This window comes from Polaribacter sargassicola, from assembly GCF_021991835.1.
Lineage (GTDB): Bacteria > Bacteroidota > Bacteroidia > Flavobacteriales > Flavobacteriaceae > Polaribacter > Polaribacter sargassicola.
In genome coordinates this window covers 1-57,671 of record NZ_JAHDAU010000012.1, presented here as the reverse complement: position 1 = coordinate 57,671, position 57,671 = coordinate 1, and the positions used below count along the sequence as shown (strand labels likewise).

The 57,671-nt window shown below is 28.8% G+C and carries 62 protein-coding genes and 1 pseudogene (1 of these 63 running past the window's edge); 26 read left to right on the top strand and 37 right to left on the bottom strand.

What is annotated here, in order from left to right; genetic code table 11:
* The 11 genes from KI686_RS15015 to KI686_RS14965 form a co-directional block, all read left to right on the top strand.
* A protein-coding gene (locus KI686_RS15015; RefSeq protein ID WP_237590154.1) for a hypothetical protein crosses the window boundary here: on the top strand, nt 1-558 show its end. It extends 1,656 nt beyond the left edge of the window; 558 of the gene's 2,214 nt are visible here — the last part of the coding sequence; its start codon lies beyond the left edge, outside the window; its stop codon occupies nt 556-558.
* Nucleotides 559-561: 3 nt separating this feature from the next.
* Nucleotides 562-1,413: a hypothetical protein gene (locus KI686_RS15010; protein WP_237590153.1), complete on the top strand. Its 852-nt coding sequence runs from the start codon at nt 562-564 to the stop codon at nt 1,411-1,413.
* A gap of 164 nt (nt 1,414-1,577) precedes the next feature.
* A complete protein-coding gene (locus tag KI686_RS15005) occupies nt 1,578-2,057 on the top strand; it encodes a TspO/MBR family protein (protein ID WP_237590152.1) in 480 nt (159 codons plus the stop codon).
* 11 nt (nt 2,058-2,068) lie between these two features.
* Nucleotides 2,069-2,728 (top strand): TetR family transcriptional regulator C-terminal domain-containing protein, encoded by a 660-nt coding sequence (locus KI686_RS15000; RefSeq protein WP_237590151.1) that lies wholly within the window; start codon nt 2,069-2,071, stop codon nt 2,726-2,728.
* Nucleotides 2,725-4,035: an ABC1 kinase family protein gene (locus KI686_RS14995; protein WP_237590150.1), complete on the top strand. Its 1,311-nt coding sequence runs from the start codon at nt 2,725-2,727 to the stop codon at nt 4,033-4,035. The genes KI686_RS15000 and KI686_RS14995 overlap by 4 nt, the downstream gene beginning before the upstream one ends.
* Nucleotides 4,036-4,656, top strand: coding sequence for a flavin reductase family protein (locus KI686_RS14990; RefSeq protein WP_237590149.1), 621 nt, complete (start codon nt 4,036-4,038; stop codon nt 4,654-4,656).
* Nucleotides 4,657-4,680: 24 nt separating this feature from the next.
* Nucleotides 4,681-6,102 (top strand): SDR family oxidoreductase, encoded by a 1,422-nt coding sequence (locus KI686_RS14985; RefSeq protein WP_237590148.1) that lies wholly within the window; start codon nt 4,681-4,683, stop codon nt 6,100-6,102.
* Between the two features lie 2 nt (nt 6,103-6,104).
* Entirely contained in the window at nt 6,105-6,782 is a 678-nt protein-coding gene (locus KI686_RS14980; RefSeq protein ID WP_237590147.1) for an SDR family NAD(P)-dependent oxidoreductase, read from the top strand.
* Nucleotides 6,783-6,801: 19 nt separating this feature from the next.
* The gene (locus tag KI686_RS14975) at nt 6,802-7,317 is read left to right on the top strand and encodes a glutathione peroxidase (RefSeq protein WP_237590146.1); all 516 of its coding nucleotides are present in this window, start codon (nt 6,802-6,804) and stop codon (nt 7,315-7,317) included.
* A gap of 1 nt (nt 7,318) precedes the next feature.
* Nucleotides 7,319-7,804, top strand: a complete 486-nt coding sequence (locus KI686_RS14970) for an SRPBCC family protein (protein WP_237590145.1) — start codon at nt 7,319-7,321, stop codon at nt 7,802-7,804.
* The gene (locus KI686_RS14965) at nt 7,794-9,089 is read left to right on the top strand and encodes a cryptochrome/photolyase family protein (protein ID WP_237590144.1); all 1,296 of its coding nucleotides are present in this window, start codon (nt 7,794-7,796) and stop codon (nt 9,087-9,089) included. Before KI686_RS14970 ends, KI686_RS14965 begins: the two co-directional genes overlap by 11 nt.
* Before the next feature lie 2 nt (nt 9,090-9,091).
* Here the strand turns inward: KI686_RS14965 and KI686_RS14960 are convergent, their stop codons facing one another.
* From KI686_RS14960 to KI686_RS14925, 8 genes are all read right to left on the bottom strand, one after another.
* Complete coding sequence (locus tag KI686_RS14960; protein ID WP_237590143.1) at nt 9,092-9,613, bottom strand: 5' nucleotidase, NT5C type; 522 nt, start codon at nt 9,611-9,613, stop codon at nt 9,092-9,094.
* A 276-nt stretch (nt 9,614-9,889) separates the two neighbouring features.
* Complete coding sequence (locus tag KI686_RS14955; RefSeq protein ID WP_237590142.1) at nt 9,890-11,050, bottom strand: iron-containing alcohol dehydrogenase; 1,161 nt, start codon at nt 11,048-11,050, stop codon at nt 9,890-9,892.
* 12 nt (nt 11,051-11,062) lie between these two features.
* The gene (locus tag KI686_RS14950) at nt 11,063-12,058 is read right to left on the bottom strand and encodes an NADP-dependent oxidoreductase (RefSeq protein ID WP_237590141.1); all 996 of its coding nucleotides are present in this window, start codon (nt 12,056-12,058) and stop codon (nt 11,063-11,065) included.
* Nucleotides 12,059-12,064: 6 nt separating this feature from the next.
* On the bottom strand, nt 12,065-12,697 hold the full coding sequence (locus tag KI686_RS14945; protein WP_237590140.1) for a nitroreductase family protein: 633 nt from the start codon (nt 12,695-12,697) through the stop codon (nt 12,065-12,067).
* Nucleotides 12,698-12,708: 11 nt separating this feature from the next.
* The gene (locus tag KI686_RS14940) at nt 12,709-13,368 is read right to left on the bottom strand and encodes an NAD(P)H-binding protein (RefSeq protein ID WP_237590139.1); all 660 of its coding nucleotides are present in this window, start codon (nt 13,366-13,368) and stop codon (nt 12,709-12,711) included.
* A gap of 7 nt (nt 13,369-13,375) precedes the next feature.
* On the bottom strand, nt 13,376-13,954 hold the full coding sequence (locus KI686_RS14935) for a TetR/AcrR family transcriptional regulator (protein ID WP_237590138.1): 579 nt from the start codon (nt 13,952-13,954) through the stop codon (nt 13,376-13,378).
* Nucleotides 13,955-14,129: 175 nt separating this feature from the next.
* On the bottom strand, nt 14,130-14,699 hold the full coding sequence (locus KI686_RS14930) for an acetate uptake transporter (RefSeq protein WP_237590137.1): 570 nt from the start codon (nt 14,697-14,699) through the stop codon (nt 14,130-14,132).
* A 244-nt stretch (nt 14,700-14,943) separates the two neighbouring features.
* A complete protein-coding gene (locus KI686_RS14925) occupies nt 14,944-15,837 on the bottom strand; it encodes an AraC family transcriptional regulator (RefSeq protein ID WP_237590136.1) in 894 nt (297 codons plus the stop codon).
* Between the two features lie 166 nt (nt 15,838-16,003).
* On the opposite strand from KI686_RS14925, the gene KI686_RS14920 reads away from it, so the two are divergent.
* From KI686_RS14920 to KI686_RS14870, 11 genes are all read left to right on the top strand, one after another.
* Nucleotides 16,004-16,678 carry an NAD(P)H-dependent oxidoreductase gene (locus tag KI686_RS14920; protein ID WP_237590135.1) on the top strand — a complete coding sequence of 225 codons (675 nt, stop codon included), beginning with the start codon at nt 16,004-16,006 and terminating at the stop codon, nt 16,676-16,678.
* A gap of 168 nt (nt 16,679-16,846) precedes the next feature.
* Nucleotides 16,847-17,812, top strand: coding sequence for a 2OG-Fe(II) oxygenase (locus KI686_RS14915; protein WP_237590134.1), 966 nt, complete (start codon nt 16,847-16,849; stop codon nt 17,810-17,812).
* Between the two features lie 79 nt (nt 17,813-17,891).
* Nucleotides 17,892-18,704: an SDR family NAD(P)-dependent oxidoreductase gene (locus KI686_RS14910; RefSeq protein WP_237590133.1), complete on the top strand. Its 813-nt coding sequence runs from the start codon at nt 17,892-17,894 to the stop codon at nt 18,702-18,704.
* Between the two features lie 28 nt (nt 18,705-18,732).
* Nucleotides 18,733-19,326: a glutathione-regulated potassium-efflux system oxidoreductase KefF gene (kefF, locus tag KI686_RS14905; RefSeq protein ID WP_237590132.1), complete on the top strand. Its 594-nt coding sequence runs from the start codon at nt 18,733-18,735 to the stop codon at nt 19,324-19,326.
* A 6-nt stretch (nt 19,327-19,332) separates the two neighbouring features.
* Nucleotides 19,333-21,225 (top strand): monovalent cation:proton antiporter-2 (CPA2) family protein, encoded by a 1,893-nt coding sequence (locus KI686_RS14900; RefSeq protein ID WP_237590131.1) that lies wholly within the window; start codon nt 19,333-19,335, stop codon nt 21,223-21,225.
* 307 nt (nt 21,226-21,532) lie between these two features.
* A complete protein-coding gene (locus KI686_RS14895) occupies nt 21,533-22,303 on the top strand; it encodes a patatin-like phospholipase family protein (protein ID WP_237590130.1) in 771 nt (256 codons plus the stop codon).
* Nucleotides 22,304-22,450: 147 nt separating this feature from the next.
* A complete protein-coding gene (locus tag KI686_RS14890) occupies nt 22,451-22,651 on the top strand; it encodes a hypothetical protein (protein WP_237590129.1) in 201 nt (66 codons plus the stop codon).
* Nucleotides 22,652-22,971: 320 nt separating this feature from the next.
* Nucleotides 22,972-24,303 (top strand): TolC family protein, encoded by a 1,332-nt coding sequence (locus tag KI686_RS14885; RefSeq protein ID WP_237590128.1) that lies wholly within the window; start codon nt 22,972-22,974, stop codon nt 24,301-24,303.
* A 13-nt stretch (nt 24,304-24,316) separates the two neighbouring features.
* Entirely contained in the window at nt 24,317-25,519 is a 1,203-nt protein-coding gene (locus KI686_RS14880; protein ID WP_237590127.1) for an efflux RND transporter periplasmic adaptor subunit, read from the top strand.
* A 6-nt stretch (nt 25,520-25,525) separates the two neighbouring features.
* Nucleotides 25,526-26,269 carry an ABC transporter ATP-binding protein gene (locus tag KI686_RS14875; RefSeq protein ID WP_237590126.1) on the top strand — a complete coding sequence of 248 codons (744 nt, stop codon included), beginning with the start codon at nt 25,526-25,528 and terminating at the stop codon, nt 26,267-26,269.
* Nucleotides 26,270-26,271: 2 nt separating this feature from the next.
* The gene (locus KI686_RS14870; RefSeq protein ID WP_237590125.1) at nt 26,272-27,492 is read left to right on the top strand and encodes an ABC transporter permease; all 1,221 of its coding nucleotides are present in this window, start codon (nt 26,272-26,274) and stop codon (nt 27,490-27,492) included.
* Between the two features lie 76 nt (nt 27,493-27,568).
* On the opposite strand, the gene KI686_RS14865 is transcribed toward KI686_RS14870, so the two are convergent.
* From KI686_RS14865 to KI686_RS14850, 4 genes are all read right to left on the bottom strand, one after another.
* The gene (locus KI686_RS14865) at nt 27,569-27,961 is read right to left on the bottom strand and encodes a RidA family protein (protein ID WP_237590124.1); all 393 of its coding nucleotides are present in this window, start codon (nt 27,959-27,961) and stop codon (nt 27,569-27,571) included.
* A gap of 77 nt (nt 27,962-28,038) precedes the next feature.
* Nucleotides 28,039-28,728 (bottom strand): helix-turn-helix transcriptional regulator, encoded by a 690-nt coding sequence (locus tag KI686_RS14860; protein WP_237590123.1) that lies wholly within the window; start codon nt 28,726-28,728, stop codon nt 28,039-28,041.
* 87 nt (nt 28,729-28,815) lie between these two features.
* Nucleotides 28,816-29,193: a PH domain-containing protein gene (locus KI686_RS14855; RefSeq protein ID WP_237590122.1), complete on the bottom strand. Its 378-nt coding sequence runs from the start codon at nt 29,191-29,193 to the stop codon at nt 28,816-28,818.
* Nucleotides 29,194-29,577: 384 nt separating this feature from the next.
* Nucleotides 29,578-29,718: a hypothetical protein gene (locus KI686_RS14850; RefSeq protein WP_237590121.1), complete on the bottom strand. Its 141-nt coding sequence runs from the start codon at nt 29,716-29,718 to the stop codon at nt 29,578-29,580.
* Nucleotides 29,719-30,204: 486 nt separating this feature from the next.
* On the opposite strand from KI686_RS14850, the gene KI686_RS14845 reads away from it, so the two are divergent.
* The 3 genes from KI686_RS14845 (at nt 30,205) to KI686_RS14835 (ending at nt 35,741) form a co-directional block, all read left to right on the top strand.
* A complete protein-coding gene (locus KI686_RS14845) occupies nt 30,205-31,380 on the top strand; it encodes a DmpA family aminopeptidase (RefSeq protein ID WP_237590120.1) in 1,176 nt (391 codons plus the stop codon).
* 150 nt (nt 31,381-31,530) lie between these two features.
* A complete protein-coding gene (locus tag KI686_RS14840; RefSeq protein ID WP_237590119.1) occupies nt 31,531-33,183 on the top strand; it encodes a serine hydrolase domain-containing protein in 1,653 nt (550 codons plus the stop codon).
* A 497-nt stretch (nt 33,184-33,680) separates the two neighbouring features.
* On the top strand, nt 33,681-35,741 hold the full coding sequence (locus tag KI686_RS14835; protein WP_237590118.1) for a M3 family metallopeptidase: 2,061 nt from the start codon (nt 33,681-33,683) through the stop codon (nt 35,739-35,741).
* Between the two features lie 135 nt (nt 35,742-35,876).
* Here KI686_RS14835 and KI686_RS14830 read toward each other — a convergent pair whose 3' ends face one another.
* The 22 genes from KI686_RS14830 to KI686_RS14725 all read right to left on the bottom strand — a co-directional run bounded on the left by KI686_RS14830 (nt 35,877) and on the right by KI686_RS14725 (nt 53,024).
* A complete protein-coding gene (locus tag KI686_RS14830) occupies nt 35,877-36,326 on the bottom strand; it encodes a glycosyl-4,4'-diaponeurosporenoate acyltransferase CrtO family protein (protein WP_237590117.1) in 450 nt (149 codons plus the stop codon).
* Between the two features lie 82 nt (nt 36,327-36,408).
* Nucleotides 36,409-36,879 (bottom strand): hypothetical protein, encoded by a 471-nt coding sequence (locus KI686_RS14825; protein WP_237590116.1) that lies wholly within the window; start codon nt 36,877-36,879, stop codon nt 36,409-36,411.
* 290 nt (nt 36,880-37,169) lie between these two features.
* Nucleotides 37,170-37,631, bottom strand: coding sequence for a DoxX family protein (locus KI686_RS14820; protein WP_237590115.1), 462 nt, complete (start codon nt 37,629-37,631; stop codon nt 37,170-37,172).
* Nucleotides 37,632-37,693: 62 nt separating this feature from the next.
* Entirely contained in the window at nt 37,694-38,260 is a 567-nt protein-coding gene (locus tag KI686_RS14815) for a Crp/Fnr family transcriptional regulator (RefSeq protein ID WP_237590114.1), read from the bottom strand.
* 183 nt (nt 38,261-38,443) lie between these two features.
* Nucleotides 38,444-39,778: a hypothetical protein gene (locus KI686_RS14810; RefSeq protein ID WP_237590113.1), complete on the bottom strand. Its 1,335-nt coding sequence runs from the start codon at nt 39,776-39,778 to the stop codon at nt 38,444-38,446.
* A 318-nt stretch (nt 39,779-40,096) separates the two neighbouring features.
* A complete protein-coding gene (locus tag KI686_RS14805; RefSeq protein WP_237590112.1) occupies nt 40,097-40,495 on the bottom strand; it encodes a DoxX family protein in 399 nt (132 codons plus the stop codon).
* Between the two features lie 180 nt (nt 40,496-40,675).
* Complete coding sequence (locus KI686_RS14800) at nt 40,676-41,143, bottom strand: DinB family protein (protein ID WP_237590111.1); 468 nt, start codon at nt 41,141-41,143, stop codon at nt 40,676-40,678.
* On the bottom strand, nt 41,140-41,907 hold the full coding sequence (locus tag KI686_RS14795) for a DoxX family protein (RefSeq protein ID WP_237590110.1): 768 nt from the start codon (nt 41,905-41,907) through the stop codon (nt 41,140-41,142). Before KI686_RS14795 ends, KI686_RS14800 begins: the two co-directional genes overlap by 4 nt.
* A 137-nt stretch (nt 41,908-42,044) precedes the next feature.
* Nucleotides 42,045-42,623 (bottom strand): hypothetical protein, encoded by a 579-nt coding sequence (locus KI686_RS14790; RefSeq protein ID WP_237590109.1) that lies wholly within the window; start codon nt 42,621-42,623, stop codon nt 42,045-42,047.
* Nucleotides 42,624-42,799: 176 nt separating this feature from the next.
* Entirely contained in the window at nt 42,800-43,324 is a 525-nt protein-coding gene (locus KI686_RS14785) for a hypothetical protein (RefSeq protein ID WP_237590108.1), read from the bottom strand.
* A gap of 202 nt (nt 43,325-43,526) precedes the next feature.
* Nucleotides 43,527-44,741, bottom strand: coding sequence for a hypothetical protein (locus tag KI686_RS14780; RefSeq protein ID WP_237590107.1), 1,215 nt, complete (start codon nt 44,739-44,741; stop codon nt 43,527-43,529).
* Nucleotides 44,742-45,048: 307 nt separating this feature from the next.
* On the bottom strand, nt 45,049-46,020 hold the full coding sequence (locus tag KI686_RS14775; RefSeq protein ID WP_237590106.1) for a hypothetical protein: 972 nt from the start codon (nt 46,018-46,020) through the stop codon (nt 45,049-45,051).
* 68 nt (nt 46,021-46,088) lie between these two features.
* Nucleotides 46,089-46,679, bottom strand: coding sequence for a Crp/Fnr family transcriptional regulator (locus KI686_RS14770; RefSeq protein WP_237590105.1), 591 nt, complete (start codon nt 46,677-46,679; stop codon nt 46,089-46,091).
* Nucleotides 46,680-46,819: 140 nt separating this feature from the next.
* Nucleotides 46,820-47,260: an SRPBCC family protein gene (locus KI686_RS14765; protein ID WP_237590104.1), complete on the bottom strand. Its 441-nt coding sequence runs from the start codon at nt 47,258-47,260 to the stop codon at nt 46,820-46,822.
* Between the two features lie 7 nt (nt 47,261-47,267).
* The gene (locus KI686_RS14760; RefSeq protein WP_237590103.1) at nt 47,268-47,783 is read right to left on the bottom strand and encodes an SRPBCC family protein; all 516 of its coding nucleotides are present in this window, start codon (nt 47,781-47,783) and stop codon (nt 47,268-47,270) included.
* A 68-nt stretch (nt 47,784-47,851) separates the two neighbouring features.
* Nucleotides 47,852-48,217, bottom strand: a complete 366-nt coding sequence (locus KI686_RS14755) for a DoxX family protein (protein WP_237590102.1) — start codon at nt 48,215-48,217, stop codon at nt 47,852-47,854.
* A gap of 85 nt (nt 48,218-48,302) precedes the next feature.
* Nucleotides 48,303-48,776 (bottom strand): Crp/Fnr family transcriptional regulator, encoded by a 474-nt coding sequence (locus tag KI686_RS14750; protein WP_237590101.1) that lies wholly within the window; start codon nt 48,774-48,776, stop codon nt 48,303-48,305.
* A 153-nt stretch (nt 48,777-48,929) separates the two neighbouring features.
* A complete protein-coding gene (locus tag KI686_RS14745; RefSeq protein WP_237590100.1) occupies nt 48,930-49,364 on the bottom strand; it encodes a hypothetical protein in 435 nt (144 codons plus the stop codon).
* A 147-nt stretch (nt 49,365-49,511) separates the two neighbouring features.
* Nucleotides 49,512-50,495, bottom strand: coding sequence for a hypothetical protein (locus KI686_RS14740; protein WP_237590099.1), 984 nt, complete (start codon nt 50,493-50,495; stop codon nt 49,512-49,514).
* A 93-nt stretch (nt 50,496-50,588) separates the two neighbouring features.
* Nucleotides 50,589-51,299, bottom strand: a complete 711-nt coding sequence (locus KI686_RS14735) for a DUF4488 domain-containing protein (RefSeq protein ID WP_237590098.1) — start codon at nt 51,297-51,299, stop codon at nt 50,589-50,591.
* A 161-nt stretch (nt 51,300-51,460) separates the two neighbouring features.
* Entirely contained in the window at nt 51,461-51,904 is a 444-nt protein-coding gene (locus KI686_RS14730; RefSeq protein WP_237590097.1) for a GNAT family N-acetyltransferase, read from the bottom strand.
* Between the two features lie 148 nt (nt 51,905-52,052).
* On the bottom strand, nt 52,053-53,024 hold the full coding sequence (locus KI686_RS14725; RefSeq protein ID WP_237590096.1) for an alpha/beta hydrolase family protein: 972 nt from the start codon (nt 53,022-53,024) through the stop codon (nt 52,053-52,055).
* A 362-nt stretch (nt 53,025-53,386) separates the two neighbouring features.
* Between KI686_RS14725 and KI686_RS14720 the strand changes: the two genes are divergently transcribed.
* Nucleotides 53,387-55,705 carry a T9SS type A sorting domain-containing protein gene (locus KI686_RS14720; protein ID WP_237590095.1) on the top strand — a complete coding sequence of 773 codons (2,319 nt, stop codon included), beginning with the start codon at nt 53,387-53,389 and terminating at the stop codon, nt 55,703-55,705.
* 329 nt (nt 55,706-56,034) lie between these two features.
* Here KI686_RS14720 and KI686_RS14715 read toward each other — a convergent pair whose 3' ends face one another.
* The 3 genes and pseudogenes from KI686_RS14715 to KI686_RS17305 form a co-directional block, all read right to left on the bottom strand.
* Nucleotides 56,035-56,340 (bottom strand): hypothetical protein, encoded by a 306-nt coding sequence (locus KI686_RS14715; RefSeq protein ID WP_237590094.1) that lies wholly within the window; start codon nt 56,338-56,340, stop codon nt 56,035-56,037.
* A gap of 155 nt (nt 56,341-56,495) precedes the next feature.
* The gene (locus KI686_RS14710) at nt 56,496-57,437 is read right to left on the bottom strand and encodes a hypothetical protein (protein WP_237590093.1); all 942 of its coding nucleotides are present in this window, start codon (nt 57,435-57,437) and stop codon (nt 56,496-56,498) included.
* A 109-nt stretch (nt 57,438-57,546) separates the two neighbouring features.
* Nucleotides 57,547-57,671: pseudogene (locus KI686_RS17305) on the bottom strand (IS30 family transposase); the annotation flags it as partial.

Here is a 57,671-nt window from a genome sequence, read left to right as displayed (position 1 = left end):
GATGATAATGTAAAATTAAAAGTAGAAAACTCTAAGAAATCATCTAAGTATGCTTTAAACCATAGAGAAATTCAAATATTTAGTAATAAGTTAAGTTTTTTTACAAGGTATATGGTTCAAAGAAATGCTCTTATAAGTGATAATGGCGAATTAAAATCAGATGATTCATTAGAATACAAATCTTATATGAAAATTATAGGAGAATATGTAGCATCACTCATGGGGAATAAAATTATTTATCAAGACAGTAATGTAGATATAGCTTATATAGATTATTCAAGTAAAACACCATATTTTGTAACTCAAAATGATAGAAGAATAGCTTTTTCAGATTTTAGTGGTGGGCAAGGTTCCAGTAATTATTTAAAAGCAAAACTAAATATAAGTGAAGAACGAAAATTCATTGTATTAATTGATGAAATTGCGAATATGGATAATAAATCACTTGAAATGGTAATAGATAGATTAAAAGAGTTAAATAACAATAATAAATTATTACTAGCAATTTTAGTAGAACCAGCAAAAGAATCGAATACATTTAAAATTAGATCATATTAAGTTATGAATAAAGAATTATTAAATTTAAAAAAAATACTAGAATCTAACTTTATAGAAATTGGAGATAAAGATAGTATGAGCACATTAAAGAATAACGATGACTCTCTTTTTTTATCAATTACTGAGTGTGGTTTAAAGTGGCAAAAAAAGAAAATTGAAAGTTTATTTGAATTAAGTTCAAAATATATAGATGATTTTGAAAGTGATGTTTTTAAAAAATGTATCGATTTAGAATTTATTTCAGAATGTCTTAAGCCTTCAAAAAGAAATTTTTATTTTATAAATCTAAATGGTTTGTTTTATTTAGATTCAAAAAAAAATAAAAACCTTAAAAACCTATTAGTTAAAAAGTTACAGGATAGTTTTTATAAGGAAATCAAATGGGTTTTAAAAGATGAAGAAAAATTAATTGTTAGTTTGTTGATAATTTTCAATGCATTTAGTAAAGAAAATTCATTTGAATTTACTAAAAAAAATGAAATCAAAGTATGGGATTTTATGAAAGAAGATTTAAGTAAAGGACTTGTAGAAATTGGAATTTGTCAGTCTTTTCAAGATAAAATTGAAGCAAAAAGTACTAAATATGCTTCTGGTAAAAACTTTTTTGCAGGGCAACCTAGTATCTTATCTAGAACTGGGTTATTCATACCAAATAATGGTAATTATTATTTGGAAATGAAAACTAATGCAGATTATGAATTTTTAGTTTCGTTATTGTTTAATGATAAAGGTTATAGTGAGAAATTAGCCTATGTTGAGTTGATAGAGAGATTAGGGCGTGAACTATTTTTAAATTCTATATTAGTAGATATCTTTGATTTTAATGATAAATTAAGAAATATAATTTTGTATTAATTTTTTTATAATTATTTCTAATTTTTCAAATTTTAGAAAGTTTTTACTTATATTTTCTTACAAAACACACCCACACCAAATACGTGTAGGGTGTTTTTTATGCTTAAAAACCATTTTGTTTAAATATTATATTTAAAAGTTAAACAAAATTCGTAAATTTGCATATGAAATTGAAAGACAACAAAATAATTAAAACTTTAATTTTTCTATTTTTTAACTTTTTGGCCTTAGGGGGCGGAGTTATTTTAATGGAAAACGGACCACAAGAAGATTGGTATATTTCTTTAAACAAAGCACCTTGGACTCCACCAGGTTGGGTGTTTGGTGCGGCTTGGACTAGCATTATGTTATTGTTTTCTTTTTACATGACTAAATTGAGTTTCCAGTTTTACTTTCTAGATAAAAAACTGATTAGTTTGTATGCATTACAATGGCTTTTAAATGTGGGTTGGAACTTAGTTTTCTTTAACTTACATAAAACCAAAATAGGTTTGGTTGTTATTGTATTGTTGTGGTTATTAATAGGTTATTTTACCTGTAAATACATTTATAAAATTAAATGGTTTACCTTGTTAATTCTACCGTACTTAATATGGATGACCATTGCAACAAGCTTAAATGCTTACATTGTTTTAAATAATTAAAAAATAGAATTATGCCTAAAAAAAAGAGTATTTCTGCTGATAAAATTATAGAATTATACATGGATGAGGTTTTAATGGGTGAAACGACCTCTAAAACTGTGTATGCTTTTAGTAAAAAAAATAATTTTGATGAAAGTTTATTTTACCAACATTTTAACGATTTTGAAGCTTTAGAAAAGCACATTTTTGCAGTGTTCTGTACCAAAACCATAGCGCTGTTATTGCAAAATGAAGAGTACAAAACCTATGATGTTAAAAGTAAATTGTTAAGTTTTTATTATACCTTTTTTGAGTTGCTAACGGCCAACAGATCTTATGTACACTTAAAGTTAAAAGAGAACAAAAATAAATTAGAATCTTTAAAATTATTATCAAAATTAAGAACCGTATTTAAAGAGTTCATCAATAAAGAGATAGAAACGGATAGCATCGATTTTAAGAATAAAACCATTAACAAAATTCAAGAAAAGGGAATGCAAGAAGCTGCATGGGGACATTTATTGTTTACCCTACAGTTTTGGTTAGAAGACAGTTCTGATAATTTTGAGAAAACAGATATTTTTATTGAAAAGTCTGTAAAAGCAAGTTTCGATTTAAGAGATATTACACCGGTACAGAGTGTTATTGATTTTGCTAAATTTTTGTGGAAAGAAAAAAAATCAACCTTATGAAAAATATAGATAGTATACCAACTTCTAAAATACAGCGTGCATCTAAATTGGTTTCTACAGGTTTAAAAGTAGGGGTGAATTATGTAAAGTATTACGGAGAAAAAATAGTAAAAACAGAAGAAGAAGCAAAAGAAAATTTAGACGAAGCAAATGCAACAGACATTTACGATGGTTTAAAAACCATGAAAGGTTCTGCTTTAAAAGTAGCACAAATGCTAAGTATGGAAAAAAACATATTGCCAGGAGCATATGTAGAAAAATTTTCTTTATCACAATTTTCTGTACCTCCTTTATCTCCACCTTTGGTGGTAAAAACATTTAAAAAATATTTTAAGCAAAGTCCTACAGAGGTTTTTGATACATTTTCTACTCAATCTATAAATGCCGCCAGTATTGGTCAAGTACACAAAGCGACGAAAGGAGCTAAAAAATTGGCTGTTAAAATTCAATATCCTGGTGTGGCAGAAAGCATTTCTACAGATTTGGCCATGGTAAAACCCATTGCCATGAAAATGTTTAACATTAAAGGAAAAGGATCTGATGAATATTTTAAGGAAGTAGAAAATAAACTTACAGAAGAAACCAACTATATTTTAGAGTTGGCACAAAGTAACGAGGTATCTAGTAAGTGCAGTGTAATACCAAATTTAAAATTCCCGAATTATTATCCAGAATTTTCTACCCAAAGAATTTTAACAATGGATTGGATGGAAGGCATTCATCTATCAGAATATGTAAGTAAAAAGAATTCACCAGAAGATTTAACAAAAATTGGTCAGGCACTTTGGGATTTTTACATGTACCAAATGCATGTTTTAAGAAAAGTACATGCAGACCCGCATCCTGGTAATTTTTTGGTTTCTGATGACCATCAATTAATAGCTATTGATTTTGGTTGTATGAAAGAAGTACCAGATAGTTTTTATGTGCCTTATTTTGAATTGGCTAAGAAAGAAAACATAGAAAATCCTGCTTTTTTTGAAGCTAAATTATATGAGTTAGAAATATTAAGATCAGATGATTCTGAGGAAGAAAAGGCCTTTTTTAAAGCGCTTTTTTATGAAATGTTGGCGCTATTTACACAACCATTTCACAAAGAAATCTTCGATTTTTCTGACGATGTGTTTTTTGGTAAAATTAGTGATTTAGGACAAAAATATGCCAAAAGTACCGAGTTAAAGAAAATGAATGGTAACCGAGGATCTAAACATTTTATATACATAAACAGAACCTTTTTTGGTTTGTATAATTTAATGCACGATTTAAAAGCGACTAATATTAAAATCAACAATTTTAAAAATCTTTAAATGCACTTTACCTTAAAAGACATAAATGCTCTAAATTACTTGTACAAAATTAATTTAATAAATAGTGTATCTGGATTTAAAGCAGCAAACTTAATTGCTACTCAATCTAAAAAAGGCACAACGAATGTAGCCGTTTTTAGCTCGGTAGTGCATTATGGTTCTAATCCGCCAATTTTAGGGTTTGTTTTAAGACCTAATACCGTTGTGCGCAATACTTATGATAATATAAAAGAAACAGGATTTTATACGATTAACCATATTTATAAAGATATTATAGAAGAGGCACACCATACATCAGCAAAATACCCTGCAGAAATATCTGAGTTTTATAAAACAACTTTACAAGAAGAATATTTAAACGATTTTAAAGCTCCTTTTGTAAAAGGTTGTGCCATTAAAATGGGATTAAAGTACTTAGAAGAATATCACATTAAAGCCAACGATACCATTTTAGTGCTGGGGGAAATTGTGGATTTATATATAGCGGATGATTTGGTGTCTAAAGATGGATTTGTAAATCTTGCCAAAGCAAAAACAGCAGTTATCAATGGTTTAGACGGTTATGCTGTACCAGAAGATATAAGCCGAAAAGGATATCAAAGACCCAAAAAAGAAGCATAGAAAAAGTATTTTTTAAAATAAAATATGAAAATATTAATTACAGGTACAACAGGTTATATTGCTAAGAGATTGGTTTTAAATTTACTAGAAAACAATCATCAGTTGGTTTGTTGTGTCCGTGATTTAGATAGAATTCCCGATGAGTTTGAACATCATAAAAATGTAACCTTTTTAAAAGTTGATTTTTTAAACACTGATAAAGTGGTGTTTCCAAAAGATATAGATGCAGCGTATTATTTAATTCACTCTATGTCTACAGATGCTAATAATTTTGAGGATTTAGAAAAGATCTGTGCGGTAAATTTTAAAAAGTTAATAGAACAAACAAAGGCAAAGCAAGTGGTGTATTTAAGTGGAATTGTAAATGACAATTCGCTTTCTAAGCATTTAAAATCTCGTTTTGCAGTAGAAAAAACATTGCGATCTAAACAGTATGGATTAACTACTTTTAGAGCAGGGATTGTAGTGGGTAGTGGTAGTGCTTCTTTTGAGATTGTTAGAGATATTGTAGAAAAACTACCTGTAATGATTACCCCAAGATGGCTAAATACCAAAACACAACCCATTGCTGTTAGAGATGTTTTATCGTATTTAGAAAAAGCATTGGATAAAGAAGAGTTATTCAATCAATCTTTTGATATTGGTGGGCCAGAGGTATTAACATACAAAGAAATGTTATTGCAATTTGCAGAAGTTAGAGGGTTTAAAAGATACATATACACCTTACCAGTATTAAGTCCTAAATTATCTTCTTATTGGTTGTATTTTGTAACCTCTACCTCGTTTAATTTAGCACAAGCTTTGGTAGATAGTATGAAGATTGAAGTTATTGCTAAGCCAAATAATATCAATAAAATTCTAAAAATAAAACCGATTACTTACAAAGAAGCTGTGGCACTTGCTTTTCAAAAAATAGAACAAAACGATGTAGTTTCTAGTTGGAAAGATGCCATGAGTAGCGGTGTTTTTAACGATCAATTAGCAAAGCATATTCAATTGCCAGAGTTTGGTTGTTTTACAGATGTAAGAGTAAAAACTATTAAAAACGAAGAGAAAACATTACACAAAATTTGGTCTATTGGAGGGCAAAATGGTTGGTATAGTTTTAATTGGCTATGGAAAATAAGAGGATATATAGACAAACTTTTTGGTGGAGTTGGGTTGAGAAGAGGAAGAACGCATAAAACCCATTTAGAAGCAGGAGATCCGTTGGATTTTTGGCGGGTTTTATTAGCGGATAAAAAAGAAAAAAGATTGTTATTATTTGCAGAAATGAAATTGCCAGGAGAGGCTTGGTTAGAGTTTAAAATAACCAACGGTAAACTACAGCAAAGAGCCGTTTTTAGACCCAAAGGTGTTATGGGTAGGCTGTATTGGTTTATGGTATTGCCATTTCATGCATTTGTTTTTAAGGGCATGATAAATTCACTAATTAATATAAAATAAGGATGAAAACAATTTTAATAGTTGGCGGTAGTAAAGGAATAGGAAAAGCATTGGTAAATACTTTAAAAGTAGACCACAATGTAATTGTAATGAGTCGTACAGAAATAGCCTCTAAAGCAAATACCAAGCAGTATCTTTTAGATGTTTTAAAAGACGAATTACCAGAAATAGATGTATTAAATGGCTTGGTGTATTGCCCAGGTAGTATCAATTTAAAACCATTTAAAAGGTTAACATCAGAAGATTTTATTGAGGATTTTAACATTAATGTACTAGGTGCAATAAGAGTTTTAAAGAAATACGAAAAGTCTTTAAGTACCCAAAACGGAAGTGTATTATTGTTTAGTACTGTAGCTACCCAAATGGGCATGCCTTTTCATGCCAGTGTTGCGGTAAGTAAGGCTGGTGTAGAAGGCTTGGTAAAATCATTGGCGGCAGAATATGCTACTAAAATCAGGTTTAATGCCATTGCGCCAACAGTAACTAATACCCCTTTAGCGGCTCGTTTATTAAGAAACGAAAAACAGCAAGAAGCCATGAAAGATCGCCATCCTTTAAAACAATATTTAGAACCAACAGAAGTAGCTTCTTTGGCGGCTTATTTATTATCCGACAAGGCAAAATCTATATCAGGGCAAATATTTCCGATAGATGCTGGAATGGTTACCTTAAAAATATAAATGAATCAATTATTTACCTATGAGTTTATTTAACACTAACATAAAAGCAAATACGCTAACGCCTAAAGAGTCCGTTTATAAAATTGCAATAAATGATATTAAAGGAAATTTAATTGATTTAAGTCAATACAAAGGCAAAAAAATATTGTTTGTAAATGTAGCATCAGAATGTGGTTTTACAGGACAATACAAAGGCTTACAAGAATTGTATGACCGTTATCAAGATCAATTGATGATTATTGGTGTGCCATGCAATCAGTTTGGCGGTCAAGAACCTGGGGATTCTTCTGAGATTCATTCTTTTTGTCAGGTTAATTATGGAGTTACTTTTTTAATTACAGAAAAAGTAGCTGTAAAAGGAGAGAATCAACATCCGCTATACAAATGGCTGACGAGAAAAGAGCTGAACGGAAAATCTAATTCTAACGTAAAATGGAATTTTCAAAAATATTTAATTGATGAAAACGGAAAATTGATGGATTATTTTTATTCTTTAACAAAACCAATGAGTACTAAAATAACCAAATTATTGTAATATGATCACATTTAAAAAACATTCGGGTATTTATACCTTAAAAACGTCACAGATTTTAAATATCTCTTTAGAACAAGCTTGGTCTTTTTTTAGTTCTCCCGTAAATTTAGAAAATATTACACCAAAACACATGGGGTTTTCTATTACTTCTGAAGTAGATAGCAAAGCATACGAAGGGCAAATAATAACTTATAAAGTGGGCATTTTACCAGGCATTAAACAAAATTGGGTAACAGAAATTACCAAGGTAAAAGAAAATCACTTTTTTATTGACGAGCAACGTTTTGGTCCTTATAAAATGTGGCATCACGAACATTGGTTTAAAGAAATGCCAGACGGAAAAACTTTAATGGACGATAAAATATCTTATAAATTACCGATGGGATTTTTAGGTGATATTGCCCAAACTTTGTTTATAAAAAAACAATTAAAAGATATTTTTACACATCGTTTTACTACTTTAAATCAATTATTTAATGAAAAATAAGATTGCTGTTTTTTGGTTTCGTAGAGATTTAAGAATCGATGATAATGTCGCTTTTTATAAAGCATTAACATCCGGTTTTTCGGTGCTACCTATTTTTATTTTTGATACAAAAATTATAGATTCTTTACCCAAAGATGATGCTAGAATTACGTTTATTTATCAAACGTTAAAAGACTTAGATTATCAATTTAAAAACAACGATGGTAGTTTGTACATTCAAAAAGGAACTACTTTAGAAGTGTGGAAAAAATTGGTAGACGAATTTGATATAGATACGGTCTTTTTTAATAAAGATTACGAGCCTTATGCAATTAAAAGGGATAAAGAAATTGCGCAATTTTTAGCGACTAAGAACATACAAACAAAGTCTTTTAAAGATCAAGTAATTTTTGAAGAAGAAGAAGTTTTAAAAAATGACCACACACCATATACGGTTTTTACTCCATATAAAAAGAAATGGTTAAAACATTTTGAGAGAGAAATACATACACAAGGTTATAAGAGCGAAGCGCATTTAGGTGCTTTATTAAAACTAAACACAGCTTTTATCAGTTTAGAAGAGATTGGTTTTGTAACTAGTAAAATAAAAGTAAAACCTTATAATTTAGAGTCTTTGTCTAAGTATGATGAAATAAGAAACTTTCCGGCTTTAGATAAAACTTCTAATTTATCGCCTTACTTAAGGTTTGGTTTGGTAAGTGTGCGCAAAATGGTAGTATTAGCATTAGAAACCAATGCTACTTTTTTAAGCGAACTAATTTGGCGTGAGTTTTTTATGCAAATTCTCTTCCATTTCCCAAAAGTGGTAACAGACAATTTTAAGCAAAAATACGATTACATTCCTTGGAGAAACAATAAAGAAGAATTTGCAAAATGGTGTAAAGGAGAAACCGGTTACCCAATTGTAGATGCAGGTATGCGAGAGTTAAATACTACGGGATATATGCACAACAGAGTACGTATGATTGTGGCTAGTTTTTTATGCAAACATTTGTTGATAGATTGGCGCTGGGGAGAAGCTTATTTTGCAGAAAAACTTTTAGATTATGATTTGTCTGCCAATAATGGCAATTGGCAATGGAGTGCCGGTACGGGTAGTGATGCTGCTCCTTATTTTAGAGTTTTTAATCCATCAGAACAAATAAAAAAGTTTGATAAAGATTTAAAATACATTAAAAAATGGGTACAAGATTTTGATGATCTTTCTTACCCACAACCTATGGTAGACCATAAAATGGCTAGAGAAAGAGCGATTAAAACATACAAAGATGCTTTAACAGTCTAATTTTATAACAATTTATTGGCAATTTCTTGCCAGTTAGAAACACGAGTGTATCCGGTTTCATTTACATTGTGTGGCGAGTTGTATAGCAAAGTGTCTCCTTTAAAGTTTTCTAAATTATACACACGATCATCAATTAATAAATCTCCATTTAAAATAAATTTATCTCCACATAAAATTCGATGTTGCCAAGTAATAAAAGGCATGTGCTCGTCTAACCAATCGCATTTTTCTTTTAAAGAAGACGGAAATTGTGTTGCTGCTGTAGCAATATAAACTTGATGCTTTTTATAAAGTGCTTCCATAACTTCTATAGCATCTTTCATTGGTGTTAAGCTTCTAAAAAAACCAGGAATACAAGCGTGTTTTAAAACATCTTCTTTATGGTTTGATGGTACATTATCCCAAATTTCACCAGAGGTAATATCATGCAAAGTCAAGTTTTTATTAAATTCTTTGTTGTATAATTCTATATGTTTACCATAAGTGTCTGCCAACACTTCATCCATGTCTACAAAAATTGTCATAAATAGTTTTTTACGAATTAATTACTTTAATTAATACAAGTCAATAGCAACAAGTACAGTTAATCTTTTTTTAAAGTTATAATAACCTAAATAGATACTTAAGTGAGGTTTATAAAAAATAAAAGAAGGTTTAGATGCTCTTAAATAAGCATAAAATTACATTAAAATTGTTTTAATAGAGATATTTAAAGCACATAATATGTAATTATAAGAGAGAATATTAAAAAAGGATGACTATTTAAAGACATCCTTTTTTAATTTGACAATAAAATATTTTTAATAAGCCATTTTTACAATCTTTTCAACTTTATCTGGTGATAAATCTTTATGTTCTCCTAAAGCTACCCAACCACGATCTGTAAAACGTTTAGCAATTTTTTCTGCAGTACCTTCATAATCATCTGTATAATCAGATAATTTTGTATCGATACCTAATTCTTGGAAGAATTTTTCTGTTTTTTCAATTGCATCAAAAGCTTTATCGTTTTTACTTCCTTTTTTAATTTTCCAAACACGTTCTGCATATTGTGCTAATTTTTGTTTTTTAGCATCAAAATTGTATTTGTAATGACTTGGTGTAATAATAGCCAAAGTACGTGCATGATCAATACCAAATAGAGCTGTTAGTTCGTGCCCCATAGCGTGTATAGCCCAATCTGTAGGCACTCCTTTTTGTATCAATCCGTTTAAAGCCATTGTACAACTCCACATAAAATTAGAAGCAGCTTTGTAGTTTGTAGGATCTTTTAACACTTTTGGAGCTACTTTAATTAAAGTTTGTAAGATGCTTTCTGCAAAACGATCTTGTAACATAGCACCAATAGGATACGTCATATATTGTTCTAAAACATGTGTAAAAGCATCTGCAATACCATTTGCTAATTGACGTTTAGGAATAGAAACAATAACTTGCGGATCTAAGATTGAAAATTGAGGAAATAAACCAGGACCACCCATGGCTAATTTTTCTTTTATTTCATCTCTTGTAATTACAGCACCCGAATTCATTTCAGAACCTGTTGCTGGTAATGTTAACACTGTACCAAAAGGCATTCCGGTTTCTGTTCTAATATTGTTTGCTAAAATATCCCAAGGTGTTTCGCCTTTATAAACAGCTGCTGCAGATAAAAATTTGGTTCCGTCTATTACAGAACCTCCACCTACGGCTAATAAATACGTAATTTCTTCTTGTTTAATTACCTTTAAAGCTTCTAATAATTTAGCGTATTCTGGGTTGGCAGGTATGCCACCAAACTCTACAACATCAACATCACTTAAAGCAGACTTTACCTGCTCGTAGATTCCGTTTTTTTTAATGCTTCCACCACCGTATAATAATAACACTTTTGCATTTGCAGGAATCTCTTCTTTTAATTTTTGTATGGTATCCTTACCAAAAATAATTTTGGTCGGATTTTTAAATTCAAAATTATTCATTGTATAATATTTTTAAATTTTAACAATCATTTTTCCTTTATTTTTCCCTTCAAATAAATCAATAAAGGCATTAGGTATATTATCGAAACCTTCTACAATAGTTTCTGTATACGTTAATTTACCAGCACCTAACCAAGTTGCTAATTGTTGTATTGCTGCTGGAAATTTTGCTGCAAAATCAGATACAATAAACCCTTGCATTAAAGCACTATTTTTAACTAAAGTTGTTTGTACACGTATACCTTTAGAAGCTTCTGTTTCGTTATAGGTAGAAATTGCCCCACAAATAATAATACGTGCAAATCTATTGATGTTGACTAAAACCGAATCAGAAATTGCCCCACCAACATTATCAAAATAAATATCAACTCCGTTAGGTGCTAATTTTTTAATATCGGCATTTATATCTGAACTCGTATTGTAATTAATACCAGCATCAAAACCAAATTTAGATTTCAGTAAATCTATTTTTTCATCTGTACCAGCAATACCAATAACATGTAAACCTAAAATTTTAGCAATTTGCCCAACTACAGAACCAACAGCTCCTGCAGCACCAGATATTACAATAGTTTCTCCTGCTTTGGGTTTTCCTATTTCTTGTAAACCTAAAAAAGCAGTTAAACCAGTCATTCCTAAAATTCCTAAATAAGCACTTAAAGGCGCTTTATTTTCATCAACAATAGTTAAACCTTCTCCTGTAGAAACTTGTTGTGTTTGCCAATTTAATAAACCAGAAACATAGTCTCCTTCTGCAAATTTTTCGTTGTTAGAAACAATTACTTTTGCAACAACACCAGATTGTACAGGTTTATTTAACTCAAAAGGCGGTACATAAGATTTGGCATCACTCATACGACCTCTTAAATATGGATCTACAGAAACATAAGCTGCTTCTAATAAGATTTCTCCTTTATTTATACTTAATATTTTGTCCTCTTTTACAACTTTAAAATTAGAAGTTGTAGGTTTTCCTTGAGGTCTATTATTCAATAATATCGTTTTCATAAATTTTTACTTAATTACAGTTACTAAATCAGTCATAGGTTTTCTAACCTTAACTAAATTTACCAACCAATCTTCATCTTCCTTTCTATAACCTATTGGTAATAAAACGGCACTGCGTAATCCTTTTTCTTTTAAGCCTAAAATTTCATCTACAGCAGCAGGATCAAAACCTTCTAAAGGCGTAGCATCAACACCTTCGTATGCAGCAGCAATAATAGCATGTGCAAAAGCAATGTATGCTTGTTTAGCAGCGTGATTAAAGTTTTCTTCTGCATCTTTCTGTGGGTAAGAACTTAATAACATTTGACGGTAGTTTTCCCATCCTTCGTTTTTAAATCCACGAATTTCATTGGTTAAATCAAACATATAATTAATACGTTCTGGTGTATAAGTATCCCAAGCGGCAAATACCAATAAGTGAGAACAGTCTGTAATTACAGATTGATTCCATGCAACAGGTTTAATTTTTTCTTTGATTTCTTGATTTTGAACAACCAAAATTTCAAAAGGTTGTAAACCACTAGAAGTAGGAGCCAAACGAGCAGCTTCTAAAATACGTTCTATTTTATCTTCTGCAACAACTTCACCATTCATAGCCTTTGCTGCGTATCTCCAATTTAATTTATCTAATAATTCCATATGATTTTTATTTATTTTGAAAGTTTATATATGTGATGAGAAGTAATAATTACTTCTGATTTTTCTATTTTATTTGTTAAGTTAACCATTGCTTGTGCAATGTTTTTGGCATCTATTATTTTATAATCTTTTAATTTACCGATAAACAAGGGCTGAATTAATTTAAAGAAAGCCAAACCTATTTTTTCTAACATTCTTTTTTCTTGACGATTGCCACCAATTAAAGAAGGTCTTAATATAAAAGTGTTTTTAATATTTTGTTGTTTTACAGCCTTTTCCATTTCGCCTTTTGTTTTGTTATAAAAAACATTGCTTTTAGCATTGGCTCCCATGGCAGAAATTACTACAAATGTGTTGATGTTGTTTTCTTTTGATAGTTTTGCAGCAGTAACCGGAATGCCATAGTCTATTTGTTTGTACAAGCTTTTATCTGGTGTTTTTTTGGTTGTAGTACCAATACAACAGTACACCTCATCTGCTATAAAATCATTTTTAAATGTTTCTAATGATAAAAGATCTCCTATAAATTGTGTTACTTTTTTAGGTAAACCTTCTATTTTAGAGCGAGAAAATAATTTGATACTTTTATAACGAGTGTCTTTTATTAATTTTTGAAGTAAAATATTGCCTGTAAGGCCAGTAGCTCCTAAAATAATTGCTGTTTTCTTCATACTATAATTATATTTTAATGCTGTTCCATGCCGCAATATAGGCTTCTTCTATGTGCGTTTCTGTTAATAAAAAATTACCATTTTTTTGCATCATCATTAAATAAGATAAAGGATTGATAGCATAAGCATATAAAATATAATCGGATATTGGTTTTATAATACCTTCATCTTTACCACGTTGCCAAAGATCGAGTAGGGGTTGAAGGTGTTTAATACCTTCTTGTCTACTAGGTTCATCTATCATAGGTGTATTATCGCATTGTGCTAAAAACATGGCATGTTCACATTCTATTAGTTTAAAATGAGCAATACGTTTCCATATAATTTCAAAACCTTCTTTAACAGGCATAGATTCTTTGTACGTATTAAAAGCATATTGGGTAAATTTTGTTTTAACTTCTATATAAGTTTTATTTACCAAGTCTTGCTTGTTTTCGAAATACAAATAAATGGTAGCAGGAGATACATTTGCCATTTTGGCAATTTTACTCATTGGAGTAGCATGAAAACCGTGGTTGTTAACCAGTTCTATAGTTGCTTTTACCAAAGCGTTTTTTTTATCGATACTCTTTTGCAGTTTTGCCATTTTTATTTATTTCTGATGCAAAGATACGATAAAAATGAATGTTCATTCTTTTTTTAATGTAAGTTTAACAATAACCTATGCTAATTTTAACATTACAGGTAAACTATGTTAATTTTATAGTTGACAAATAAAGAAATAAAAAGCTAAATAGCTGTTATAGAGTGGTAAATAGGGGTTAATGACTTTTAATAATAGGTTTACCTACTTTTAAAAGTTCTCTGCCAGCTAAATCATTAATTACAATAGCTGCCATCATATACCAAGCACTAAAAGCACAAAAGATTAAAACAATTGCAGCAATACTGGTTGCTTCTGGAAAACCAAAATGAGCAAAATCTAATAAGATAAAACCAAGTGCTAGAGATGCAAATGTAACAACCATTGCTTTATGAATAAATAAAGAACCAATTAAAAAAATAAGAGTTAATAACGTAAAACCAACTAAATAAAAACCAACATCGGTTGTAGAAGAGGGATATATTTCAAAAAAGTTTAAGAGCCAAATAATACCTAAACCAATCCAAAAAGCACCATAAGTAGAAAATGCTGCAAACCCAAAATTGTTACCTGTTTTTTGTTCCATAAAACCTGCAATTAATTGTGCCAAGCCTCCAAAAATAAAACCCATGGCTACAATAGGACCTAAGCCACACCAACCTAAATTATGAAATTGTAAAAGTAATGTCGTTAATCCGAAACCTGATAAACCTACTACAGCAGGATTTCCTAATTTTGTTGTGCTCATTTTATTATTTTTAAAGAATGTGTAAAGATGTTATATCTAATTAGTTTAGTTTATGATTTTTATCAGTTAAAAAAATCTCTTAAAAATAGTAAATATATCATTATATAGGTAGATTATTTTTTAAATTATTAATTTAATTGTAATAAATTAAAAATTTAATAAAATAAACAGGAAGCTGCTTTTTATGTAATCAACAAAAATATTAAACGAAGATGTTAGTTACCTTACCTAAAATTATAGGTTATTAAGCATTGATGTTGTTTACACAAACATTGCGTTTTAAAAGGATGTAATCTCCATCATTTTTAAAATCTCTTATAGATTTACCAACATACCTTTTAAACGTTTTAGAAAGGTGACTTACATCTGTAAAACCAAGTTCGTCTGCAATTTGGGTTAGTGTAAAATCTGAGTTTAGTAAACGTATTTCTACTAATTTAAGCTTTGCTTTTATAATATATTCGCGCAAAGACATATGTACCTGCTTTTTAAAAAACTCACTAAGATAAGTAGGAGAAATCATAAAAACATCTGCTAAATTCTCAATTTTTAACAATTCAGTTTTATCAATATTCTCATTAATATAGGTTAACATTTTTATGATTCTGTCATCGTTGTTTTTATCACTTTTAAAATAATTACTTTTTTTAATATTGCGTATTAATACTTCTAAAACACTCGTCATTAAACTTGTTATAAGGTTAATAGAAGAATCTCCGTAGTTTCTAGATTCTTGTAAAATAATATCAATTAAACTAAATAAATGATTTCTATCTAGTTCATTTTTAATAATATCTCCTGGCAGCTGGTTGTAGTTAGATAGAATGTAAGAAGCCTCTTTAAACCACTCATTTCTATCAATATTAGCTTTCGTTGCACTTTTAAAAAAAGAGTCAGTAAATTTTAAAAATACAAATTTTGTTGTCTTTTCTATGGTAAAAGAATGGCATTTTAAGGGCGGAAGTAAATAAACGGCTCCTTCTTTATAAACAGATTCGTTATAATTGATACATTGTGTACCTTGACCTTTTTTGATTAAAACTACTTCAAAAAAATTATTTTTAACAGGTCTTTGTTTCCATTCTGTTAATTCTATTTCTTGTATTTCAAAAGGTTTATAAGACTCAATTATGTTCATTTGTATGATATTTAAGACGAAATTAGCTAAAAAAAATTGTTTATTAATGATTGTATGATTAAAAACCTTTTTTTATACAATTATCTCCTTTTTTTATACAACAAAACAGCTATGTACTGTGTATATCTTTGTCTTAAAAATAGAACACAGATATAAAATATATAAAATGAATACACCAAACATTGCAAAAGAAGACATCTTAAATGCTTTTAATTACAGACATGCCACTAAAGAATTTGATGCATCAAAAACATTAACAGATGAGCAAATTAACTTTATACTTAAAACAGCCAACTTATCACCAAGTTCATTTGGTTTTGAACCTTGGCATTTTGTGGTAGTACAAGACAAAGAATTACGAGAGCTTTTAAAACCTGTTGCTTGGGGAGCGCCCTTAAAACTAGATACAGCGAGCCATTTTGTTTTGGGTTTAGCCATGAAAGCACCCATGGTAAAACACGATGCAGCTTACATAACACATATGATGAAAGAGGTAAAACAATTGCCAGCAGACGTAATGGAAATGTATGCTAAATTTTACAGAGAGTTTCAAGAACGAGATTTTAATTTAGATACCGATAAAAAATTGTTCGATTGGGCTTCTAAACAAACATACATTGCTTTGGGTAATATGATGACAGTTGCGGCTTTAACAGGCATAGATTCTTGCCCTATTGAAGGGTTTCATCAAGAAAAAGCAGAGGCTTTATTACAAGAGAAATTTGGAATTGATACCGATAAATACGGATTGGCTTTTATGGCAGCTTTTGGTTACCGAAAAGCAGACCCAGAGTTTCCTAAATCAAGACGTAATTTTGAAGACATTGTAACTTGGAAATAATATAATATTAGCCTAGAAATTAAAAATAAGTTCCAAGAAATAAAGTTTTGGAACTTTTTTTTTACTAAAACCTCCATTTTTACTACCAAAGCACAACAGCCGGTTGTAAGTAATTTTATTATAGATAAAAAATACCATAGCAGTAGCTATTCTTAAAAACATATAACCATGAAAACAATAGAACATGCAAATGCACTTGCAGAAGCTCGTGCTCTAGAAGTACCTTCAAGAGAATTATCCTTAAGACGCGATCCATCGGTTTCTCAATTTTGGAATAAAAACCGTAAATTGTTAGAAGCAGCTTGGGCAGAATGGGAAATAGAAAACAAAGACGATTTATTAGTTCCTAACGAAACTTTATTAGATCCAAAATTACGTAAAGCCATTAAAGACGCTTGGGAAAATCCAGAAAAAGAATCTGCTGTTGCCGATTTATGGGAAGAAATTATACCTGGTGTTTATGTGGCACAGTTTTTTGATGTAGATCGTTTAGCAGATTTTCGTAACTATTTAGAAGCTGTAGCAAATTCTCAAGTACCTAAACGTGCGCCTTATGGTATACAACTAAATCGCTATGGAATGATGTTGGATCCTCGTTCTGAAGGGCATTTGGCAGCACCTAATTTTCAGGCATTTTATAATGATATGATGGACCGTTTTATGCGTCCGATAGCGCGCTTGTTATTAGGGACTTACGGTTATGACAATCAGACTTTTGGATTTTCAATACAATACAATCCAGATAAGGACAAGGATTTACACGCACATACCGATGCTTCTGCTGCTACCTTAAATATCAACATTAATTTACCTGATGAAAAGTTTACAGGATCTGAAGTCGATTTTTATGATAAAGCTTCAGGAAAAACGGTACAAGTAATTTTTGAACCAGGAAAAGCCATCATCCATAGAGGTAATGTGCCACACGCAACACACCCAATTACAAGCGGACAACGTAGTAACTTGGTGGTTTGGTTGTATGGTGACCGTATGCAAATACCACGTGGTAGTACTAGCAGTTACGGAAACGTTGGTAGCAATGGTACAATCAAAGAAATTGCACTAGAAAGCGTAACCGCTCGCCAACGTTGGAGTTTACCCGACGGCCCTAAAGATACCGTTGCACCTTTTTAATACAATAAGCGTAGTTTATTATTTTAAACAAAAAATACAATAGTTGTATTGCTAGTTTTCATCAACATAAAAAAATACAATGAAACATATATTAATAACAGGAAGTACAGACGGTATAGGAAAACTAACCGCTTTAAAATTAGCCCAAGAAGGTAATATAATTTATATACACGGTAGAAGTGAAGCTAAAGTAAACAATACAATTAGCGAAATAAAAGACGCTTCAAAAAATGATAATGTAAAGGGAATTGTTGCTGATTTTTCTGATTTGAAAGCTGTAAAACAAATGGCTGAACAAATTAAAAAAGAAGTCTCTAGTTTAGATATTTTAATCAACAATGCAGGAGTTTTTAAAACTCCATTAACCAAAACAAAAGTGGGTTTAGATATAAGAATGGTAGTTAATTATTTAGCACCTTATCTTTTAACAGAAAACATTATGCCTGTTTTAAAGCAAAGTTCAGAACCAAGAATTGTTAATTTAAGTTCTGCAGCTCAATCTTCAGTTAAAGAAGGTATTTTAACAGGCAATGTTTCTATTGGCGCCAACGAGGTTTATGCACAAAGTAAATTAGCATTAACCATGTGGAGTTTTTACTTTGCAAGGCAACATCCAAATATTACAACTATTGCTGTAAATCCAGGTTCGTTATTAAATACAAAAATGGCCAAAGAAGCTTACGGACAGCATTGGTCTTCTGCAGAAAAAGGAGCAAATATCTTATATGATTTAGCAATTACAGAATCGTATAAGGGTAATTCAGGAGAATATTTTGATAATGATAAAGGAGATGTAAAAGGACGTTTTTCTGTAGCTCATAAAGACGCTTATGACCAAAAGAAAATTAAAGACTTATTAAATATAACCGAAATGGTTTTATCAAAATTATAGTTACAATTTATTTGATTAAATTCGTTTTATGAAAAAAATTCTAATTCTTTTTGCGCACCCTAAACTAGAAAAATCTAGAGCTAATTTGGCTTTAATCAATCATATAAAAGATAAAGAAAATGTGATGATTCATGATTTATATGATGAATATCCTGATTTTCATATTGATGTACCAAGAGAACAAAAATTATTAGAACAACATGATATAATTATTTGGCACCATCCGTTTTATTGGTATAGCTGTCCGCCATTAATGAAACAGTGGATTGATATGGTATTAGAATTCAATTGGGCTTATGGTCCAAAGGGAAAAGCGTTGCACAATAAAACGTGCTTAAATACCATTACAACTGGTGGGTCTAAAGAAGTATATTGTTCTGCAGGATATAATAGTTTTACAGTAGAGCAATTTTTAAGACCTTTTGAACAAACTGCTAATTTATGCGGAATGACCTATTATCCACCATTTGCAGTAATGGGAACACATAATCTATCTGATGAAAAATTGCACGATTATAAAATTAATTATGGAAAATTAATTGATTTATTACAAGATGATTTAGCATTGCACGATTTTGAAAAAAAATCTTTTATTAATGATATTCCACAACTTAAAAACTAGTAGTATATGACTGGAAGTTTGCTTTTTAATGCCATTGTTTTTTTAGCCGGTGCTATTATTTGTGTGTCTATAGCTAAACGATTAGGCTTAAGTTCTGTAATTGGATATTTATTAGCAGGTATATTAATAGGACCCTATGTATTAGGTTTTATTGGGGAAGAAGGAGAAGATATTTTACATTTTGCAGAATTTGGAGTGGTAATGATGTTGTTTCTTATTGGATTAGAAATTGAACCCAAAAACTTCTGGAACATGCGAAAAACCATACTTGGTATGGGAGGAATTCAAGTAGGAGGAACCATCTTATTATCCCATTTATTATTCACCTTTTTAGGATATGAATGGGAAGTAGCATTAGTAATTTCTATGGCGGTAGCATTATCTTCTACAGCAATTGCAATGCAAACGATAAAAGAAAAAGGTTTGATGGAAACTACTTTTGGAACTTCGGCATTTTCTATTTTATTATTTCAAGATATTATTGTGATTTTTATGATTGGTGCAATGCCCTTATTATCTAATTCCAAGGCAGAAACACAAACCGATAATCATAGTGAATCTGTGAGTCTTATAGAAAGTTTACCTCTCGGTTTACAAACTATAGCCATTATTTTATCTGTTGCAGTTATTATTGCATTAGGACGTTATGTTATAGTACCAATGCTTAGAAAAGTAGCTAAAACAGACGTTCGTGAGTTGCTAATTGCAGCAGCATTTTTAATTGTTTTCGGTATTTCATTTATTATGGAATTGGTAGGAATTAGTCCCGCATTAGGTGCTTTTTTAGGTGGTGTAGTATTGTCTAATAGTGAATTTAAACACGAATTAGAAAGTACATTAGAGCCTTTTAAAAACTTGTTATTAGGCTTGTTTTTTATGGCAGTTGGTGCGTCTATTAACTTTATAGTAATCGCTAAAAGTCCGCTTACTATTGGTGGTATTTTAATAGCAATAGTTATATTAAAAGCAATTGTTTTATTTATTACTGGTCGTGTTTTTAAGTTAAAACTAGATCAAAAATTATTATTGACTTTCAGTTTAGCACAAGTAGGAGAATTTGCTTTTGTATTGTTGTCTTTTGCTTTTGGTTTAAATATTTTAGAACAAGAACAAATGGATATACTGTTGGTAATAACAGCATTAAGTATGGCGTTAACACCAATTATAAGTATTGTAAATGAGCGTTTTATTCTGCCTAAAGTAGGAACAAAAGAATCGATACAACGTCCTATGGATCACATTGCTAAATCTCAAAAAATAATTTTGGTTGGTTTTGGTAATTTTGGAAGTACAGTAGGTAGATTTTTAAGATCGCATGGTGTAGAAGCTACTATTTTAGATCAAGACTCAAATCGTGTAGATTTTCTTCGTAAAATGGGATTCGAAGTGTATTATGGTGATGCAACACGCTTAGATTTATTAGAATCTGCGGGTATTGCAGAGGCTAAAATTGTAATTATTGCAACAAATCGGTTAAGTGTAACAAAAGCAATTACTAAAATAGTTAATGATAAGTATCCGCATATAGAACTTATGATTCGTACTAAAAATAGAGAAGATGCTTACGAATTATTAAATCTTGGGCATGAGAATTTTTACAGAGAATCTCTAGACACATCTTTAGCTTTAGCCAGTGATGTTTTACATAAATTAGGATTTAGAAAATATACATTAAAAAGACAGGTTAAAAATTTTATTAAATATGATGAAACAAGTTTAAGACGCTTGGCAAAATCACCAAAATTCGATGAAAACTATATATTTAAAGCTAGAAAAGAACTGAAGGAACAAGAAGAATTATTGAATGCAGATTTTAAACGAGGTATTGTAGATTTTGATAACCATTGGGATAGTGAATATATTAGAAAATCACTTGAGAAGTCTAATACTAAGATGTGATGCAAAACATTAAAAATAGTATTCACCTTTAAAATCAGATAATATTTGTACGGTAATTCTGTTGATAGAAAATCTTGTTAGCAGAAAAGGATAGCTATAAATTATACTTCAGAAAAACTACTTCAAATTTTTTTTTAAAAATCATCATTTACTATTAAAGGTAATATTAGTAACCATTAAAAACAGGAGTGAATATTTTTTAAAATTAAGATAGTTAGAGTTTTAAATATTTCTAATTTATAAAGTATATTTACTAAAAATTTAAGAAAATACATATAGACTTGTAGTTCTACAAATTGTTAAATTAGTGAATAAAAGTATTGATAAACTTCATAAATTAAATAAAAACAAACCTATAAATTTAGTGTTGTCTGGTGGTGGAGTAAAATGTGCAGCACATTTGGCAATACTAGAAAAAATTGAAGAATTAGGGTTGACAATTAATGCAATTTCTGGAAGTAGTGGTGGTGCATTAGTAGCTTCTTTATACGCTTCTGGGCTTTCTACTCAAGAAATTTTATTCATCTTTAAAAATACAAGTCTTTTTAAATTTTCCTTTTTTAGTATTAAAAAAGCAGGTTTGTTTGATACTATTTTATTTAGATCGATTATAGAAGATAAAATAAAACCAAAATTTAGCGACCTTCAGGTTCCTGTGTATATTGCCGCATCTAATATGCAAAATGGTAAACCACGTTATTTTAGCAAAGGGAAATTACTAAAACCAGTGTTAGCATCTTGTGCAATTCCGGGTATTTTTAGTCCTATAAAAATCAATAATATTTTGTATTCAGATGGTGGTATTTTAGATAATTTTCCTGTAAAACCTTTTTTAGAATCTGCGTATCCAATTATAGGAAGTTATGTAAGCGAACCGGCTAAAAAAACTCCTCAAGAATTAAATACTACACTAAAAGTAATAACACATGCATCTTTTTTAAGAGCACATTCAGCAGAAAGTTTTAAATTCGATTTCACAAAAACTACTGTTCGTTTTCCGGTGTCAAACTATTCTGGATTAGACACTAAAGACTCCGAAAAAATATACAACACCGCAAAAGATTATTTAAACTTATAGTTTTCATCAAAAATAAATTTATTGTCAAAATTTATATGAGCTAAGAAGAAATTTATATGAGCTAATGTCTCTTTTTTTAGTGATTTATCTTTGTATTAAAGCAACTTATTGCTTTTAGAATATAAATTAACCTTAAAAAAACGATATATGAATACATTGACAAAAACAATTTTAATTTTAGCAGGATTAGGGTTATTGATTTATGGTGGAATAGAATTAGTATCTCCTGAAGCTTCATTAGATATAGGTATTGCAGAGTTCGAATCTCAAAATAATACAAATGCATACATTAGTATAGGTATTGGTATTGCAGCATTATTAGCAGGTTTTTTTGTTAAAAAAAATTAGCATATACATTAAAATATAAAAATTGAATAGTATTATACTATTTAGGGTTTACTAATACATAAGATATTAAAAAGCCCCCTTTTTTTACCTTCATTATATTTATATAGTGGGGGTTTTTTTTATGCAATTAATTTATATGTTTTAAATGTAACTTTCTAAAAATCAGTTTGTATATAAAACTCTTTAAAATTGATTTTCTTTAAAAAAACTCATCGATAAAAACAGACTTTTTGTATAGGTAATTACATCAAACTTCTATTACTATTTTATAAGAATGCATATGGTTACATCTTTGAAGTGTTAAATAAAAACACTAAAAAATGAAATCATTCCTAATCATTGCAAGTTTGTTTTTAGCGCAATTCAATTTTGCGCAAGAAGCAACCACAAAAACATCTACAAAAGTATGGTCTTTACAAGAATGTATTGCCTATGCTATAGAAAATAATATTTCTATAAAAGATGCCGCTTTAGATAAAAATATGGCAGAGTTAGATTATAGTACTTCTAAATCTTCTAAATTACCAAATCTTTTTGGTAGTGCCTCTCAAAGTTTTTCTAACGGTAATACTATAGACCCTATTACAAGTAGTTATGTTACAGAACAAATACATAGTACAAACGTAGGTCTTAATAGCTCTTTAACGTTGTTTCAGGGTAATCAAATTAACAATCAAATAAAACAAAATAAAATATTATTTGATCAAAGTATTTTTGATGCAGAAGTAGAAAAAAACAATATTGTTTTAAATATTTTAGAAACCTATTTGCAAACACTTTACAGTAAAGAAAGTATTACTGTTGCAGAAAATAACTTAAAAGCTTCTGAAACAGAAGTACAAAGAGCAAAAGCACGTTTAGATGCAGGTACTATTGCTTTAAGCGATTATACAGAAGCCCAAAGCCAAGCAGCAACCAATAAATACAATGTTATAGCAGCTAAAAATGAATATCAACAATACATTATTACTTTAAAGCAATTGTTAGAATTATCGCCAATGGAAGAAATGGAGGTAGAAACATTGGACACCAGTATAAATCTATTAAATATAGAATTAAATAAGGCAGAAATATATGAAAAAGCTTTAGGGTATTTGCCAGAAGTTAAATCGAGTAGTTTAAGTGTAGCCGCTAATAAAAAAGAATTAGACATTGCAAAAGGAGGTTTTTTACCAACCTTGGCTTTATCTGGTAGTTTAGGAACCGGATATACAAGTATTAGTGATAACACTTTTACTGATCAGTTTGATGTAAACTTTAATCAAAAATTAGGCTTGTCTTTAACCATTCCTATTTTTAATAGAAACCAAACTAAAGCAGCAGTTAAATCTGCAAACATAAATATAGAAAAGGCAGAAATACAAAAGCAAACTACAGAAAAAGCAGTGTATAAAAAAATAGAAACGGCTTATCAAAATGCACTTTCTGCACAAGAACAAGTACTTGCTTCTGAAGCTTCTAAAACAGCAGCAGAGCAATCTTACAAATTAGCACAAAAGAAATATGAATTAGGAGATTTAAGCACAACTGATCTTGTAATTAGTCAAAACACATATACAAATGCACAACAAAACTATTTACAAGCTAAGTATTTAAATATTTTATATCATCAATTATTACAATTTTATCAAGGAAACGACATTCAACTTTAATTAAGACCTCACCATGAAAACAAAAAGAAATATTATAATAGGTAGTGTAATTGTAGCAGTTGTTGCTATTGCAGCATTCATTTTTTTAAAAGGAGATGATGCAATCATTATAGAAGCAAAAACAATTACAGCTAAAAAAGCAAACGTAACAACAATGGTTACTGCAACAGGTACTATAGAACCTATAAACCAAGTAGATGTAGGTACACAAGTATCTGGTGTTGTAGAAAAAGTATATGTAGATTACAACTCTATTGTAAAAGAAGGGCAGTTAATTGCAGAGTTAGATAAGACCAATTTAAAAGCTGCTAAAACACAAGCACAGGCGTCTTATGACAATGCAGTTACACAAAGAAACTACATGAAAACGATTTATGAAAGACAAAAATCGTTGTATGAAAACCAAGTAATTAGTAAATCTGATTTTGATGATGCTGTGTTTGATTACGAAACTGCTAAAGGTACCGTTACTCAACGTTTATCAGACTTACAGTCTGCCATTACCAATTTAGGTTATGCAAATATTTATTCGCCAATAGATGGTGTTGTATTGTCTAAAGATATTGAAGAAGGACAAACAGTTGCAGCTAGTTATAGCACACCAACTTTATTTACCATTGCACAAGATTTAAAAGAAATGCAAGTAGAAGCAGATGTAGATGAGGCAGATATAGGACAAGTAAAAGAAGGGCAAAGAGTAGAGTTTACTGTAGATGCTTATTTAGGTGAAACTTTTAACGGTGTTATAACACAGGTTCGTTTAGACCCTACTGTAACTTCTAACGTAGTAACTTATACGGTAGTTATTAAAGCAGATAACGAAGATTTAAAACTTAAACCAGGTTTAACTGCAACCATTTCTGTATTTACTTTAGAGTTAAATAATGTGTTAACAGCAGAAGCAAAGGCTATTAATTTTAAACCAGAAGCAGAAACTTTAGCTACTTACAATATGCATCATAATTTACCTACAACAACTACAACAACTACAAAAGGTAAAACACTTTGGGTATTAGGTAAAGATAAAAGTATTACAGAAAAAGAAGTAACCTTAGGCGCAAGTGATGGGGTAAATGTACAGGTTTTAAGCGGTATAGCACAAGGAGATCAATTGGTATATAGTTTAAAAGGTATTTCTAAATCTGCAGGTATGCCAGCAGGTACTAATGAAAGTCCTTTTATGCCACAAAGACCAGGAGGAAACAAGAAAAAATAAGCAGCTATGAGTAAAGAAATTATTAAAATAGAAAACTTAAAAAGAGAGTTTACCATGGGAACCGAAACGGTTCATGCACTTAAAGGTATTTCTTATAGCATAAAAGAAGGAGAATTTGTTACCATTATGGGATCTAGTGGTTCTGGTAAAAGTACCATGTTAAATATCTTAGGTTGTTTAGATCAGCCAACTTCTGGTAATTATGAAATTGATAGTGTAAAAGTAAAAGATTTAAGTAGAAATGAGTTGGCTACTATTAGAAACGAAAAAATAGGATTCATTTTTCAATCTTATAATCTGTTAGCAAGAACTTCTGCAATAGAAAATGTAGAATTACCATTGCTATACAACAGTAAAGTTTCTACAGAAGAGCGAAGAGAAAGAGCTATAAAAGCATTACAAATGGTGGGATTAGGAGAGCGTTTAGATCATACACCATCGCAACTATCTGGTGGTCAGCAACAGCGTGTGGCTATTGCTAGGTCTTTGGTAAACAACCCAGTAATGATTTTAGCAGATGAGGCTACAGGAAACTTAGATACACGTACTTCTTATGAAATTATGTCTTTGTTTCAAGAGCTAAACAAAAAAGGTATCACCATTACTTTTGTAACGCACGAGCCAGATATTGCTACGTTTAGTAACAGAACTATTGTTTTAAAAGATGGGCATATTATACAAGATTATAAAAACACCAATATTCATTCTGCTGCTGCAGAATTGGCTAAATTACCTAAAGAAGACCATTAATTATGAGACTATTAAATTTATTAAAAATTGCGTTTAAAGCCATAGTTCTTAACAAAACAAGAACATTGCTTACTATGTTGGGTATTATTATTGGGGTAGCTTCTGTAATTGCTATGTTGGCTATTGGAGAAGGCTCTAAAGAAAGTATTAGAACCACCATTTCTAGTATGGGTTCTAACATGATTACTGTAAGACCTGGTGCAGATGATAGAGGACCTGCAAGGGGTAGTGGGGGTAATGTACAAACCTTAACGCTAAAAGATTATCAAAAAATTAAAGAAGAAACTTCTTTGCTAAGTTATATGACACCTGTTGTAAATGGTGGCGGACAAGTTATTAACGGTTCTAACAACTGGCCAAGTACCATTTATGGGGTAAACCCAGAGTATTTAGATATTAAAGTTGTAGGCTTACAAAGTGGAAGTATGTTTACAGATGCAGAAGTAAGTTCTGCTTCTAAAGTGGCTTTAATAGGACAAACTGTGGTAGAGAATGTTTTTCCTGACGGAGAAGATCCGGTGGGTAAAATGATTCGTTTTAACAACATTCCTTTTAAAGTAATTGGGGTATTAGAAGAAAAAGGAGAAAACACGTTTGGTCAAGATCAAGATGATGTTGTAATTGCACCTTATACAACGGTACAAAAGCGAATTTTAGCCATTGATTATTTAAACCAAATTATGGCATCTGCTATTAGTGAAGATGATGCACCAGAAGCGGTAACACAAGTAACCAATATTTTACGTTCTCAGCATCAATTATTAGATAGTGAAGATGATGATTTTACAGTGCGTTCTATGGAGGAGTTAATTTCTACCTTTAGCTCTACCAGTGAAATGTTAACCATTTTATTAGTTGCTGTTGCTGGTATTTCTTTATTAATTGGGGGAATCGGAATTATGAATATCATGTACGTTTCTGTAAAAGAACGTACCAAAGAAATAGGTTTGCGTATGGCTGTTGGGGCTAAAGGAGCAGACATATTAATGCAGTTTTTAATAGAAGCTATTTTAATTAGTATTACGGGTGGTCTTTTGGGTGTTATTCTCGGGCTTTCTGCCACCGTTTTTATAGAAAACTTCTTAAACTGGCCTACAAGTGTTGCTTTGTATTCTATAGTAATTTCTTTTGCCGTGTGTGCAATAACAGGTATTTTCTTCGGATGGTATCCTGCACGTAAAGCATCAGCATTAGATCCTATAACAGCATTGCGTTACGAGTAAAATTAAACCCTAACAATAAAGCAAAACATACTTTATTGTTAGGGTTTTTATTTTATCTAAAAACCTTCATAAAATATTACTTTACAACAGTAGCTTCTAATTCTACGGTTAAAGTTGCAAAAAGTCCTTTTACTTCAAGTAACGTTGTTGCCTGTTCAATAGCATGCTTTTGCAAAAACGGAACGTAAACATCCATACAGGTAGAAAAAAACTCTTGGGTAGATGTTGTATAAATATTAAGTCTAACAATATTTTTACACTCATAGTCAGCTTCTTTTATTAATTGCTCTAAATTAGCAATTGTTTGTATCAGTTGCGATCGCATATCTTCATTACTTGGTATGCCATTAGCATTTAAAGCTACTTGGCCAGAACAATAAAGTGTACCTGTTACTTGTTTTACTTCTACAGCCTGTGCAGAGTTTGTGTTTTTACCCCATTCCCAAGGATTTGTAATTATTTTTTCCATTTTATTATTTGTTTTTTAAATGTGATACAAAAATAGAATGGGGGTGCGACAGCCTTATGGCAAGGGTAAAAAATAAATTAATAATATTTATCGAAGTATTCTTGTAAGGTCATTTTATGAGGTTCAAACTTCTCAGAAAGCAGTGTCATTTTATCAATTCTGTCAAGCCTAAAATATCGAAATTCATTTCTTAATCTACACCAAGCAACCAACAACCAGTTTTCTGTACTTAACAAAGCAAAAGGTTCTATTGTTCTTTTAGATTTAATTTTAGACTCGTTTGTGTATTCTATATTTACAAGAAAATAGTTTGTTAACGCAAATTGCAACTGAGATAAATTGTTACTATTTCTTTCTTTATTTATATTGTTTTTAAAGCGTGTTCTTTCAGAAAGTAAATTGGCTTTTGTTTTATCACTTTCTTTTAATACTGCTTTTATTTTTTCAATAGCTTCTAAATAGTCTTTTATAAAAGAGGAATCTTTATTTTTTAAAACCAATTGTTCTGCAAGTATAAGTGCATTTGCTTGGTTTTCTGTAAACATTATTGGCGGAATTTTATATCCATCCATTAAAGTATAGCCTTTTCCTTCTTCTGTTACAATAGGAACTCCTGCTTGTTCTAAAGATTTTATATCTCTATAAATTGTTCTTTTACTAACATTAAATTTTTCAGACAATTCAAATGCTGTTATAATTTTTTTTGTCTGAAATTGAATTAAAATTGCTGTTAATCGAGAGAGTCTATTTGTTTCGGAATAATCCATGTTTTAATCTAAGTATAAGATATTTATTTAAGAGCCCAACAACATTAAAAGAGGAGGGAAGTAGCCTAACTTTTAAGTAATATAGTTTTACATAACTTTTGATGCTAAGTATTTTTGTACTTCGTAAACATCTATACTTTTATTAAATTTTTTACTTACCGAAGGTATGTTTTCGCTCGATATCCATATTTTTAATTCTGCATCCAAATCAAATGTACCAGAGGTTTCTAAAGAAAACCTAGAAATACTTTTATAAGGCATAGACTTATATTCTACTTTACTTCCTGTAATTCCCTGTACATCAATCAAAATTAAGCGTTTATTTGTAAACATAAATGTATCTCGTAAAAGCTTAAAACCTAATTCTATATTTTCATTTTCTAGTAATAATCGTCCGTATTTACTAGTTAGTTTTTCAGCAGATATTTCACTTGCATTTCCCAAAATTTTATTAATTAATCCCATCTTTTTTTTTGTTTTTTTATATGTTTAAATATAAAAAAATTAAAAGGCTTTATAAGCTTATAATAGCTTTGTTTTGTATTAAATTGTACATAACATTGTTGAGTGTAGTTATTATATTTTTTTCGAAATAATCATCAGATAAAACTAAATAAATTTAAATTTTAAAAGTTGAACTTTCATACTTTTTAATTTTAGTAAGAATCTTTGAATAAACCTTGTTACGTTTGGTTAAGTGTAGAGTTAGTAAGTAATAGACTGATTAAAAATTCGCTAGAATTTTAACAATTAAGCTAAAGACAGCAATAAGATTTGTACTTAGTTTAGCTAGTTTTACCAATATCCTAATTCTTTTCCTTTTTTGTATCTAATTCGCCCTAAATTGAATTACAATCTATTCCGTCTTTTAATAATGGTTTTAGGAGTTTGATTTTTATCCATTCTTTCTAAATCTCCAGTAGTTGGATATTTTCCATTGTTGGGTAATAAACCAAATTCTATCGCATCATAAATTGCTTTTGCAGTCATATATTTTTTTAAATTAATAAATCTATTTGATTAAGTAATTCGCTTGGTAATGAGTAACCTCCATTCATACTTCTAATATTTAAGCTATTTTTTAACCTCCCATGAAGCACTTTTCTTATTTTTAGCGAGGTTTGTTCGGGTTCCTTCGGGTGATTTTAAGGTGTATTTTTCAAAAAAGCATGGTTTTACGAACAAAACCCAAAGCAAACTAGGAAAAACCTATTGAAATATGCATAATTTATAGTTTTTTAAACCATTTAATTGAATTTCTGGTGTTTTGTTACTTTAATTTTTTTAGGTTGGACTATCTTATAACAAGAATTATTTTATCTTTATGAAAATTAGTTAGTTAGCCCGATAGGTGAACAATGTAAATGGAATTTAGATGCTGTTTTTTAATACAATTCTTTAAATGAAGAGAGGGCAGTTGTTAATTTAAAAAGTTGGGTTTAGCCATAAATTATATGAAATTAAAAACCAATCAGAATGAATAAAATATTAGTATTTTTTATAGTTATTTTTGTTTGTTTTCAATCATATGGACAAAAATTAAGAGCAAGAGATTTAGGAATTCCTTTTGTAGGAAAAACAGGAGAATTCAATGCTATTACAGATGTAAGTGGAGTTGAGGTAGGATATAGCACAATTATTTCTGGTAAAGGAGAAAATATTTTAGGTAAAGGACCTGTTAGAACTGGAGTTACCGCTATATTTCCAAGAGGAAAAGCCAAAAAATTTAGCCCAGTTTATGCTAATTGGTACAGTTTAAATGGAAATGGAGAAATGACTGGTACAACTTGGGTAACTGAATCTGGTTTTCTTGAAACTCCAATAATGATAACTAATACTAATAGCGTTGGAGAAGTAAGACAAGCTGTACTAAAGTGGTTTGTAGACACAGATTGGTACAGCGGAGAAAATTGGTGGTATACCTATCCTGTAGTTGCTGAAACATATGATGGATTTCTTAATGATATTTATGGATTTCACGTGAAAGAAAAACATGTATTAGAAGCTATAGAAAATAGTTCAAGTGGAAAAATAGCAGAAGGAAACGTGGGTGGAGGAACAGGAATGATGTGTTTAGGTTTTAAAGGAGGAACAGGAACGTCATCGAGAGTTTTTAAAATTAAAGATTCAACTTATACTGTAGGAGTAATTGTTCAATCCAATTTTGGAGCCAAAAGAAACCTATCAATAGCAGGTGTTCCAGTTGGTATTGAGCTAAAAGATACTTTGAATTATGAATATAAAGCATCACCAAAATCTAGAAGACAAGAAGGAGATGGTTCCATCATTGTTATTGTTGCAACCGATGTACCTTTATTACCACATCAATTAAAAAGAATTGCACAAAGAATTCCCTTAGGCGTTGGTATTGTTGGTGGACGAGGAAGTAATGGTTCTGGAGACATTTTTTTAGCATTTTCAACTGCAAATGAAAAAGCGTTTAATCGTGATGAAATGACGACAGTCGAAACTATGTCAAATGATTTATTGATGCCAGTTTTTGAAGCAACAGTTCAAGCAGTGGAAGAAGCAATAATAAATGCAATGGTGGCCGCCGAAACAATGAAAGGAATTAATGAAAATAAAGCTTATGCAATTCCCCACGACTTGCTAATTGAAATACTTAAAAAATATAATCGAATAAAAAAATAACTTGGTAAAACAATAGCTATAAATAATTGCTTATTCTCGCCTATTTCTGAAAATCTAGAGGATTTTCAGTCTTGTAGGTATTTATAAAATTTAGTATAAACTCACAAAACTATTCATAACCGAAACCGTTTACCTCAAAAAAAAACAATTATGAAAAAATATTTTATCTTTTTATTGCTTAGTTCTTTTACAATTTATTCGTTTGGACAAATTAAAGAAAGTCAAGCAATAGACAACATTTTCACGGAATGGAATAAGACAGATGTTCCAGGATGTGCGTTAGGAATCATAAAAGAAGGAAAACTAATTTATGCCAAGGGATACGGAATGGCAAATATGGAATATGATATTCCGAATTCTGCTACTTCTGTGTTTAGAATCGGTTCAACTTCCAAACAGTTTACGGCTGCATGTATTGTATTACTTGCAGAAAAAGGCAAATTAAGTCTTGATGATAATTTAAAAAGCTTATTCCCTGATTTTCCTGATTATGCAGAAAAGATTACAATTAGACATTTACTAAATCATACGAGCGGTATTAGAGACTATTTAATGATTAGTTATTTAAAAGGATTGGGGGATGATGACTATTATACTGATGACAATGTTATGAAATGGCTAATAAATCAAACTGATTTAAACTTTGCACCTGGTGAAGAATATCTATACAGTAATTCTGGATATTGGCTTCTTGGTCAAATCGTAAAAAAGGTAGCTGGAATGAATATGGCTGAATTTGCTAAAAAAGAAATATTTGATCCTCTTGAAATGAGTAATACACATTTTCATAATGACCATACGCAAATTGTAAAAAACAGAGCGTCTGGATATGTTCCTGATAATAATGAGCACTATAAAATCAGTATGACTACATTAGATATGATTGGTGATGGGGGAATATTTACTACCATAAATGATATAAAGAAATGGGATGACGCCTATTATGAGTCAGCTGTTTTAAGTAGAGAGTTTTGGAGTGTGATGACACAACAAGGTATATTAAACAATGGAAAAGTTATTGACTACGCTTCTGGTTTAATGATAAGTAAATACAAGGGATTAAAAACGATTAGACACGGAGGAGCTTTTGTTGGTTTTAGAGCGGAACTATTGCGCTTTCCGGAACAAAAATTATCCATTGCAATATTTGCCAACAGAGGTGATGCCAACCCGTCAAGAATGGCCAATCAAGTAGCAGATGTATTACTGAAAGACAAACTAATTGAAAAGGTTGTTGAAAAAGATAAAAAAGTTAAAATTGATGTTCCAAAAGAAGAATTTCAACTAAACCAATTAGTAGGTAATTATGAAATACAGCCTGGTGTTATTCTCAGTTTATCTATTAAGAATGACTCCTTAAATGTCCTTCAAACTTGGGATAAATCAACCTATAACATTTTAAAAGTAAGTGGGAATACTTTCCAAATATCAGGAAATAAAAATATAAGTTTTTCATTCTCTAATTTAAAAGATGGTTTTACACAAACACTTAAAGTTTTACAAGGTGATAGTGAGACCATCGCAGCAAGAAAAAAAACGATGGATACTTCAGGAATCAACCTAAAAGATTACGTAGGAAGTTATTATAGTAAAGAACTAGATGTGAATTATAATTTTGAAATAGAAAACGAAATTTTAATGGTTAGAATTGAAAATACACAATCAATTATTGAATGCACAATTAGTGACTTAGACCAATTTTCAACGGAACTAGGATTAGTAAGATTTCAACGAAAAGATGGAGCAATTTTAGGTTTTGAATTAGATTCAGGAAGAGTTAAAAATTTGAAGTTTAAAAAATAACTGATGCCACCAAAAAACTGAGTTAAAAAGTAAGTAAAATTTCACTAATTTTTAGTTAAAGGACATTGTGTACAAGTCAGCCTATATTTGTAATGCTTTTACAATTACAATTACAATTGCCTTTTGCTAGAATGTTTTAACCAATAATATTCCTATTTGTTTCTTAGGACTTATTTTTAAATACTATAGAAATGGTAAATTACTTAATAAGTTAAATTTTAATTATAAGTTTTTAAGTATCCTCTAATTTCAATTACAAAAAAGTGTATAGTATTACCAGTCACTAAACAAACATCATTTAGATATAAGTTTTATAATTATTAAAAATTTATTTTATTGTTTTTATAAAAGTGCTTATATTGGTGTAAATTACTAATAATGAGCCTGTAAAAAAGATATAAAAGATTACTTTTCTTAATTTTTGATGTATTATTTACAGTTTTTTATTGTTTTAATTTATTGTCCCCAATTTAATATCAACGCTAATACCAATAATAATGAGACTAACTTTACTTTTATTAGCCACTTTAGTTCTAGGATGTACTAATTCAAAAAATGAAAAAATAGTATTGCAAGCAGATAACCCTTTTCTTGTAAACTTAAATGAGCCTATTGCTTACGCAAAGGTGAATGCAAACCATATTAAAGAATACGTAAATGTTACAATACATAATTCGCTATTAGATATAGAGTCTATTAAATCTAAAGATGTACATAATTTTGAAAATACATTTAAAACCTACGATAGAATAAATAATGAGTTAGATAAAGTTTATTGTAATACTTTTTTATTAAACTGGGTATCAGCTGATTCACTTGTTAGAATAGAAGGCACTAAAGGCTATCAAAAAATAGACTCTGTAATAACTGAAATTAGAGCTGACAAAGATTTGTTTAAAACCTTTAAAGGCTATGTTGATTCTGATGATGGGAAATTATTACAAGGCAATAAAAAAATATTAGCCAATTATATAATTGAAGATTTTAAACAATATGGTGTAAACTTAAATAAAGCAGATTTAAAAACCTACAAGACACTTATTGCCCAGATTAATAAACTATCAGCACAATATTCTACCAATATGAATACTGCAGAAGAATATCTGATCTTAAATGAAGAAGAAATTGATGGTTTACCAGAAAACTTTAAAGACACCTATACATTAGAAAATGGTACCTATAAAATTCCTGTAATAAATGCCACTAGTTTAGTAAAAAGCAATGCTTCTTCTAGCCAGGTTAGAAAAGCTTATGCAACTAAAATAGCAAATATTGCAGCAGAACAAAACTTACCCATTTTAGATTCCTTGGTTAGTAAACGACATCAACTAGGGGTATTAATGGGATATGATTCTTATGCAGGTTACAACCTTGCAAATAAAATGGCTAAAACACCAGAAAAAGTATGGGATTTTATAGATGGTCTTTTAGCTGAATCTAAGATCAAAGCACTTAAAGATATTGAAGTATTAAAAACGGTAAGAAATACACATTTAAATACGCCCAATGATGATAGTGCTATTGATCCTTGGGATTATGGATACTACTTTGATCAATTATTAAAAACAAAATATAATTTAGATTATGAAAAAATGCGTGAATATCTGCCAATGGATGCCTGTTTAGAAGGTATGCTTACCTTATACCAAGAACTTCTTGGGTTAAAATTTAAGAAAGTAGAAAATCCATCAGTTTGGCACAAAGATGTTACCATGTATGAAGTATATGAAGGAGAAAAATTAAAAGGGAGTTTCTATTTAGATTTATATCCAAGGCCAAATAAAGAAACTTGGTTTTATGGAGTTCCTTTAAAATGGGGCAGCCAAACTGCTAAAGGCTATGAAGTTCCAGTAGCTATGTTATTGGGTAATTTTACAAAAGCAACAGATAAATTACCGTCTCTAATTAGTTTTAACGAACTTACTACACTGTTTCATGAATTTGGGCATATTGTTGATATGATGTCTTACGAAGGTGAGTTTTCTTTATTAGCAAATACAAAAGATGATTTTGCAGAAGCAATGTCTCAAATTTTTGAAAACTGGATTGATGATTATGATATTTTAAGCTCTTTTGCTAAGCATTATAAAACAGGAGAAGTATTTCCAAAGGAGCTATTCAATAAAAAAATAGAAGCTAAAAATGCAGGTTCTGGTTTATTGGCTCAACTGTCTTTAAGGTATTGTCTCTATGATATGAATTTATATGATAAATTTAATCCAAATAATTTTTTAAACACAAATCAGCTATGGAAAGATATTGATACCAAAATGGGAGTAATGGATTATTATATAGAAGGTACCCATCCTCAGGCAAGTTGGATTCACATTAATACCAATCCAACATATTATTATGGTTATTTGTGGTCTGAAGTTTATGCACAAGATATGTTTACAGAATTTAAAAAGAACGGATTGCGCGATACTGAAACAGGCATTCGATACCGAAAAATAATTTTAGCAAATGGTGCACAAAGAGATATAGATGAAGCTGTTGAAGCCTTTTTAGGAAGACCTACAAATAATAAAGCTTATATTAAAAGTCTAGGATTGGAATAAAAGTAAAAAGTTAACAAATTTATTGCTAAAGTATTTATTTAGTTTTTCTATAAATTACACCTTAAGATCAGTTCTAGTTTACGTTTTTTAGGTATTGCTAATTGATGATCGTCTTTGTTTTTTTACGTCTATAAATTACTTTTTTTTAAGCAATTTATCAATACGTCTTTTGTTTTCTTGTTGCAATAAAGAAGGGTATAAATTCATTAAAATGTTTATAATCATAATTACAAACCCGAATAATAAATTATGAGTAAAACTCTTATAAATGACAAAAAAGATGACAAAAATAAATCCTATTAAATGGCTTATTTCGGCGTAAGTCATTTCTTTTCTAATTTCATTTAAATCAACTTTATTATTATCAATTTTTAATTTCTGATTAAAGAATTTAAAAAAGGTGTTCTTTACAATCCACTTAAAATATTGAATCCCAATTTTTTTGTTTAAACGCTTACTTTCAATAAAATTTAGATTTGATAATTTTTGATAATATTCCGTTTTTTGAAGAATACTATTAAAAATCATTCCTATAATCCAAGAGATAAAACATATTGATATGCCGAATGTTAGATATTTAATCATAAACAATTTTGTTTTGTAAACTGAACATCTAATTTAAAAATAAAAACGAATTAAAAAGCATTTCACAATTTTAAGAGTTTTTTTAGTTGTTGTTAGGTAAAGTATTTTTTAATGATTTATTTAAATTTTCTATGTACTTTTTTCTTTCAACTAATTGACCAATATCTGTATAAAATGTTTTGGTTCTGCTTAAATTAGGAAATGATAATTGCTTTTTAGCAATTGAATTTGAAATTAAAATATTAAAGTAATTATACATTAATGTTATCTTTTGCAAAGCATCAATTTTATCAACTTTAAAGCCAATTTTTTCTGCAGTTCTTTTATTTATAATGTAGCTTGTTCCTTTAATTTTTATTTGCTCATCATTCTCGTACTTTTCAATTAGGTTTAATAATCCTTCTAAATATTGTTGAATGATAAATTTAGTTCTTTGTTTTCCATTCCATTTTTTATCAATTACAAAATAGTAATCAAACAATGTACCTCCATGAATTTTAATAAGTCCATTTTTAGGTTTTTCTGTGATAAATAGAGAAGAATAATAAATCATTCTACCACTTTTTTTTAAGGAAGGCATGTCAAAAAAAGGAGCAATTATAGATAAGATTATAGCAAATATTAAAAATGCAATTAGATATATTTTAAAATAGATAGAGATAATTATAGATAGTATTACTATTACAAGAGAACAAAATGCTATTGTAATTAATATCTTGTTTTGCTCTTTTTTAGTTTTGTTATAAAATCTGTGTATCAATTTTTATTGAATTTATTTATAATTTTTTATGTGATTTAAATAAAACACAAATGCTAAAATTACAAATAAATTTATAAGTGCTTTTATAAAAAACTAGATTTTATAGAGCAGAGATATATCCAAAAAATGAATAATATTTGAAGAGGAATTCTAAACCATAAGTAATTAATGCCGTTACCATCAAAAGTTCCTTTTTGATAATTGACATTATGTATTGCTGCATAAATATTTGCAGGTAACATTAATATTAGTAGTATAATTAATATCCATGCAGATATTTCTTTGAATTTAGGTATTAGAAGACTTAGGGCGAGTAAAATTTCTAATACTCCTGTTAAATAAACTAAACCTTGTTTATAAGGTATTATTTTAGGAATCATCATAGACATCCCTTTTGTATAAAAAAAATGTGCAATAGCAGTAAATAGGAACATTATTGATATCGCAATTCTGGCAGATAAAGAAATATCAAATTCTTTTTTTATAATTTTTATTACAAATAGAGAGATGATAAAACTAGAAAAAAGTACAATTAAAGGTTTCATGTTTTCTTAATTATTATTGTACAAATGTCAGAAAAGATAAAAGTATTAACAATGAACTTGGGTTAAGTAATGCGTTTTCTAATTCTACTTAAAGCTTGTGGAGTTACACCAATATAAGAAGCAATATATTTTAAAGGGATTTGTTTTAACACGTTAGGTCTTTCTAAAAATAAATCTAGATATCTTTCTTCTGCTGTTTTACTTAATAAAGAAAGCTCTCTTTTAGACTTTATTAAAAACATATTTTCTGCCATTTTTCTTCCAATAATGTTACCACAACTTGTTTTTAAATACACATCTTCTAAGTCTTTATAAGATATTCTTAAAATGGTAGTTTTTGTTAAAGTTTCTATTTGATATTTAGATGGCGTTTGTGTTAAAAAAGAGTCATAAGCTGTAACAAATTCATTTTCAAATAAAAAACCAAAGGTTAAATCGTTTTCTTCTTTTGGGATATAAATTCTTACCATTCCTTTTACTATAAAAGACAATGAGTTTTCAATTTCTCCAACTTTAATTAAAGGAACGTGTTTGTTAACTGTTGTTTTTTGTAATTTAGAAGAAAAAAACAACCAATCTTTATTATTAATTGGAGTAATTTTTTCAATAAAACTCTTTATTTCATCCATTTTAACTGAATTTAATTTTATAATATTATTACCAAAAAGCCAAATCTAAATGATTTGGCTTTTTGGTAATAAACTTTAAATTTAGTAAACTTATAATTATAATTTGCTAAATATTTTTTTATATAATGATGCTAGAATACATTATGAAAAATTAGCAGCTAAAGTTTTATTATTTAGTTGATATTAAAAAGGAATGTTTAAGCCAAGAACAGTATTAGAATAATTTCCTTTTAAAGTTTTGTTACCGTTTGGGCCATTTTCTTCACTAGTAATATAACCATATCCTACACCTATGTAGAATAATTCAAATAATCTTATAGTTACAGCACCACCATAAAGAGTACCATCTTCGCTTAAAACATCACGGTAATTATCTTCAATGCTTTCTATATTATTAAAAGCGAATTCTCCTTCTATACCTATGGTAATTCCATATCTATTATAATTGGTTAAAGGAGCTAAATTTATAAGATCAAAGCCTATTCCAATTTTTATTGAAGAACCTTCTATATGTTTATAATCAGGAGTTCCGTATCCCACACTAAAAAAACCGTTTCTACCAACACCAATACCTAAATCATAGGTAATCATATCTAAATAAGTATGTGCATCATTATCATCTTCATCTATTATATTTTCAGATATTCTATAATTTGTAGAAAATCGTAAGTCTGTAAATACGTTATTATTAAACCCGCCAGAAAACTCAGATATTGCTTTTGCTGCATTTGCTACAGCTTGTTTTTTTTGTATATTTTTTCTTTTAATTTTAGCTTGTTCTGCTTTATAAGCAGCTAATTGAGCCGCTCTTTGTGCTTCTGTTTTTGCAGCTTTTTCTGTTGTATTTTGAGTGTTATCACTATTCTTTACTTGAGTGGTGGTAGTATTTGTTTTATAAGTTTTATCACTATTTTGTTGATTAATTTTAGTTTTTACAACTTTATTTTCTGTTACTTTTTTAGCTTGTTCTTTTTCATATCTTATTTGTGCTTTCATTTCATCTATGATAGAACCAATAAAGGAAACGCCTAAATTAGTAATCTTAGCAGAATTCATTTGTATACTTATATCATTACAAGTTACGTCTTTAGAAAAGGTTTTAAAAAGTTTATTTCTATCCGAAGAAGTTAAATCATAATTATCTAAAGCACCTGTAGAAACCGAACCAAGTTTAAAAGAGTAAGATATTGACAAAGTACCTCTTTTAATACTAACATCTCCGTTTAAATCTGCTTGTAGTTTTTTAGATATCGGAAAATTTTTATTCTTTAAATAAGACGATGCTCTTTTATCATTATAATAAACTTCTGTAACTTCAAAATTTGTAAAACCTACTTTTAGAGCAGTAGGGCTATTGCCATAACCAGCATCAGACATTTGATATTTTATAGTTACTTTATAATCGTATTTGTATCCATTATAAGAATCGCTAGATGTAACGGAAAAAGTCTTTACGCTTGTTTGTGCTGTGGTAGTGTAAATTGCAAAAAAAGTTGCAATTAAAAATAAATATTTCACTTAATCATAGTTTATAATTTCTGTAGTAAAATTATTTTTAAATACATCTATATCAATACCTAGTAATAGGTATTTTGTATTTTATGATTGATGAGAAAAATCTTTTAACGTATAACTAAAAGATGTATTAAAATGCTATTATTAAGTAATAAGATTCCCTTTTAAAAAAAGAAAATCTATTATATGTTTAAAATTAGGTACAGTATTTTGTATAAATTATAAAAAAACATAATTTACACTTTTAGAGTACATTTAAATTTTAGAACTAAATGTGGAGAGTTAATTATTTAATATAAAAAACAAGTGTTTTTTTGGTAATTATTTTACAGTTCTATTAGAAGTGTCTTTCATAAAATAAAGGAGTAAAAATAGAAAACCAATATAAGTAGCCTGCAAACCAACAAGATCCCATTTTTGGGCAAAAGAACTACCTATTACTAATACATTCATCAACCCGAAAGAAGCAATTAAGGCTTGTCTGGTAAATTTGTTAATCAACAATAAAATACCAATAGTTAATTCTATAAAAGGAATCATATATGCTAAAGGGGTTACTAAAAAAGTAGGTAATAATGTGTCTTGAAATGTGTTTTGCATTCCATTAACAAAACCTTCTAAATTCGGTAATCTAACAATACCATGAAATAGAAAATTGATACCAAAGGAAATACGTAATAAATGTACGGATAGTGTTTTGTTGTCTAAATTAGAAATCATGAGTATTAATTTTTAATATTTAGTCTAATTAACAGAAAATAAAAGTAATAAAAATTACAAAGTAGTAATCAATAGAACAATTGAATAATTTTTGAATAGATTTATTTTGGAGGATTAAATAAATGAAAAAGCTATTTTATATCAGAAGAAATAAGAAAATTCAATGTAATTTAAGATGTTTTAATCCCATATATTAGGTCTATCAACTTTTATTGCTCTTAAATACGAAAGAAATTGCCCAGCATGAACAGATTCATGATAAGCTATTCGGAATAAATATTTTCCTAAGAATTTCTTTTTTCCGTTTCCAGGATGGATAATTTGGGTTTTATTTAAATCTGTATCCGAAAATTGTTGAATACTTTTTAAAAATGCTTTTCTATATGGTTTTGCAAATTTAAGTTCATCAGCAATACTAATAAAAGGTTTATTATACCAAGGTGTTTTATAATTTGCCATGCTTCCATTGTTAATTATGATATTCCATCCATAATCGGCTTCTAAAACGTGCCTAACCATTTCTATAGCTGTCATAGCTTTTTCATCTGGTTTCCAATCATAATAGTTTTCAGGTAAAGCATTCCAAAGTTTTATACTTTTCCTTCTTATTTCTGTAAAATTTAAAATTATAAGTTCAGATTGGGTCATTTTATATCATCAAAAAAAAGGTAGTTATACTTTCTATTTTTATCCAATTGTTTCTTTTTCTTAGAAAAGTCTTCTAAACATGTATCTAAAATAGTATTTTTAGAATGAACACATAGACAAAATTCATTTCCTATTGTTTCATATTTTGTATTTATATATTGTTTTTTACAATCTGATATAGAATTTCTTGGCATAATATCAAAACCCTTTAAAAATATTAAAATGATTAAAACAAAAGTTATGATAACTCCAATAAAAAATAGAAAAGGGAATTTATTATTATACTTTTCGGGTTTCTTTAAAATACCATAAATAGGCGTTTGTTTAAATGGCAAAATGTATTTTAGCCTATCATAGTTCCAAATAAGAATGTATAAATTGGCCAAAACCATTAGGGGAGCAGTAACAAAAGAACCTTCAAACCTAAGAGCTAAAGACAGAATACATATATTTACTATTATAGGAAAATATAGAAGTGCACCCAATGTTACTGTTCTAGGAATTAAAAGAAGTATTGCTGCAATTATTTGCGCAAACCCTATAAAAGGATAATAATATCCTGTATGATGAAGTGCTGTTAAATATGCGCCCATTGGATGAATTTCAGACAAACCATTTGCGAACTTTTCATCCATAATTTTTACGATTCCTGCTACAATAAAAGCATAAGCTAAAATTATTCTACAAAAAATAGAAAAATACCAATACCATCTATTGGACCTTATTTCTAAATAAAATTGGTCGAATTTAGTTAGGTTATTCAATACAAATAAGTTTTTGTTAAATTAGAAACAAATTGTTTACCGTTAATTTATTACTGTTTTAGCAGGCAAATTATTGAATAAAAATACAAAAGAAAATTTACAAAAATTATATAAGTAGATGAGCACTTTGTAGATAGTTATTTTGCGCCATTGTGCTCTTTTACCATTTTCCAATAAACATCATAAAAATCATGATTTGAACTTAGATTTTTAATTTTAGTAGCAAAAAAGTTAACTACAGGATCTTTTAATTTATAGTCTTCTGATAAACAATCTTGATTTTTTGAATCAAAAACAATAACTGAAGCAAACATTTCCTTCATACTTTCTTTTCCGTTTGTTGCTACAGAATACAATTCATTTTGATTTTTAATTAATTTTCTTTTTTCCCAGATTAAAATTGGTTGATTTGCTCCATCAGGCCAAAATTCCTTATCCCATTTTCCAAATTTATCATACATTATTTTTTTTGTGTACATAGCGGAATTTACAGCATTAAACCTTAATTCATTTGTGTAAGTTGAGTCGTTATTTTTAATTGAAAGAATCGGTTTAATTTCATAGTTTTTATATCCATTTATATAAGTATATGGTATATGTGAGTTAAATGATTTTTGTTTTATACCAACTGCTTTGTTGTTGTTGATAATTGATTTAGAAGAGGAACATCCTAAAATTACAGTTAAAATAAAGGAAATTAATATCAGTTGTTTCATAATTATTTAGAATGTTTTTTTAAATATATAAAAATTTAAAAAATGTAGCACTATTAAATTTTTAGAATTGAAGTTATAGTATGATTACAAATGATGTTTTTTCCATAAATTAAAAAAAACTGATAAGTGAAGGTTTTATTTATTGAAAAAAAGATTAAAACTCATTTTTTTTGTAATTATTTTTGTTTTGTAATTCTGTCAAATTTTTCTTTTAATCTTATATAATCTTCTTTATTTAATTTTTTGGTTTCAAATTCTAATTTATTTAATTTCTTTCTAATATTTTCAATTTTGTCATTTTCATAAATATTAAGTTTTCTAGTAAAGTTTATTCCTTCAGTTTCATTCTTAAAATATGTTTTAGAGTCAAGCAGTATTGCGTAAGGTTCGTTTTTTAAAGGTTTTTTTTTATAAATTATAACATCTTTTCCTTTTATGATTTGACCAAATATAAAACCATTTTTTTGATAAAAAATCTGTTCAATATCCATTAATTTAGTATGAGAGAATTCCATCTTTATTTTTTTATTTTCTCTTTCTTTATATTCTGAAATTATAGATTTAACATCATTTTCTTCACTTACATTAGAGTTGATTAAAATAGCTTTTTCATCAATTTCAGATATAGCTTTTTTTGTATCAGTAAGCCAATCAGTTTGAAGTCCAAAAATGATTAATACTAAAATTAAAAATTTATTCATAATAATTAAATTCAAAGTGTAAAATACTTTTACCTTATTGTTAGTCAGTAATTTACGTTTTTTTTAATTCAAACAGGAATATTATTTAGATATATTTTATAAAGAAATACTTACTTTCTTTAATATTATAATTGATAAATAATTACAAACAAAATACTTGTAAAAATTATTTAAATGAAAACTATCTTATTATGTACAGCTATTATTGTTCATCAGGTATAATCCAATCAGCATTTCTTACAAATAATATGTATTGGGCGTAATCTGTTGTAACACTTTCTTCTAGGATGTCAAATCCTTCCCAAATAGGTATTATACTTTTTGTTTTTGTTCCTCTAGTCGATTGTAAATAAGGCGAGTTTTTAGCATCTAACTTCATTAAACTGATTGTATTTGGTTTAGTTACTTTTTTATAATCTGCAATACCTCTTATATACATAAATAGTCTACTATCATAAGAAAATTTAAATCTTGTAAAATCTTTACCTTTATCTTGTAAAAACTTAGGCAACGCTCTACTTTGTACAGTTAGTCTAGAGTCTACATACAATGCATTAATGCTAACCATACTGTTAGAAAAAGGTAATAACGTATCTTTTTTTATTCTACCAGCTAGAGTATAATCATATGCTTGTAATGTATGTGCAAACCCAAATCCTCCATAAAATGTTTTATTATTCCAGTTATTTTGTTTGTAATATCTCTTAAAATTTGTGTACATAAATTTATCTCTGGTTCTAATTTTATTTAAATTAGATAAATTAAAATAAACATCTTCAAGTAGTTTTATGTCCTCAACTTCAAGGGTATTTTTCACAGCATTTATAATGGTTTTTAAATTGTTTTCAGACCATAAAATAAGTTCTTTATTATCTGAAGGAATAGTATTAGAATATTTATTAGGAAGTTTTTCTTTTAACCATTTTCTTAAAAGGTCGTAATCGGTAATTTTATCAATACCGATTAATTTAAATTTTGAATCCTCAGGCAAATCAGCATAATATTTACGCATTTTAACCCATTTTTGTCTATACTGGTTAGAGATACTACCAATATAAACCACCCAATTTTCAAGTATTTCTTTAAGTGTTAACTGGTTAGAACCTTCTAAATATTTTTGTAGATAATAACCTTGTATTAAATCCATTTCTGCTAAATAATAATCAATTTTCTTTTTTTCATTAATTTGAGCAAATGTTGCAAAATCAATTCTTGGAGAAGTGTTTACCTCATGTATCTCTCCAACAAAAAATAGCTTCTTATTATAAAAATCATTGTCTAATGAATTAAATTGTAAAGAGTCTGTTAGTTGAATAGATTCCGTATTTACTTTTAAATAATTAACATATTTACTAGAAGAACAATTGGCAAATAAAATTGATAGAAAGGTTAATAAAATTAAGGATCTTTTTTCCATTTTTGGCTATGATAAAAAGGTTAGGAGTGTGTTTTAATTATGTGTTTAAGCAACCAATTTAGCAAATAAAAATTAAATAAAAAATCTATTAAAGTTTTTAATAAAGTAGGAGAGAACAAGCCATAAACTATATGTTTTAATTAATTTTGGATATAATTGTATAGCTGTTTTAAAAGAATGTTAGATTTTAAAGTTGATAATATTTTGTTGTACAATAACAAAACTTAATAATGGTTTATATTATAAAAAAGCCCAAATAAATTGGGCTTTAATTACTTGTTCTACTAAATGTAATAAGTTTCTATTATTATTTTAGGTATACTATTTCGTGTAATCCTTCTGTGTGATAGGTCTTTGTACTACCATTTCGACTAACTGTTAACTCCTCATTAGCAATATATCTATATGCATCTTCACCTGGATGTAATTTAGCTTTTTCAACCATAACAATCTCTTTAAGCTTAATGTTTGCAGTAAAACTAACGTCTCCTTTTTTGCCTTTTAGTGTAAAATCTTTGGCGAAAGTATAGCCCATAGTTTCTTCTGTCATCGTATCATTAATAGTAGCTTCAAATTGTGTTGTTTCAGGCGAATCTATAGGTGTCATTAGTAAATTGTTTTTATCTGTTACTATTGCACCTGGTATAGCTACCTGGTCGTTGAAGTCCATGAAAATTCCGTAATCAATTGAAACATCTGGTGTATGTATTTTTCCCCAATACCAGTTTTTAACTTTTCCTGCAAGTGTTTTTTCTCCCCAGTTATGATCGTGGTATCCAATACCTTTTACTTGTATTACTTCGCCTCCTTTATATAATTCACCTTCTATTGGTCCTGAAGGAACTGCAACTGTCCAAGGCATTGGAGCGTTAGTACCTTCTGTAGTATATGGGTGGTTTTGTTTTTGCAACTTTAATTTAGCACCATAACCATCAATCATAGTGTAAAGCTCATAATAATCACCACAATCTTTACAGTATTCCTCACCAAATGTGGCATCACACTTTTCATAACTTGTAGTAACTTCTGCTTCTGTATATTCTTTAAGTTTCCAGATTTCTGGTTGTCCTTTTGGGTAAATGTTTAGTCTTACTGATGGCATTCTCGGGTTTAACCTTGTATCGTTAAGTGAGTACATAACCACAAAATGGTCTCCATTATCAAAATGTGCATCAAAATACCACCATTCAAAATGTTCTTCACGATTAGTTACCGGAAAATTGATGTGTGTTGCATCTGCTTTTATGTAGTTGATTGATTTATTTTCTATTGTTGTCATAATTTTTATGTTTTATATTTATATAACACAAAAGTAGACTGTGTAAAATTGATTACACTTAAATTAATTTAAGAAAGCGATAAGCTTTTTCTTAAATTACTAAGCCAAACATCTGAAATACCAAGAAAACTAGCGATATGTTTAGAAGGAATATTTTGAATGATTTCGGGATGATTAGTTCTTAAATAACAGTAAAATTTCTTTGGAGAGTAAGTTAATAGTTTTATTCTAATTTGATTTTCTGCTATTAAACCATCAATTATCATTCTATTGTAATGCTGATTATATATTTTATTATTAGACGATATTTTTTCTAAATCCCTCTTATTAAAGCTCATAATAGTGGCGTCGCTAATAGCTTGTATACATGTGTCACTTACTACGTTTGAAAAATAGGATTCTGGATTTGTTAAAAAAGGCTGAAAAGAATCTATATTAAAGCTTATTGTTTTTTCAATTTGCTTTTCTTCATCCCAAGCTTTAGTTATAAATGCTCCTTTTAAAATAAAATATATTTTATTGCAATTTTGGCCATAATCTAAAAGTACTGTTTTAGACTTTATCTGTTCTAATTTAGAAACCCGTATTAATTCATTAATTACATCTTCTCTTAAATTATTTTCTTTAGCTTTTTCAAGAAAAAAATCTAAATTATCCATTCTATTTATGCTTTAAATTACATGTGTAATATAAAACTAAAAAACAGAATGGATAATTGTATTAATAATAGCATATTTATTTTAGATAAACTTTTGTTTAATGCTACATTAGTAGATTTTAGTTTTAGTAATAATGAGTGCTAATTGATGCTAGTTTTAAGCAATAGGCTTTCCAGTACCTTAATGTCTTCGTTTATTCCTTTTTTAATTTTATTAAAAATAAGAGGTAATATTATTTTTAGAAATCCTTTGGCTTTAAAAGAGAATGAAATTTGAACAAAACTGCCTTCATTTTTTTCTTTGATATCCCAATTTATATCTGCAAAAAGACCTTTAGACTCAATGGTTTTGTATGCAACTTTATTGTTTGGTTCAAGAGCTGTAAATTCAAGAATCATTGTTCCTTTATTAGTAAACTCTTTAAATTTACTGCCTATTTTAATAGGGCTGTCTACTAATTCTACTTTTTTAATTATGGAAATCCACTCGCTTCTTCTTTCAACTTTTTTTGCAAAATTATATACAGTGCTAATAGAAGCAGGTGTTTGAAATTGAATTTGATGAATAAATTGTTTTTTCATTATTTTTTTATTTATCCAACTCTTTTGCTAGTACTTTTAAATACTTTTTCATTGTGCTACCGTAAAACATTTTTGTTAAAAACTTTGGTATTACAAAAGGAGCTGTTTCTCCAGTCATTTTATTATCAAAAATTAAAGTGTATGTAAATCTAGATTCTCCATTTTCAAGAGTACTCACTTCTCTAATACTTTGTAGGTAATATTTTGCAGTATCTGGAGTTGTATATACAATTTTATGATCTTTATTTTCCGTTACGTATGTTGGTGTTATGGTACGCTTTTTTCCAAACGAAGAATATTCAGTAAAACCTGTACCATATTTTGGTGAAGTAATTTGCACCATACTATCTACTTCAGCTCTCCAAACAACATCATTATTTAAGTCTGATATATAATTGAATAATTTATCCTTACTTACAGGGATATCAATAGTTTTGGTTATTGAAACATTGTTTTGAGCTTGAAGTTGACTACTGATAGTAATCAATAGTATTAGTAATGAAAATTTAAATGATTTTTTCATTCTTTTAGATTGTTTTTAAATTTTATTAATTACTATCAGGTAAATAGTGATGTATTTTAAAGTACTGGTTATATATATAGTCTTCCTACCACGATAAATAGAGCTAGAAATAAAAGGATAAGGTTTACAATTACTTTGTCTTTTTCTTTTCTTTTAAAATGAATTATTAACGCTCCAACCATAATCATAGCTATTCCAATTGCAGCAATTGGTACTAGTATTGCTAATGCGCTAATAAATATAGGTAAAACCATACCTATGGCACCTAAAATTTCTAATAGTCCTATTAATTTTAGGTTTTTTTCGGTATAATTATCTGTCCAATCTCCTAGTTTTTCACGAAGCGTTTCTTTATTTTTTGTTACTTTCATTATTCCTGCCATAAGGAACATAAAGGCTAATAAGCCTTGTGCAATGTAAAGTGTAATATTCATTTTTTCTGGTATTTTGGTTAAAAATTATTTAGAGTGTAAATAACAGAAGAACTGAATTTTTATACATTAATGTAGATTAAGAAATTTACTTTTTTTTAGAGCGAAGTCTCTGGCTTTTTAAAGTACTCAAAGCTTCGGGTGTAATACCAAGGTAAGAAGCAATCATGTGTTGTGGTGCTCTTTGTATAATATTTGGATAGGTAGATATAAAATGTTCATATCTATCAACTGCTGAAGCGCTCATAAGCATGATTACTCTGTTTTGTAATACCCGAATTCGTTTTATAAACTTTTTTAGGTCAATATCTTGTGAAGATGTTTTTTCTATAGGAACAATTACAGAATCTTCTATAGCATCTATATATAATTCGCAAGGTTCATTAGGAGACACGTAGTCTGTAACAATCCAACCTTCAGGACCAAACATAAATATATGTTCTTTTCCTTTATCATCAATAGTATAACTTCTTAATAAGCCAGATTCTACTTTATAAGATTTACTGTGTAAATCGCCTTTACGTTGTAGAATCTGTTTTTTTACTACCTTAATTTTTTTCATCTGATTTCAATAATACACAAAGTGTTTGTATTATAGTTGTTAAGCGTTAAATCTTTTAGATTAGCAAATATATAAAGAATAGCAGACTTAGAATTATTTTAAAAATAGGAGAGGAGTAGTTATAAATTATATCCACGGTGTTGTAGCACGTTTTTAATATTCATACAATATTTCATCATTAGAATTAGTAATATTTAGTTGTACTTGATTTCCGTCAACTTGTAAATTTGAAATATCGAAACTCAACTCTTTTGTAATAAATGCTTCGCATAATTCTTCATTTTTTAAGGATAGTCTTAAATTTCTTTGAGCTGAATTTGATTCTAATATATCTTCTGAATCGATGAGTTTTAATTGCCAAGTATCTCCACCACATCCACTTGAACTAAAGTTTATTTTAAGACAATTTTCGATTATTTCTAAACTATTAATTGTTAATTGGTCGGATGGTGCATTTGCATATTTCTCCGAACTAATTAATGTGGAGAAATCACAAGTCATTGAATTGTAAGTATCATTGTTATTATTACAACCTACAAAAAAAGTAATTATTAAAATAATTCCTAAACATAATTTTCTAATTTTCATTAAACTGTTTTTACTTTATAGATGTAATAATTACGGAATGGTTGCGTCAAATGTGCAACGTCGGCTATTATTGACAATTATCAATTTTTAAATCTATTTGTTGCATCCTGTTCTTTATAATTTTTTGTAATTGTATATTGATTGTCGTTAATCCTTTTGCAGAAGTATTTCAAGCCTCTCTTTTATCGTCACGTATCGACTTTCCTTTGCTATCCAGGATGTCCAATTGGGCTCCATCATATCAAAAAGTTCTGTGATGATTTCTATACTACCATTCGGCCATTCAGAAAGCGGCATGTCTTCTAGCAACCAGGCTGCGTTGCATGGCAAAAACGGATCAGTTGAGGAAAGCCCCCAGACGATGAAGTCATGACGGTCTTGCCTATTTCTTAACGTATTTTCAGGATAAGCCAACACTCTCTCCAGAATAGCTTTCTCGATTTTGTTATATTGGTGATTACGAGATACTGGTTTTCTTAAACAATCAGTGGGCATGTAACTGCGTGCCCATTCGATAAAGCGTTTAACTTGTACCTCATCCATTCCAAAAGTCCATTGCGACCAGAAAAGGACTTGTACTGGTTGATGTTTTGCAAAAGTGAAAAACAACTCAAACTCATCCTCACCATAAAAATCAGTTGCAATGGAAATCAGCTCAAAATAATCCGATCTAGATTTATCCTGTAGCTCAGCATATATTACATTTTTATATTTTTCCTGTTGGAAAATAGCTGAGAGTTTTTGAACCTCACTCTTGAACGCTTCAATATGCTCTGGCCCGTTTTGAGTTTCATCATCTAAATAATTGTTGATGATTTTAGACACATTGAAAAGATCATTAATCTCTAGCTCTGTTTCAAGAATATAACTAACAAGGTAAGGAAAGGCTTTCAGTGCCTCATCATAGTATTCATCTTCTTCCCAGAAGATTATTTTTGATATTTTGGCATAGGCATCTGCCAAATTGAGAATGATGTCTTTTCCAGAATAACCTATTTTCAACGTTTCGTAAAGCTTGCCCTCATACAACAAATCTAAATAAGCGGTGATATTGTCTTCAATTGGATAACCCCACATCCCTACGCTTTCGATAGGGGTAGCCAAAGGGTGATTAGAGTGATTAGTTGTCATTTCTATGTATGATGTAAAATTTAGAAAAATCTAAATTAGAGAACAATTAATACAACAGATAATTAATTATATGTCTTATTGGCTTTTTTCATGTTATTTTCTGATAGTCCATATTTCATGAATAGGTGCTCCTTTACTTGATAAACCTGAGTGATGCCATTTGCCATCAATCAACTCGTAATTAAACTGTAGTTTGCGACCTACTTTGGTATCGTCTTTAGAGAAAAATTCTATGTTCTCTGTATATTCACCATTTTTGGTAGTATAAGTACCACCACCAGTACCCATAAATTGCTTAGTTTCGGTATTGTATGCTATCCATTGAAATCGAGTTCCCGATAAAATTTTCATGGTCTTTCTAGGTCTGTTTATATCTCGCATTTGAGTTTTACCATCTTTAACTCTGCCAGACATTAACCAAGCACCTTGTAAAACCCCTGGAGTACCGTTATCTAATCTTTTCATTATCGTAGAACTGTTTATAATTTTAATTTCATTATCAGAAATAGCAATATTATAAGTTAATTCAGTACCTACTAGTGCTGGCTTTTTTGTGTGAAATTCAATTTTTTCGGTTATCGTATTGCCTTCTAATTTCCATGCGCTGCCATTTGTGCTTATAAATTTTCCAGTGGTGGCATCATACGTTGTGGACACTTGATAACCTTCTGTAAAAATTACAACAGTTTTTAATTGATCTCCATTTTGTGCTTTAGAAATTGTTTCCCAAGCACCAATAATTCCTTGCGCATGTGTTGATAACGAAAAGATTAACGTGACTACTACAATAATTACTTTTTTCATGTTTTTGATGTTTAAATTATTCAGGTAATAAAATCGGAACGTGTTTGTAAAGAGTTAATTACTACGATTAAGCACTAAATTTAGTAAATAATTACTGAATAGAAAACCATCTAGGATTTTGTAAGTAAGGAAGAAGTATTTAATTTTATATGGTAGTAGTTTTACTTTTTTAATTTCATATGTAAAGTCGGATAAGGTTTTCCAGAGGAATCCAATTTAGAACGACTCACCATTTCAAATCCAAAATGTTTGTAAAACCCAACTGCTTGTTCATTCTGTTCATTTACGTCAACCTTTGTAACATTTAAATGACTAATTGAGTAATCTAATAACGTTTTTCCAATTTTTTTACCTCTATATTTGGGGTCAATAAATAGCATTTCTAAATTTTGTTCTGCAACACCAAGGAAACCAATAATTTTATTTTCATGGTTTCGTACACACCTTAATTCAACGGCATCCAAATACGTGTTTAAAATTAAAGGTTTAAAATACGCTATGTCTTCTTCTTTTAAAAAGTGATGAGTCGCTCTAACTGAAGATTCCCAAACATTTAGGACTTCTTGATATTCAGTTTTATGGACTTTATCTATTTTTTGTGTCATTTTTTAATGTTGTACAAAGTGTTTGTTTATTGAAGGTTACATGTTGTGGTACTAAGTTAACAAATAAAATACAGCTAGAAAGTCCGCAAGGATTTTCAAAAAGTAGGCTTTTACCAGCAATTTTTTACACGGTGTTGTTCTTAGTACTTTATAATTTTTCTTTGAACCAATTAATTAATAACTTATTTAGCTCATTTTTTTTATCAGAAAACTTGTGGTCAGTTTTTACTTTCTCAAGCTTAAAATCATAATTTATTTTAGTTAATTTATCAGCTATTATATCAGCCTGATTAGGGTTTACTTGCTGGTCTTCAGTATCACAAAGAATAAGTAAACTTGCACTTTTATCTAATTCGTCAGCCCAATAAGCAACAGAACGTTTTTTTAGTTCTTCACTTTTACTTTCTTTATATTTCGGAATCAGTTTAGCACATACTAATCTTTCCATTTCAGGCCTTTCAATAATTAATTTTCCCAAATCAGATGGTCCATTTCCAATTACCGCGGTTTTAATTAGATTGCTGTTTTTTAGAGATAGGTAAGTCATCATTCCACCTCTTGACCATCCAAACATTTCAATACGGCTAGAATCTGCTTTTTTAATTGTTTTAATCGTTTCTGTTAAATTTAGAACATCTTTAATGTCATCACCTCCAAATTCATCATTTTCTCTATAACAGCTGGCTATAATTAGATAATCTTGGTCTGCTAATTTTGAAGCCGATTGTATTAAAGAATGAAGCGTTTTTGCTTTAGCCATTTTTCCCACTTCTTTATTTCCTCCTCTATTAAAAATAATTACAGGAAATTTACCTTCTTTTTTTGGTTCAGCAATTATTCCATTTACTAAAAGAGAATCACTCTTATAAAGAATAACATAAAAATTAATGTTATCTAAATATTTATAGTTTTTTGTTAAAGAATTATTTTCAGAGATGCTATTCCAAATTGGTGGTATTTCTGAAAGATTTATTATTTTTTTAGATATAATAGCTCCATCTTTTAGATTGTATGAATTCTTATAATCATCAGCGCTAATTTTATAATCTAGAGTTGTATTGGTTAAAGATTCAGAACTTTGATAAGATTTATAATATTTTGTTCCAAGTTTTAAACCCAAAAAAAGAAACACAATTAGCATTAAAATTCCGATAGATATTGCAATTCTTTTTATTAATTTTATAAAATAGTTCGTTTATATATTTGACGAATTATCAAGAGTTTTGTTACAGTTTGGATATTAAACACAAATTGTTAGTAAAAGATTAGTGCCATGTTTAAGTAATTAATTATAGCAAATAAAAACCGAATAGAAAGTCCGCGTGGACTTTTGTAAACAGACTAGAACTAGCAATAAATTATATACTTTGTTAGCTTTTAGTGCTTTTATATATTTATAGTTTATTTATTTTTTTCTTGAATATTGGCTGAATATATTATAGGAAAATTTGTTTTTTTTTGTAGTTTTGGTAGAAAATCAATATGAAAAATATTTTCACTCTTTTACTAGTTTTTGTTACATATATTGGTTTATCTCAATGTCCAACCAGTAATTTGAATTTTTATAAACAATCAGATATTGATTTATTTAAAACTAACTTTCCTAGCTGTACAGATTTAGATGTAGATTTATATATCAATAATTATTCAAATGAAATCCACAATTTAGATGGATTGTCAAATATTACTTCAATTAATGGCAATTTTACTCTTGCAGGGCTTAACCAAACAACAGATACTAGTGGATTGATAAATTTAACTTCAATCGATGGAGATTTTACTTTTTCTAATAATTCTGTTGATGATTTGAAAAACTTGAAAAACCTTAATACAATTGGTGGCAATTTTAATTTAAATAATAATGATGATCTATCAGGTCTAAATGATTTAGAAAACCTAAAAAGCATTAATGGGGATCTAAAATTCTCTAATAATAGTGATCAAACAATTGCAGGATTATCAGAATTAACCTCTATCGAAGGAGCTTTGATTTTCGAACAAAATACAAGCTTACATATCGATGGTTTTGAAAGGCTAGTATCTATTAACAATGGAATCTTACTAAAACGTAATAACGGACTTATTGACATCAATGGCTTTAACATTATAGAGTCTATTAATGGTGACGTTTTAATAGATGAAAATGAAAATTTAACCTTATTTAGTGGGTTTGAAAAACTAAATTTGATTAATGGAAATTTAACCTTTAGAAATAGTCATGATTTTACATCTCTAGATGCTTTTGATACTTTACAGATAGTTACAGGCAATGTTAAGTTTTGGTATAATTATACAGAAGTAATTGAAGGTTTTACAGAATTAAATAGTATAGGGGGTGATTTAGAATTTAGGTATAACACAACTCAATCAGTATTAGGTTTTAATAAATTAAAAAGTATTACTGGTGTTTTATATTTTTATGAAAATCCTCAGTTACAAAATATTAGTGGTTTTAAAACTCTAGAAACCATTGGTGGTTCTTTGTTTTCTGTGTATGGAAATGATGAACTAACTTCGGTCGTTGGTTTTGAAAATTTAATTAGTATAGAAGGGGATTTGTCATTCCGTTCCAATCCTAAATTAAAAACATTAAGCGACTTCCCAAGTTTAAAAAGTATTAAAGGAAGCTTTTCTATATGGGAAAGTTCACTAAAGTCAATCAATGGTTTTAATTCTTTAATTGGGACTATTTCAAATATCAATATTGAACATAATTCAATTTTAGAATCTATTGAGGGCTTCAATTCAATAGAAGTGCTAACTGGAGATCTTGGTATTGAGTACAATGGTTCCCTAACAAAAATAACTGGGTTCAATAACTTAAATCAGATAGGTGAAAGTTTGTTAGTTGAGAATAATACTAATCTAAATAAAATAAGCGGGTTTACCTTACTAACGTCAATTGGATCAAACCTTAGTTTTTATAGGAATGCAATGGAGGATTTTAGTGGGTTTAGTAATTTAAAAACTATTGGCGGCTGGTTTTCTTTAAGGGAAAATTCTGGAGTATCCGTTTTAAATGGATTTAATGAACTAGAATCTGTTAATAATTCTTTTGGCTTTTATGACTGTAGTATTTCTGATTTTAGTGGATTTAATAAGTTGTTGTCAGTTGGCTTATTTCAGATAACTTTTAGCTCAGTTGATAATTTATCTGGATTTGCAAGTTTAGAAAAAGTAAATCAGAATTTTATAATTGAAAATAGCAGTATTAGTGATTTAAGCGGTTTTAAAAAATTATCTTCTATTGAATGGCGTATGAGATTTTCTTTTAATACAGGAATAACTGAGTTAAAAGGTTTTGATTTATTAACATCAGTTGGATTAGATATAGATATAAATTATAATAATGATTTAACTAACATTAACTCATTAAACAACATAAATAGTGTTGGACAGTTTATTAGAATTTATGGGAATTCAAATTTAGATGTATGTAATATTAATATTGTATGTGACTTTTTAGAAAATAATATCAACAAAATTGGTATAGGAAATAACAAAAACGGTTGTAATACTAAAGAGGAAGTTATTGAACTTTGTGAAGAAAGAAATTTAAGTTTAGAGGAAAATAAAAAATTTGAAATAAATATTTTCCCAAACCCAACCAAAGACTTTATTCATTTAGATTACGGAAATAAAATTCCAAAAAGAGTAGAGATGTTAGATCTGAATGGTCGATTAATTTTGGATTTAGAAAATATAAACGCTATTAATTTGAATAGTTTTAATAGCGGTATATATATATTTAGATTTACGTTTGTTGATGGTGTTTACATAAAGAAAATTAGTAAATATTAATTTTTTTTATGAACTGGATAAAAGATAATTTATAGCGAACGATTTCAAATTTTTTTTATTCAGTTCATAAATACAATTCCGTAAACTTGCTCTTGCATTAATAAAGGTTTAGTACTTATGTTTAATTGCGTTTTGTTATGTTAAAAGTAATAAATTACTCAAATTGGCTGTGGACGAGTTTTTTCCAAAGGAAATAACGCTAAGCATACACATTGTTACCAACTGGCTTAATTTCTTCTTTTTCTTCTTTTATATTTTGAGACTTTATCAATTCCACCATTTTCTTTATAGAAAAAGAAAGTCAATTTTTTTTCAGTCAGAATTATATTCTACTCAAAGTCAGATTTATTCCCATTTCTAAATTCATTTAAAACATAATTCTTTCCATTAAAACTAATTTTCCCTACACTCAATTTAGGCTTATATTTCTTATAATCTTTCCATTCTTTTTTATTTAGCATACTCCAGTCTCTTCTTGTGTAAGTTGTGTCAGAATGAATTATAATTTCAGTTATTCCATAAGAATAAGTTGTTCTATAAATATGATTTCTCGTAAAATATATTTTGTTATTTTTCTGACAAACCACAAATTGACTAATAAAAATCAAACTCCAAAGTATTAACTTCTTTTTCATTTTACGTTCTGCTTGGTGCTTGTTGGTAACGTGTTAGTAAAAGATTAGTGCCATGTTTAAGTAATTAATTGTAGCAAATAAAAACTAACCAAGAAAATCCGCAAGGATTTTAGTAAGTAGGCTAGAATTAGCAATAAATTATACACATGTTAAGGTTAGTTATTTATCCATTCAATTGAACTTTCAGACATCTTTTTATAATTGTGACTTACATTTTTTATTGTGTCAATTTTCCAGTTAAATATCCAATTATTTTTGTTTGTTAATTCCTTATTTACATTATAAAAATTTGTTCCACGCTCTAATCTGTGAGCTCCTTGTTCCATTGCTAAATTAGTTGTTCTGAAAGTTCCTAAACTTGGGTCATTATCTAATTCTCCTAATAAAATAATCAATCTTTTTTTATAAGATTTCTGTAAATCAGATTTTAAATCCATTCCTGTATTTTTAACACCGTATGGAAATTTAAGATTCTCTTTTGGTAAACTATAAAATCCAGAATTAGCTGAAATAGCTGTTCTAATTCTCGATTCAGGCATTAATAGTATCATTCTATGAACAAACTGTCCACCAGCTGAATGTCCAAAGATGTCGTAATTTTCATTTGTAATATTATTAATTGATTTGATATGGTCAAATATATTTTCAACTACTGTATAAGCCCATTCCTCTTTAGGGTTTTTAGTCCCGAAAAAAGTGAATAAATTTCCTTCTTGATAGTCGTTAGTTGTATATTTTGAAAACCTATTTTCAAATTCAGGTGCTATTATTAATAAATTGTTCTTTTTGGCAATGTCAATCCAAGCGTCAAGATAATCATCCGCATTTCTTCCGCCTCCGTGCATAACGAAAACTATCTTATCTTCATTTTTCCAATTTTCAGGTTTGTATGTCCAAACTTTAATAGATTTTCTTTCACTTTGCTTGTATGCATACATAACAAAAGAATCTTGACCATTTTTTATTTTGACATTTTCTGTAATTTCTGGTCCTTTGGGAAGTTTGTAGAAATAAATATAACCTACTATTGAGAGAAGAACTAATATTGAAAAAGTATATAAAATTATCTTTTTTAAAATTCTAAAAGTCTTGTTCATTTGGATTGGTTTCTTTGTGAACTCAAATATAGTTTTAGATAATTTCTCTTTAATTATTTCTTGGATTCAATGTTGTAACGCAACAAACCGTATTGTTTTTTTGATGCTACTAAGCTACAAATTTTAGTTCTAAGTCCATCATTTCTTTAGGTGTTTTATATCCAATAATTTTTCTTGGTCTGTTGTTTAATTTTTGTTGAATATTTTGAAGCTGTTTTATGTCAATTTCATTAA

What these genes read in the sequence shown, in the direction of transcription:
- KI686_RS14960 (WP_237590143.1), bottom strand. Translation starts at nt 9,613, where the DNA reads ATGACAATTTTTGTAGACATGGATGAAGTGTTGGCAGACACTTATGGT.
- KI686_RS14835 (WP_237590118.1), top strand. Translation starts at nt 33,681, where the DNA reads ATGAGACTAACTTTACTTTTATTAGCCACTTTAGTTCTAGGATGTACT.
- KI686_RS14825 (WP_237590116.1), bottom strand. Translation starts at nt 36,879, where the DNA reads ATGATTTATTATTCTTCTCTATTTATCACAGAAAAACCTAAAAATGGA.
- KI686_RS14805 (WP_237590112.1), bottom strand. Translation starts at nt 40,495, where the DNA reads ATGATTTCTAATTTAGACAACAAAACACTATCCGTACATTTATTACGT.
- KI686_RS15010 (WP_237590153.1), top strand. Translation starts at nt 562, where the DNA reads ATGAATAAAGAATTATTAAATTTAAAAAAAATACTAGAATCTAACTTT.
- KI686_RS14720 (WP_237590095.1), top strand. Translation starts at nt 53,387, where the DNA reads ATGAAAAATATTTTCACTCTTTTACTAGTTTTTGTTACATATATTGGT.
- KI686_RS14775 (WP_237590106.1), bottom strand. Translation starts at nt 46,020, where the DNA reads ATGACAACAATAGAAAATAAATCAATCAACTACATAAAAGCAGATGCA.
- KI686_RS14875 (WP_237590126.1), top strand. Translation starts at nt 25,526, where the DNA reads ATGAGTAAAGAAATTATTAAAATAGAAAACTTAAAAAGAGAGTTTACC.
- KI686_RS14745 (WP_237590100.1), bottom strand. Translation starts at nt 49,364, where the DNA reads ATGAAAATTAGAAAATTATGTTTAGGAATTATTTTAATAATTACTTTT.
- KI686_RS14870 (WP_237590125.1), top strand. Translation starts at nt 26,272, where the DNA reads ATGAGACTATTAAATTTATTAAAAATTGCGTTTAAAGCCATAGTTCTT.
- KI686_RS14760 (WP_237590103.1), bottom strand. Translation starts at nt 47,783, where the DNA reads ATGAAAAAATCATTTAAATTTTCATTACTAATACTATTGATTACTATC.
- KI686_RS14860 (WP_237590123.1), bottom strand. Translation starts at nt 28,728, where the DNA reads ATGGATTATTCCGAAACAAATAGACTCTCTCGATTAACAGCAATTTTA.
- KI686_RS14970 (WP_237590145.1), top strand. Translation starts at nt 7,319, where the DNA reads ATGATCACATTTAAAAAACATTCGGGTATTTATACCTTAAAAACGTCA.
- KI686_RS14950 (WP_237590141.1), bottom strand. Translation starts at nt 12,058, where the DNA reads ATGAAAACGATATTATTGAATAATAGACCTCAAGGAAAACCTACAACT.
- KI686_RS14865 (WP_237590124.1), bottom strand. Translation starts at nt 27,961, where the DNA reads ATGGAAAAAATAATTACAAATCCTTGGGAATGGGGTAAAAACACAAAC.
- KI686_RS14890 (WP_237590129.1), top strand. Translation starts at nt 22,451, where the DNA reads ATGAATACATTGACAAAAACAATTTTAATTTTAGCAGGATTAGGGTTA.
- KI686_RS14765 (WP_237590104.1), bottom strand. Translation starts at nt 47,260, where the DNA reads ATGAAAAAACAATTTATTCATCAAATTCAATTTCAAACACCTGCTTCT.
- KI686_RS15005 (WP_237590152.1), top strand. Translation starts at nt 1,578, where the DNA reads ATGAAATTGAAAGACAACAAAATAATTAAAACTTTAATTTTTCTATTT.
- KI686_RS14980 (WP_237590147.1), top strand. Translation starts at nt 6,105, where the DNA reads ATGAAAACAATTTTAATAGTTGGCGGTAGTAAAGGAATAGGAAAAGCA.
- KI686_RS14880 (WP_237590127.1), top strand. Translation starts at nt 24,317, where the DNA reads ATGAAAACAAAAAGAAATATTATAATAGGTAGTGTAATTGTAGCAGTT.
- KI686_RS14990 (WP_237590149.1), top strand. Translation starts at nt 4,036, where the DNA reads ATGCACTTTACCTTAAAAGACATAAATGCTCTAAATTACTTGTACAAA.
- KI686_RS14715 (WP_237590094.1), bottom strand. Translation starts at nt 56,340, where the DNA reads ATGAAAAAGAAGTTAATACTTTGGAGTTTGATTTTTATTAGTCAATTT.
- KI686_RS14940 (WP_237590139.1), bottom strand. Translation starts at nt 13,368, where the DNA reads ATGAAGAAAACAGCAATTATTTTAGGAGCTACTGGCCTTACAGGCAAT.
- KI686_RS14710 (WP_237590093.1), bottom strand. Translation starts at nt 57,437, where the DNA reads ATGAACAAGACTTTTAGAATTTTAAAAAAGATAATTTTATATACTTTT.
- KI686_RS14885 (WP_237590128.1), top strand. Translation starts at nt 22,972, where the DNA reads ATGAAATCATTCCTAATCATTGCAAGTTTGTTTTTAGCGCAATTCAAT.
- KI686_RS14995 (WP_237590150.1), top strand. Translation starts at nt 2,725, where the DNA reads ATGAAAAATATAGATAGTATACCAACTTCTAAAATACAGCGTGCATCT.
- KI686_RS14780 (WP_237590107.1), bottom strand. Translation starts at nt 44,741, where the DNA reads ATGGAAAAAAGATCCTTAATTTTATTAACCTTTCTATCAATTTTATTT.
- KI686_RS14945 (WP_237590140.1), bottom strand. Translation starts at nt 12,697, where the DNA reads ATGGAATTATTAGATAAATTAAATTGGAGATACGCAGCAAAGGCTATG.
- KI686_RS15000 (WP_237590151.1), top strand. Translation starts at nt 2,069, where the DNA reads ATGCCTAAAAAAAAGAGTATTTCTGCTGATAAAATTATAGAATTATAC.
- KI686_RS14925 (WP_237590136.1), bottom strand. Translation starts at nt 15,837, where the DNA reads ATGAACATAATTGAGTCTTATAAACCTTTTGAAATACAAGAAATAGAA.
- KI686_RS14920 (WP_237590135.1), top strand. Translation starts at nt 16,004, where the DNA reads ATGAATACACCAAACATTGCAAAAGAAGACATCTTAAATGCTTTTAAT.
- KI686_RS14985 (WP_237590148.1), top strand. Translation starts at nt 4,681, where the DNA reads ATGAAAATATTAATTACAGGTACAACAGGTTATATTGCTAAGAGATTG.
- KI686_RS14800 (WP_237590111.1), bottom strand. Translation starts at nt 41,143, where the DNA reads ATGACCCAATCTGAACTTATAATTTTAAATTTTACAGAAATAAGAAGG.
- KI686_RS14755 (WP_237590102.1), bottom strand. Translation starts at nt 48,217, where the DNA reads ATGAATATTACACTTTACATTGCACAAGGCTTATTAGCCTTTATGTTC.
- kefF (WP_237590132.1), top strand. Translation starts at nt 18,733, where the DNA reads ATGAAAAAAATTCTAATTCTTTTTGCGCACCCTAAACTAGAAAAATCT.
- KI686_RS14730 (WP_237590097.1), bottom strand. Translation starts at nt 51,904, where the DNA reads ATGACACAAAAAATAGATAAAGTCCATAAAACTGAATATCAAGAAGTC.
- KI686_RS14735 (WP_237590098.1), bottom strand. Translation starts at nt 51,299, where the DNA reads ATGAAAAAAGTAATTATTGTAGTAGTCACGTTAATCTTTTCGTTATCA.
- KI686_RS14790 (WP_237590109.1), bottom strand. Translation starts at nt 42,623, where the DNA reads ATGAAACAACTGATATTAATTTCCTTTATTTTAACTGTAATTTTAGGA.
- KI686_RS14975 (WP_237590146.1), top strand. Translation starts at nt 6,802, where the DNA reads ATGAGTTTATTTAACACTAACATAAAAGCAAATACGCTAACGCCTAAA.
- KI686_RS14935 (WP_237590138.1), bottom strand. Translation starts at nt 13,954, where the DNA reads ATGGCAAAACTGCAAAAGAGTATCGATAAAAAAAACGCTTTGGTAAAA.
- KI686_RS14900 (WP_237590131.1), top strand. Translation starts at nt 19,333, where the DNA reads ATGACTGGAAGTTTGCTTTTTAATGCCATTGTTTTTTTAGCCGGTGCT.
- KI686_RS14845 (WP_237590120.1), top strand. Translation starts at nt 30,205, where the DNA reads ATGAATAAAATATTAGTATTTTTTATAGTTATTTTTGTTTGTTTTCAA.
- KI686_RS14750 (WP_237590101.1), bottom strand. Translation starts at nt 48,776, where the DNA reads ATGAAAAAAATTAAGGTAGTAAAAAAACAGATTCTACAACGTAAAGGC.
- KI686_RS14965 (WP_237590144.1), top strand. Translation starts at nt 7,794, where the DNA reads ATGAAAAATAAGATTGCTGTTTTTTGGTTTCGTAGAGATTTAAGAATC.
- KI686_RS14930 (WP_237590137.1), bottom strand. Translation starts at nt 14,699, where the DNA reads ATGAGCACAACAAAATTAGGAAATCCTGCTGTAGTAGGTTTATCAGGT.
- KI686_RS14770 (WP_237590105.1), bottom strand. Translation starts at nt 46,679, where the DNA reads ATGGATAATTTAGATTTTTTTCTTGAAAAAGCTAAAGAAAATAATTTA.
- KI686_RS14785 (WP_237590108.1), bottom strand. Translation starts at nt 43,324, where the DNA reads ATGAATAAATTTTTAATTTTAGTATTAATCATTTTTGGACTTCAAACT.
- KI686_RS14815 (WP_237590114.1), bottom strand. Translation starts at nt 38,260, where the DNA reads ATGGATGAAATAAAGAGTTTTATTGAAAAAATTACTCCAATTAATAAT.
- KI686_RS14740 (WP_237590099.1), bottom strand. Translation starts at nt 50,495, where the DNA reads ATGACAACTAATCACTCTAATCACCCTTTGGCTACCCCTATCGAAAGC.
- KI686_RS14910 (WP_237590133.1), top strand. Translation starts at nt 17,892, where the DNA reads ATGAAACATATATTAATAACAGGAAGTACAGACGGTATAGGAAAACTA.
- KI686_RS14855 (WP_237590122.1), bottom strand. Translation starts at nt 29,193, where the DNA reads ATGGGATTAATTAATAAAATTTTGGGAAATGCAAGTGAAATATCTGCT.
- KI686_RS14840 (WP_237590119.1), top strand. Translation starts at nt 31,531, where the DNA reads ATGAAAAAATATTTTATCTTTTTATTGCTTAGTTCTTTTACAATTTAT.
- KI686_RS14820 (WP_237590115.1), bottom strand. Translation starts at nt 37,631, where the DNA reads ATGAAACCTTTAATTGTACTTTTTTCTAGTTTTATCATCTCTCTATTT.
- KI686_RS14955 (WP_237590142.1), bottom strand. Translation starts at nt 11,050, where the DNA reads ATGAATAATTTTGAATTTAAAAATCCGACCAAAATTATTTTTGGTAAG.
- KI686_RS14915 (WP_237590134.1), top strand. Translation starts at nt 16,847, where the DNA reads ATGAAAACAATAGAACATGCAAATGCACTTGCAGAAGCTCGTGCTCTA.
- KI686_RS14850 (WP_237590121.1), bottom strand. Translation starts at nt 29,718, where the DNA reads ATGACTGCAAAAGCAATTTATGATGCGATAGAATTTGGTTTATTACCC.
- KI686_RS14830 (WP_237590117.1), bottom strand. Translation starts at nt 36,326, where the DNA reads ATGATTAAATATCTAACATTCGGCATATCAATATGTTTTATCTCTTGG.